Below are 57,671 nucleotides of genomic sequence, written 5' to 3' on the forward strand. Positions count from 1 at the left end.
CTCCTCTCGGATTATTACTAAGCCGCGCTGCTGCAACGAAATTTTTCTTGCCCATCAGGATTCCTGCACTTTGAGGCCCACGCATAGCTTTACCGCCTGATATTGCAACCAGGTCAAATCCCATTTCGTTAAACTTCCATAAATTCTCAACCGGTGGTACATCTGCAGCGATATCGATCATGGTCGGCAGGTTATATTTCCTTCCAAGCTCAATCCACTCTTGGTGTTTGATCTGACCTTTTGGCGCCTCCCTGTTGAGGAACCAGAGCATAGCTGTTTGAGAATTTATTGCTTTTTCAAGCTCAGCCCGGGTTTCAACTTTAATCAATTTAACACCAGCCTGCGTGAGTGCGTGATCATAACCCAGGGAATGGCTTTTCTGAAGAATAACTTCGGTCTTCATTCCAGTTCCTGCCAGATTAGGTACCTGACTTACTTTTTTATCGTCCAATCCTGTTAGCACACCAGCCATACCAAGGGTAAGTGCCGACCAGCAACCAGCTGTTACCATTGCAGCTTCAGCACGACAAAGAGCGGCAATCTTTTCTCCGACCTTATCTTGCAATTCATCCAGCTTCACAAACTTTTTAGATGATGAATTGATGGCAGCCATTACCTCATCGGGCATAACAGACCCGGTCATGGCAGTATAATTTCCCGCCGCGTTAATAAAGGTCCGTAGACCCAGCTCTGCGAAAAGATCGCGTTCAGCAACAGGTCCTGCTGAGGATCTAACGGGCGTTGCTACCGCTGTAATACTACCAGCGAAGGGCAGTATAGATAAAGTTTTTAGGATTTCTCTGCGTCTCATAATAACTGTTAAAATTTTAAAATGAACTTTTTAGCGTTTAGGCAGGGGTGTCACTATTCCGTTAAGATCATAGACGATCCGCCCGTCTTTAACTGTCATTTCACATTCCAGTTTCTCGTTGCTTTGCATTTTATACCCTGCCAGATCATAAAAGCCAAAATTCCCCGTCCTCATGCTTAGGACTGCAATATCTGCGATTGCTCCGACAGAGAGGTGGCCTAACTCAGGGCGTTTTATTGCTTCTGCTGCCGACCATGTACTTGCCCGGATGACTGCGGGGAGACCCATGTCAAGCTTCAAAAATTTAGACATCACGCTAAGCATATCTTTCATAGAACCCTTCATACTGCTTATATGGAGGTCGGTGCTAATCGTATTAGGATGAAATCCGGCTTTAGCAGCGGGAATAGCCTGAGAATAGGTAAAACTCGAACCACCGTATCCCACGTCAAAAATAATCCCTCGTTTTTGCGCTTCGAGAACAAAAGGCTTTAACGTCTTGGTAGCTGTATCCACTATTGCTTCTTTTGTGTCTAACAGTTCGCCGAACGTGTGTGTGAAAATGTCTCCGGGACGAAGGTGGACCATGAACAGCTCCCGAATAGATAATCTGGGTTTGGTGCCTCCGAAGTCGACCATTACGGGCATGTTGGCTATTCTCCCGGCTTCCACGCCTCTATCCACGTTAATAAAACTCGGTGAAGAAAAGTGTGCGACTTTGATGCCGACAATATGTTCTTTATTCTTTATTGCCACTTCGGCAGCTTTCACCGGATCCATATCATTGACATTTTGTTCAACGGGTCCGCCACGCATACCGTCGCCAACAATATTCAGAAAAGAAAGTACCCGGGTTTGAGAATTATCAATGATGTTCTTTTTAAAAGTCGGAAAATCTCTCCATCCGGCACCTCCGGCATCCACAACTGTAGTTACTCCAACACGCTGATAAAAACCGTCAGGCATTACACTGCTAAACCCATTGCTATACATCTGGTTTGGCTGCGTTCCCGCGAAAACGTGTCCGTGGAGATCAATAAGGCCGGGGGTTACATACATCCCCAAAGCAGCAACTACCTGCTGCGCTTGCGAAGCATCTATATTTGAAGCTATTTTTGCAATCTTTCCATCCGCGATTGCAACATCCATTATGCGGTTAATGTTGTTTTTCGGATCAATAACATGTCCCCCTTTAATAACAATACTGTAGGGTTTTGCCTGGCCGAGCAGAGCAAGCGGCAATAATAGACTTGCAAAAAAAATATAAAACTTCCTCATTTTACTAATTTATTCTGGATGTATGGGTTTAAATATTTAAAACATTTTTGATAAGGTACGCCAAGAGTGATGGTTTATACTGCCCTCAGTCTAATCTCTTCCCGTTTTGATCCCATCCTTTGGTAAAAAAATGTGATTCCGGAGAACTAAGGTAGCGTACCTTTGACAATTCAGGAGTTTCCAGCCTTTTATAGCCCAAAATTCGGGATTCAAGTGCAAAATCTAAGATACCGCTGCTAAGCATAGTACGCTCAACCGGATATGGGGCCTTCCCAGTCTTGAACATGATTTCTATATTCTTTACCAGGCAACCAAAATGGTAATGAGGCTTTCCGGCCTGTAACTTCATTAACGTAGAGAATGGTTTTTGCTGACCTTCCAGATCTATGGCATAGGTGAAGTCCTGAACCAGGCCTGTTAACAGAAACGCAGCTGCCTTTAATCCGTCATTATAATCAATAATAAATACTGCAGGCTTTTTCACCAGCTCCCTTATATCGCCTGGTTCACGCTTCTCACTGTGAGACAGCGCCTGATCAAAAAGCCGTTTCACCCATTCATTCCGGTCAATATAGTTCCAGCAGTCCTGTCCTTCGAGGCACTGTACTGCCCGAACACCCGTTTCGCCGCCTTTTCTCCTTTCAACTACTGCCTGCAAACCATCAAGTAAGTGAAAACCATAAATATCCAATCCGCTATAGGAGATTCCCACAGCATATGTCTGTTTGACACCGTAAGGGGTATCGATTGCCGGAATACGCAATGAAACAGGAATCGTTGAACCGGCAAGCATTGGAAACTTCAGTTCTTTCGAAATTTCAACCATTCGCTTAGCCTGCCGCCAGCTCCATGACAAATGTTTGTCATTAAAAACCGGAACTGATTTTTTGTACTGACGGAATACGTCAGTGATTTTCAAAAACATTTCGAACCTTGGATATAATTTTTGTTCTTTATCGTTCACTGGATAGACCCCATGTTCGCCGACCAATATAACTCCGTCAACTGCAAGGTTATCCCCGCCCAAAGTCAGGGCATCTGCCACAGTTCTGAAGATTGGAACATTATATTTCTTCGCCAATGAACGACTCATATCGTTCTCAGGAACCTGCTCGGTAAATATTGAGACGATTTTCGAATCCGGATAGGGTGCCATTTGGTCCTGGTTATATCCTTCGAGATATTTTCCAATGAGGACATCGGCATGAGAATTGGGACGATATTCGGTGAGGATTGCAGCAATCCGTTTAGGCCCCGACTGAACCCCAGGTACATAAGACGTAACTTCTTCCGCATTTGACGATTGGTAGGGCATAATCGCTGCAGCTACCGCACCAGATGCCGGCACTATTGACAGGTATTTAAGGAGTTCTCTACGCTTCATTTCATTTGTAAATGGGAATTCTTATTTCTTAAGTAGTAGAAAAAACAGAGAGGGAAAACTACATCTTAAGATATAGTTATCTCCTCTCTGGTCTAGAATAATTATTCTTTATCCCACCAAACTCGGCTAAGCAACGTATTATCGCCACTTTGTCTTGCTTTGGCAGCAAGGAAGTTCTCTCTATTAAATTGCTCTTCACTTGCAGGCACGATGAACCGGCGTGGAATTCTGCCACCTGTAATGTTACCCGGATAATTAGTTGGGATAAGTGCAGGATAACCTGTACGTCTCCAATTTGCAAAACTTTCTATCTGATCAAGGTAACCTAATATCCATCTCTGAACAGAGATTTGCTCTAATCTTTGATTGAATGTTCCGGCAATTTTAAATGGATTATTCGCTGCGTAAGAATTTATCTGAGCTGCAGAAATAACACCGCCAGATCCAAATAGCGACCACTGCCTCATTGCTGCCCTAACTCCATTGTCATAGGAAATAGCACCAGTTCCAGTATACCATCCCCTTATTGAAGCTTCAGCTAATAAGAAGTGAGTTTCTGCAGGTGACATTACGATAACCGGAGCATCATAACGCATTACAGTATTTGGATTTGGCTCAGAATAGGTTTCAAAATCGGGCGGATAAGCTTTGTATAAAGCGTTTTGCATCCCTCTCTGTAAGGCGGTTGCTGTATCAGCTACATAAACTCCTGATGGTTGTTTAACCCAAAGTACTGCTATCACGTTCAACCTTGGATCTTTGGTAGTAGTAGAGTTGCCTTTTAGAAACTCAATGAAAGTTTTGGATAGTTTCGATCCCTGAACGTTTAATGGATTCTGGCCATCTACATAGTCCAATATGCGCATGTGATCTGACAAAGGATTTCTATTACTTGCTAAACCACCATCAGCAAAAGGTACTTTAGCCATATCTGCATCTTCCAATATTGGACCGCCAGCTATTGCTTTCTTAACCCAGGTCTCTGCTAAAGCTGGATCGATCTTGGTTAAACGCATGCCTAAGCGTAACATCATTGAGTATGCAAATTTTTTCCATTTTACTACATTCCCGTCGTATAACAAATCTGCTGATCCAAATACAGGTTTAGCCGCGTTGAAAGAGGCTGCTGCTTCATCCAGTTCTTTAAACATGTTTTTGTAAACATCAGCCTGAAGGTCATATTTAGGATTGAAATTTCCTGTTCCTCCTTTAGTGGCTTCAGAATAAGGAATATCACCGTATAAATCTGTTAATTGATGATAAATATATACTCTCCAAATTCTGGCTGCTGCTTGTTTGTTAATAGATTCAGCATCCTTTGTGTTCTCGAGAACCAGATCTATTTGATTTACGGAACCTGAATAAGCAGCCCAGTGATCTCTCACATTACCTTCTGCGAAGTATTTGTCGCCCGGCGCAGTTACTTCACTGTACGTAGCCTCCTGTTGCAATGCCTGATTAATAGTAAACCTTCTAACACCCGGACTCAAGCCTACCATGGTTAACTGGGACTTGGTAAAAAGAAATGCCGGGTTAGCAATGGCATACCCATTGGGATTTTCGTTCAGTTTTTCAAGATCCTTTGTACAGGACGTTGCTATGGTAGCAAGAACGGCAGCCACACATATATATTTAAAGTTCTTCGTTTTCATTTTTTAAATTTTAGGTGTGGAGATTAAAATTTAACAATTAAATTAAGGCCAATTTCCCGGAGTCTTGGAGTTGTATTCGAAGACTGGCCCTGATTATTGTCAATAGTATAACTTGATTCAGGATCAAAGTCTTTAATCTTCGTATAAAGAATCGCCAGGTTTCTGGACACCAATGAAATGTCGGCGGACTGCAACTTCACAAATTGCAATTTATTAACAGGAAGTCTGTAGCTCAAAATAACGCTACGAAGTTTAACAAAACTTCCGTCAAATACTGAAGTCTCCAATGGACTTATACCCGCCTGATTGTTATAGTAAGTATCCATCTGATCAACCGGCCATAATTTTGTAAATGGAAGGCCAGCCTGATCAACTCCAGTCACTGTTAATCCATTTTCACGACCAGGAAGAGTTTCCTTCTTTAGTCCGAATCTGTACATGTAACGGGATAAGAGTGATTGAACGGTGTTACCGAACTTTGCATCTATGAGTGTATTCAACGAAAAGTTTTTATATCTGAAGTTGTTCGTTAAGCCCATAGTAGTTGGTGGAACACCAACACCGTATGGTTGTATCGGACCTGAAACTTGATAACCACTCAATCTGTTGTAAACCCTGACGCCAGCAGCATTTGTAAGATAGGTTACACCTTGAATTGTATTAAATGGGTCTCCAACTCTTGAACCATTAACTGAAGCAACTCCGGGAGCAAGTTTTAATACCTCACTCTTATTGTAAGCATAGTTGTAGCTAACATCCCAGTTAAAGTTTTTTCCTTTAATCGGTTCACCCGTCAATAATATCTCAACTCCTTTATTACTTAGAGCACCAATGTTTAGTAAGGCAGAAGTATAACCTGAACTAGCAGCTGTTGGAACAGCGATAATGTCATCCGTTGTTTGACGGCTGTAGTAGGTGAAATCTAAACCTAAACGGTTATTAAGAAATTGCAGGTCAACACCTCCTTCATAAGTAGTTGAAGTAAGTGGCTGAAGATCAATATTCGCTAATGCGGAACTTGTATTTTGTACTGGTCGGCCGATATGCCCACCTTGCTCAAATGTGTATAGTTGGTTGATCTGATAAGGATTCACTGTAGCCTGTCCTACCTGTGCATAGGATGCGCGCAGTTTAGCAAAACTAATCAGGCTAGGCAATTTTATCGCATCTGATAAAATAAAACTGGTTCCAACGGAAGGATAGAAAATTGAATTCTTTCCGGCTCTTAGTTGAGAAAACCAATCTTGTCTGCCTGTGAAAGTTAAGTACAATAAGTTTCGGAAGCCAAAATCCGCTGAACCAAAAACAGAGTTTTGACCGAACTGAGAAAATTGCACATCAGCTTTCTGAAGTGATAAGTTGGAATAACTTATAAAGTTTGGAACAATAAATTCGCTTCCGTTATTGGTGGTACCCTCAATTAGGCTTCTCTCGATAGATCCTCCGCCGAGTACATTAACTGTTAAGTTCTTTACTATGGAAGTATTATAATTCATGAGAAGTTGCCCGGTAGTCCGATGAGAAAAAGAAGCAGCAGAATTATATAATCCTAAAGGTCTTTTAAGTGTACCTACAGGCATGTAATCCATTGATTCAAAACGGTCAATATCTCTCATTGCACTTGCTTTTATAAACAGATTGTCGAGGATATTATATTGTACACTTGCCTGACCCATGAATCTGTTCTTAGTATCCTTATTACCCATGCGGTTAATAACGAAATAAGCGTTTTGAGCCTCAGGAACTTGCTGCCATGGAATTTCCTGGAATGTTACCGGATCATAACCTGGAGCCAAACTTCTGATGTCTACGGTGTTTGCAAGCAGATTAGCTGTCCATGACGTGTTTCCGTCTGCATAACCATTTCCCTGTCTGTTTTTTCCACCTTCAAGATTATATTGCATGGTAGCTTCAACAATTACTTTTTTGGCCAGAACAGAGCGCAGATTTAGATTTGCAGTTTGTCTGTTATAACTAGAACCTGGGTCCAAAGCTTGCGCCTCAAGATCTGATAATGATAAGCGATAAGTTAAAGCTTCAGAAGTACCGCCTGAAAATGCAGCAGTATTCGTTAAATTGGTAGCTGGCCTGTAGAAATTTTTCCAGTTGTCTTTTACGTTTACCGGAGAATATGGACGCATAACACCATCAAATTGTATGTAAGGCTGACCATCCATTTTTGCTCCAAAATTTAAACGCCCGGAACTGATTGACAAGGTTTTAGACAGCGGTTTGATACCATCTTGGCCTTGACCATATTCGTATTGAAACTCCGGGTACATGGATGGGCTACCCATTGAATAGCTACTGTTAATTTCTACTCCTACCCCTTTTTGCATCTTACCTTTTTTGGTTGTAATTAGGATAACCCCGTTTGATGCCTGACTACCATAAAGTGCGGCAGCCGGACCACCTTTCAAAACGTTGATCGTTTCGATATCATCAGGGTTGATTGCTGCAATTCCATCGCCTCTATCTACAGTGGAAAGGCCTTCCCCCAATTTGATTTCACGGTGATTATTACTCATCGGCATACCATTAACGACATACAAAGGCTGGTTATTCCCACTTAAGGAACCATTACCCCTGATTACCACCCGACTTGATCCACCAGGTCCTGAAGACATACCTGTTGCATTCACACCAGCAATTTTTCCGGTTAATGCATTTGCGATGTTATTTTCCCGAGCCTGAATAAACTCATCCCCTTTCACTTCTGTTACAGAATATGCAAGTGCTTTTTTCTCCCTCGAGATACCTAAAGCTGTAACAACCACTTCACTAAGTGCGGTGTTGGCGGCTTCAAGTTTAACGTTTAATGTCGTTCTGGCGCCCACTGTAACTTCTTGCGTTTGATACCCGATATAGGTAAAAACAAGTACGCTGTTATTATCGGGCACATTAATGGTAAACCTTCCGTCAATATCTGTAGTTGCACCAACTGAGGTACCTTTCAGCTTGATACTTACACCGGGTAAGGTTTCGCCCTGTGTGTCGGTTATCTGTCCCCTTACGACGATATCCTTGTCGATTTCAAAAATTTGAATGTTTGGGAAAGAGGCTTCTGGAACAGAAACTGCAAATACCTTTTGAGACACAAGTATTGTTTTGCTCCTGATACTGTACTCGAGCGGTTGATCCTTGAAAACGGCAATTAGAACTTTTGATAGATCCTCATTAACAACATTTATCGTTACCGGTTTTGCAAGGCTGATCAATTCTTTCTGGAAGAAAAATCCATATCCTGTCTGCTTCTTGATGGTGGAAAGCACTTTCTCAATAGGCACGTCTTCGCCATTGTATGTAACTTTCTGTGAGAAGCTTTCAGCACGAACATTTAATATTAACACTACAAGAAGAATGAATGTTAGCTTCATAGCTAGGAAAATTGAACTAAATGTATTTCTTTTACTACCATATGCAAAGGATAGTATCCTGCTGGTAATTAGTGGCTCTAGGTCTATAGATACGGAACGACCTAATCTGCCTTCAGTTTTAGTAAATAAATTCATAAATTTGCTTGGTTTGGTGGTCAATAAACTATCTCGATATTTTTTATTTCGAAGACCAGACTTTGGCCAGGAGCGCGGCAACGCTTCTGGCTTTTACTTGTGCCTTCTTCCAATTAGATTTAAGGCATAACGATAACCTCCTTCCCTTCCAATCGAAAATGTATATTGCTCTTTTCAAGAATTTCCAATACTTCTAAGAGCGTTAAATTAGTAGATATAGCTCCCGAAAAGTGATGCTCGGGCAACCTTCCTTCATATTTGGCTGTTATCCCATACCATCTTCCAAGCTGACGCATGACTGTCTCAATTCCAGCGTTGTCAAAATAAAAATAACCATCTTTCCAGGCGACTTCGATTTGCGTATCAGATGTACGTTGAATTCTAATGCTCCTGTCAACTTTCGACTGTTCTCCCGGTTTTAGAATTTGAGACTCCTTGGTGTTGAGTTCAATTACCCTAACCTTCCCTTCGATCAGAGTAGTAGTAATGGCCGACTCATCAGAATAAGCATTGATATTAAAATGAGTGCCTAGCACTTCCACTGACTGATTACCGGAACGAACAGAGAATTTTTTATGAATATCCTTTGAAACCTCAAAATAGGCTTCTCCTTTTAACTCTACTTCACGGGTATCATCGGTGAAAATAACAGGGAAGCGAAGTGAAGACGCTGAGTTTAACCATACTTTACTTCCGTCAGCCAGATTTAACTGAAACTTGCCCCCAACAGGCGTTTCTATAGTATTATAAACGGTTTTGATCTTGTCTATTGCATTAAGCGGGCTGTTTTGACTCTGATTAGTAAGGGTGTACTCTATTATTCCATTTGAATTTTGATGTACATTAATGCCATTTTGATTGACTAAAACCCCATTGCGAGAATCATCAAGGACAATTTTTCGCCCATCAGCGAGTGTGAGTATAGCTTTAAGGCCGCCAGGAGGTATATCCTTTGGTTTTGAGTGCGAAGCAACTTTATCAGGAACAATTGAATGTGTCAATTCCTTATGAGAATAGAAATATAAGCTACTCATCAGTAATAACAAGATACTGGCTGCTATACCTGCGGAATAAAGTGGCTTAACAGAACCTATTATGCCTATCCGGCTATTACCAACAACTTTGGAAAAGATCACTGTCTTCAGATGTTCCTCATCTTCATATTCATTTAAGTCCCATTCAGTTTGACCGGAAATTTCAGACCGATACCATTGAAACAACTTGTCAATCTCTTCCTGAGAAGCAGTATTATGAAAATACTTTTCAACTAGTTTATGGACTTGATCTTTTTGCATAGGTAACCCATTTGGGCTTATATAAATTAAGTACCATAACAGGGCATACTACCCTTGGTCTAAAAGAAAATAAAATGCTTTTTGAAAAAGGATACGTAAATCTTAAAAGAAAAAATTAAACCCATCCCTTAAACTTAATCGGATGACCTTCAACCCTTTGGTAAGATGTCCCTCAACAGTCTTTTTCGATATCCCCAATAGCATTGAAATTTCGGAGATAGACAAACCAGAATTCCGGCTATAGTTAAACACAAGCCGGCAGTTTTCAGGGAGATGTTCTACAATCTTATTAATATATTCCTGGGTGAACCTGGCCTCTATCTGATCTTCACTAATTGTTGATAACTCTTTTTTACAATTCCGGGACTCGATCTCCTGCCTTCTTTTCTGCCTGTAAATAAGTTTGAATACAGAGAACCTTACTGCGGTGGCCAGATAGTTGTTTAAAGAATCTATATTAAGTTCTGCGCGCCTGACCCAAAGCTGGGTGAATATTTCCTGAACGATATCCTGGGCGATAGATTTGTCTTTACTAAAATTATAAGCAATTGCCAGAAGCCGTTTCCAGTACCTGTTATAAATTTCAGTAAACGCTTCTTGTTCGGCTGCTTTCAGATATTCAAGCAATTCTTTATCCGATGAAGACTTATATTTCAAGATATTGTCAGTTAAGCTAGATCAATATAAGAATATTTCAGCAACTCACTAACATAGTTATCTCAAAAAATTCAAGTTGTTTTCAAAAAGAAATTAACGATTACCAGGAATATATCTCATAAGGATTGAGACACAGATGCCCCACCTGCCGATTTTGGTTTCCGGGCAATCACTTAAAAATTTCACAGGGATATCTGTCAAGAAGACGTATTCCAGTTATCTCGGGTGCTTCGTGGTATTGGTAAACTGGGATAATTGATACATGTAAAAGTCCAAGAATTAATCCTATATCAATAGCTATTAACCCCCATGTATTCAACCAGTCTACCGTATTAAGTACCATTGAATGGGATATAATCCAATGAGAAAATCCCGAAAGGATCCATTGAGATTCCTGTAGAAATCCAGAGGACGATCAGTTGGGCTTTAATAACTTTGAGAAACCTTCATACATTAATGTCATCCAATCAATAATCTCAGTGCAACTAAAACAAATTTTTGTATTGGTGTATAGATTATATCTTTTTTCATCTGTTCGGAATAATTATTTTCGTATAAATTAAAGCTGCCTTCCAGCGCAAAGCATTCCTATGCATACGAATTTTCAAATGCAATCAGGATACAGGAAGAATCTATGGGCTAATTAAACTTTCACTCCCGAGCTCTCTGGCATTATTTAGTTCGCGAAAAAGCTGTAAACTCAGCATTTACCTGATCGTCTGTTAAATTGCTGCCAGAATTAATAAGTACTTTGTACCTGAAAACCACTGATTGACCTGCCGCAAGTTTGTAATCTAACACATCCTTTCCTTTACTAAATTCTTTCTGACCAAGAGGATTGGCTGCAAATAGTCCGTATCCACGAGCATGCCAGTAGGTAGGGTACCCTACATTCTTGGAATTATCAAGAATTACCAATGAAACAGGCTCATTTCCAATTTTTCCATTCAGGTTCATCCATTTCCCTCTGGTTCCCCAAACATTGTCTCCTTCCCTGCCTTCACTACTGCTGTATTTGCCGGTAACCGCTTCATTATTCATTTTTGCGACATCCGTAGCTTTACCACTGGCATCAGTAAACTTTTCAGGCTTATCGGAAGGATGTTCTAATTCCCTTGTTAAGCGAATACCCAGTAAGCCTTCTTTATTATCCTTGAAAGAGACTTCTTCTTTAAGAGCCGTTAGCTTGGTGATCAATTCAATATCACGTCTCTCCCCTTTTCCACTAAATATGTATTTAGTTTCCTCCCTTAATAAATTGGAACCATCGGGTTTTTGCCAATACATTGTGACGTCTAATTCCGCCCGATCGCTATAAGTTTTCATTTTATCGACACTGAAATGCTTAATTGCACCATATCCGCTTTTCCTTTCTGCTGGTATAACGTTTGAGTTATTCCAGAAGTCAAGACCGTTGACATTGCCGTAGTTAAACCACATTCCAACATGATGAGGGTGGTCAACACGTTCTCCCGAACGAGGTGCCAAAGGCCAGCCCCTTGTAATAAAGGTGCCTTGAGCGGTACGTAAAGGATATAAAACCGGCTTCATTAAGTTCTCAGGATAGATATACGAAGTAAAAGGCTTACCATCTATAGTTATATCTATTCTTTTTCCAGCCTTGTTTTCTGATATAGCAAAACGTTTATCTTCACTCCCGGCCAAAAGTCCTATCACCCCTACCAGCAATAAGGGACATAATTTTTTAAAAATCCTATTCATTACGATTATTTAATACCGATAAAATTATCACCCAGATTTACAGCAAACAAAATTGAATTGCAGAATTAGTGTCTTTCCGCGCTTGATACTATATGCCTTAATATTTCGCGGCAAAATCAGCTGCATAAGCATTTATCCTGTCATCGGTTAAATGGACTCCGGAACTAACAATGATTCTGTATCTTAAGGTTAAAGATTTACCGGAAAGAATATTGTAATTTAATTCTTCTTTCCCTTTAGTAAAGTCCTTAAGGCCAAAAGGGTTGGCTGCAAACAGACCGTAGCCCCGCGAATGCCAGTATGTTGGGTAACTCAGGTTCTTCGGATGGTCACAAATCACCAATGAGATATTCTCCTTACCAATATTTCCGTATAAATCCATCCATTTCGCACGAGTACCCCAGATAGCATCACCTGTAATTCCTTCGCTGCTTCTGAAGTTCCCTGTCACTCCTTCATTCGACATTGCTTTGACGGTAGTGGGATTTCCCTGAGCATCGGAAAAAATAACGTTATCCTTTGAAGGTAATTCAAGCTGACGTGCAACACGAATACCAAAGCTACCCTCTTTGGTATCTTTAAATATTACCGATTCTCCCGTGGCTGTTAATGTGGCGATTCGATCGATAATACGTACTGAATCGTTGGCTATAAAGTGAAACTCGGTCTTCTCCGACAAAAGTTCTTTTCCTGCAGGATCGACCCAACTTGCGGTTGTAACCATGGATCCATCACCTTTTCCTCCTGATAATTTACTGATACCGACATGTTTTATTTGTCCCCCATTAACGTTTCGTTTCCCTTCATGACCGTTTCCCCAGAAATCATATCCATTTACATTTCCGTAATTAAACCAATTACCTACCTGATGTATATGATCACGCCGCTCACCAGCTCTGGTTTTGATTGGAAAACCGCGTGTAATGTGGTTGCCGGCAGCAGTAAGTATAGGATAAAGTATCGGTTTATAAACAGAATCGGGCCACCAGTAGGAGGTGAAGAGTTTTCCATCAATCATCACATCTACCCTTTTCTCAGACTGATGGTCATTAAATTCAATAGTTGAACTTTGGCCTTTGTGACTTTGTTTTTGGACTTTAGAACTACAGGCTAGCCCAAAAATGACGGTTAAGAACATTATTGAAATTGATTGTATCTTCATGATTTTTAAATTGTAAAAGATTTTTAAGTAATTGAAAGGCTTTAAGGCTTAAACTTTAAGTGGAACAACGTACGATTTACGATATGCACGGGTGAGCATAGTATCTGCCTCAGGGTCTTTAGAAAACTTTTCATTATCGCCCTTAAACCTCAGTTCGCGCCCAAGGCGGTAGGAAATATTTGCTATTAAGGGGAGTGCTGATGAATAAAAGCCTTCGTTAATGTCACAATTCAAAGTTGCATCTTTGCCGGAGCGTATTGCATCGATGAAATTGGCATAGTGCCCTGTACCACCGGCGGCAAACCTGAAAGTGGGATCAGCAACTTCTTGTTGCTCTGCTTTTGAACGCGCGAAAGGTTCTGTTTCCCGCTTCCGGAAAGCTTTCCAACTTCCCCCGTTGAGTTCCAGGTATCCTTCGGTACCATAAAAGATGTTTCCTACACGGATATCGTGGCTTGACTCTCCGTTGGAGTACCGGCCACGGGTTTCAAACTCCAGCATTTTACCGTCGCTGTATTTAAATACTGATAATTGTGTATTTGGAGTCTCCTGGGAACACTCCTGAGGACTAAACCCATAGATTCCCCCGGAAGAATAAACAGATACAGGGTGTTCATTTTTATTCAGTCCCCAACGGGCGATATCGAACTGATGCGGGCCTTGGTTTCCGGTATCTCCATTTCCTGTATCCCAATGCCAGTGCCAATTGTAATGTACCCGTTTTTCGTTATACTGACGATACGGAGCAGGTCCTAGCCAACGGTCATAATGGAGTGTTGCAGGCGGTTCAGTATCTTTGGCAATTCCAAATGAATCCCTTGGTTTGATACAAAGGCCCCTAGCCATATAAACATCACCTATACCTCCTTCATGGAGAAATTTCATAGCCTCCATCACGTTAGGGATCGAACGGTTTTGGAAGCCAACCTGAACACGAACATTGTTCTTACGGGCAGCCTCAATCATTTTACGACCTTCAAACATATTATGACAAGCAGGCTTTTCAACGTAAACGTGCTTACCTGCCTGGGCAGCCCAGATCGTTCCCAAGGCATGCCAATGGTTTGGTGTGGCAAATGAGACTGCATCGATCTCTTTATCGTCAAATACCTTACGCATATCCCACTCTGTTACCGGCTTTACACCCGATTTATCAAGCACTGATTTAGAACCTTCTGCCCAAAATTTTTCATCAACATCACACAGCGTCTTTATCCTGAGATTAAAGTTGTCTTTCATGCTGCTAAAATTGCTGATATGGGAAGCCCCCCTACCGCTAATACCAATCACCGCTAAATTTAGACGTTCATTGGCACCTAATATTGATGCATAGGATTTCGCACTGAAACCCATACCACCTATAGCTATCCCGGCACTTCCTATAAGGCTTTTCTTTATAAAATCTCTTCTTTTTGTCATTTTATTATCATTACAGATTGATTAAATTATTAATTACTTATGAACAAGCTAAGATTACTCCTTGGCTATTGCGGTTATCAATTCATTAAAAACAGCTTATTGTTCTTTCATTGCGGTTATTTTATCGACAGGTGCTGAACTGGCTTCGAGAAGTATCCACGCGTTATATAAAAACTAAAATACTAATAAAACGTGTCCATCGTAAGAAACATGAACAATAAAAGAGCGAGAACGTTGCCATAAACAAGACTATTCAGTCCTTCAGGTATTAGCTAATGCATTCCAAGGATCTATTTGTCTTATTTTTTTGGAAGAAAGTGCAGCGTAACAATCCGGCAGATCAAATCGCCGTATTACATCCGGCAAGAACGTTGCAAGCGGCCAGTTATATTCTTCGCTTTCAGCAATATCACTATAGCTGGTCAAAGCATTTTTTAAAGTTATTTGTTTGACTGCGGGAGATAGTAAAGCAGCAAAGGTAGCCGGAAATGCTCCCCACCCTTTTGCTACCAGGTGTACTTCATCGTGCCCCGTGGATTTTAACCAGCTAAGAATACTTAAGACATCGTAAGTTTTTTGACCAACGTAAGGTTTATCAAGCATAAGGCTATGTATAGCGTAGAAATAATCATTTCCATATGGCATATTAAAACTGTCGCCACAGGTATTAGGCTTTGACTCTCCTACACCCCTTACATCCATGGCAAAAATGGCGGCATCAGTTTCCTTCTGAAGGATTTCCTTCACCAGGGGCTCATCTCTTAATTCCGCATCAGCCGAAAGATGGGACACATAAAGCACTGCCCTCTTAAACCCTTTTGAGGGTCGTGAATAAAGAGGTTCATCATTCAACCTGTAAACTATAGTAGAAATAGTGGGTTCAGTTTCAACAGCATAAGTAGTTGCAGTCTTTTTTGGATAAGCTCTTTCAAAGCTTTTAAGTATTATACGATAATCGGAGATACTGTTTATGTCCTGTAATTTTAAAACATCAATAACAGCATTTTTCAATTCTTCAACATTAAGTTTTTTACGTTTCGACTTTTGTGTTCGGGCAAGCTGACTTGATATTGAAAAAACTGTATTGACATTTCCTGCACCAACCTGTCCCTTTAGAGTACACCAAAGAGTTTCATCTTTTTCCATAGTTAAAGCAGGTTCTATCTGGCTATTTCCCATGCCAGTTACTTTATTAAAAAAGCCATACATTGCCTCACGGTTTGGCTGAAAATAGCCATGAGAATCTGGCCCAACAAAGAGCTGAATATTTTGCTCTGCCCCCAATAACTTGTATAATTTTTTCAATCGTTCATAAGATTCCTCTGCACCGCGGACATCAAAAAAGTCTTTTTCCTGACTAAGAAGAATTACAGGTTTGGGTGCCATAGCGGCAATAAAGTCAGAATGGTCTAAGCCATAACCAAGTACTTTAGGGGGACATTGTTCTGTATCTGCAGGATTTTCATTTTCCAAATTACGTCTGAACGTGATTACAAAGCAGCCAGGTGCCGCCATTGTAACACGGTCATCAACACCGCATAGCCACGTTGTTTGGGTACCCCCTCCTGAATTGCCTGTTACACCAATATGGTTCGGATCAACTTCTTTGCGTGTAAGCAGGTAATCAATCGCCCGAATACCATCCCAGGTAAACCAGGAAGCTAAATTTTCCCCTGTCAGAAAAAGTTGATTGCCGGAATAAATATGTTCCGTTACACCCGGTTTATACCTGGATGTCAATTCTTTGGACAGGTATTGAATCCGCTCTCCCTGTCCCATCGGATCAAATATCAATACGATGTATCCCTGACGGGCAAGACCTTGAGCAAAAGACTGATATGGCAGGGTGCCTTTGCCAAGGTCTCCATGCCCACAAGTACCTACAACAGCGGGCAAGGGGAATTTTCGTCCTTTGGGAATGTAAAGGTTTGCTGTTACGGGAAAGCCTGGCCGACTTTCGAAAATTACTTTCTCAATATTATAAGTATCCCGCTCAACAGTTCCGGTGACTTTGGCGTTCAGAGGCGTCTTCTCTGGCCATGGACCAAAAGCATCGCTGATCTTCCTTCTCACATCACGCACATAGGCTTCAGCATCAGCTTTGTTTTTTAGAGAAGCACGGCGCTTTTCTCCACCTTGTTCTATTTTTTTTACATTATCAACAAAATAATCGTGTACCATTCTGGGGAAGCGGTTGAATGTTACCAGCTCAGCAGGAAGTGCGGCTTTGGCAGGTAATTGAACCGCAGGTGTTGCAGCGTTAACGGTAGTAATGTTACCGATACCATTACTTAAGATTCCCAAGCCAGTCAAACTAGTAAATTTCAGAAAGTCTCTGCGTTTATTTTTCATGTTGAAATACTTTAATGTTATTGAAGTGGATCTCTTATTCAAATGCACTTTTGACTTAACCAAATTACTAATTAAATCATGCTCTAATAATAAGCTTGGAGTAAAAGAGCGAGAACGTTATCGGTAATGTTAGCAGTATCGCAAATCAAAGCCAATCCAGCGCGAAACAAGCTTTTGAATGTAAACTTAAATTGGATCGTGCGAGTTTGCAGCGGTTAATTTGCAGTGGCAAAAGTATCCAACTTATGACTCAATGGCCTTCACAAATCACATAAAAGCCGAAAAAAGTCAAATGAAATTAGGAAGAAGCTGTAGCTCATGAACAAGCGCTCAAAATACCGATTTCGCAAAGATCATACAGGGACAATATGTGAATCTAATCGCGCACAAAATTATTTCAGATACTTACCAACTGGCAAGCCTAATTCCTGAAAACTCTGTGTAGCTAACTGGGCTATTTTGGTAGCTCCAAAAATACTGAAATGGGTATCGTCCTTTTTACCTTCAGGAAGTTTTTTAAATAGTCCGGGTTCTATCCATAAATAAAGTTTTTTGGATTCTTCAGGGCCGAGCTTTTGAACCAGTTCTGCAGATTTTTTATTTAAGTCGACTAAAGGAATTTGCATTTCTCTAGCCAGATCGCGTATTACAGTTACGTATTCTCCATGTGTATCTACCAAGCTTCCGTTGCTGTCAAAATTTCTCCTTACAACAGAGGTAAATAAGACCGGGAAAGCTCCTTTGGTTTTTGCTTCATTAACATAATTGATAATATTCTGGCGAAAACTTGTACGTGGCTCCGTATAGCGCAGCGAGTCAATTTTTGCATCATTATGGCCAAATTGAATGAACACATAATCTCCGGGCTTTATTTTTTCTATCACTTTCTTCCAAAAGCCTTGCGTTCTGAAGCTTTTAGAGCTTCTCCCGCTTGCTGCAGAGTTATGAATTGTAACATGATCATTAAAAAACTGTGGCATCATCATCATCCAGCCTCGCAGCGGGTAGTTATCGCCCTCAAACTCCGTCGACAACCTTTCAATATTATAATCTGCCATGGTAGAATCGCCAATTGAAAAAATTGTTATTTTTTCTTTATCCAGCTTAAAAGACGCAAATACTATGAAAGATAAAAGAAAGAACAGCCTTATGTTAAATGAATAATTTATCATATTATTTAAGTTTATTTATAAATGGTAACTATTGCTTCGTAATAATCTTAAGCGGCTGGGCCGGATCGATAGAAAACCACTGAGGCAATTCGTTATCAAGTGTTAACGTGCAGGTTCCATTAAATTTATGAACATTAATTTGCCAAAATCCCTCCTTAATATCTTTAGAAGTGACTGCCAGCCTGGATGCAGCTACATTTTCGTTATTTAGCTGCCCCATTACTCGGCCATCAGGGGAAATAACATCTGCTATTGCGTTTAGCGTATTTAAAGTAATACTGAAATCCTTTATATGGGCTGGCACGTAAAAATATAATGGCAGCCTTTCTGCTTTCATCGAGCCCGCAACCATTCGCATACCACCATCCGACGTATTTGATTTATAGGCTGCCGCAGCGCCATGTATGTTAAGTTCAAATAAAGCATCGCGGCTGGGAATATGAAGCATATAAGTTTTGCCTTGCTGGCCAGCAAACGAAATGATCCGCCCCTCTGCCATAGAACCGGCTTGCATTTTTTTGCCTTCTTCATCAAAAAGCGAATAATGTACAAACTCTGCTTTCCCATCCCATCTTTTTTCGTCGATCCGCACCTCGCCAGTCTTAGGTACATATAGTAAAATACTCGTTTTACCTCTTGCCGGTATACTTTGGACATTGGGATTATTAGCAACGGCCAGCGGTGGCTCTAGTATCACATTATAAGAACTTAACAGCTCAGCATCATTAGACCGGGGTAAAACCGAAAAACTGTCTTTAAAGATTAGTCTATCAATCTGATCGTCGCTCAGGGTAAGCGGCGATTTAAAATTAGCCGGCAACGCACCTACCGTACGTAAGTTCCATTGCATTAGCGAAAAGATCTGGCCAAAGAGTTCTAAGCGTTTCTGTTGCTTAGGTTCCTTAGGTGAGGTCAATGCCTGCATGTAATATTCCTCCAGTTCTTTATAATTTGCTCCATAAATTTCTTTATAGTGATCTTGCGTCATATTGTAATTAGCCTTGGGATGTGCTATATAAAATTTCCTGTATTCATTATCGAGCAAAGCATACAGCTTTTCCATGTAAGAAGCAGCTTGGGCGCCGTAGGCTTTAGTATAATACGTTTTTAACAGCTCGTGGGCGTTTTGCCCGGGCTTCCATTCAAGCTTTGCAGTTGTATAATTGCCTGCACCTGAGTTTAGCCAGCTCGATCCGCCAGAAAAATAAGCTCCTTTAAAGCCATAATCTTTTACACGATCAAATGTATAATTCAGAATATCCGGTCCAGGAGGAAGAATATTTCCGTAGGGTTGTACAAGCACAGTTGGAAGATCATAATAATAAACATCAAAGCCGTCTTTTTTAGCGCTTTCGCCCCATGAACGCATCAGTTTATCCCAATCCTGCTGTACCGAAGGGCGATAAAGCTGATAACCATAACTATTAGATGTTGCTACAACAAGGGCGAGATTTGGCTCCAGTTTCGGTATTCCTGCCTCAGGTGGGTACAGATAGCTGGAATAAATATATCCTCCAAGCTTATGATCAGGAAATTCTTTCCTCACAATTTTAGCTATATCGTTGTAAAATTTAAGAACAAGCTTGGTTCTTGAAAGTGCACCGTGCGGATCTTTTTCCAAGAGAGCTGTACTGGATTTACTTTCACTCCAGCCACCTCCATCGGATGGAGAAAGAGAGTACCATCGGAGATCAGGGTTCTTACGGAACGTTTCCTTTATTACTTCTGCATAGGCATTAACCAGTTCCTGGTTTGTTGTTTCAAACTTATAACGGCCAGCCGGTGGCAAAGGCTTTCCGCCTATTTCGGCAAACCACTCCGGGTGTTTCTCAAATGCAGACGGAGGTATAGTCTGTGCCCAGGCATGGGCATGCTGTACAGCCGCCACTTTCCCCAGTTTCATCCGGCGGTTCCATTCTTCTAATAAGGAGTCCCGTGAATTCCCCATGGGCAATACCCGATAATTTAAAGGTGATGTTTCTGTCCGGTCTAAAGAAGATGGAATAGAAATCTTTGAAACTTTCTTGAAGTCCTCCCCAAGGTCTCCTGGCATCAACCAGGTAACACCAAGGTAATCTTCTATAAAGGTGTAGACTGCATTAGAGGTGCCATTACTTACACCCCCCAAATTATTTGTTTTTCCTGTTTGAGTATCCGGGCCAAAGAGAAAGAGGTTACGACCTTTGGCAATCATACGAAACCCATCATCAGAGAAAGCGGATGCATCAAGACCTGCCGCCTTCCACGCTGAAGTGCTTCCCAAACTAATAAAAGGCTCAGAAGGAGGTTTAGAGGATACAATGAGGTTTGGAGAAAATCCTGCAACTTTATTGAAATAATCCTTCAAATCAGCGGCTGCCTGTTTTACTGATAATGATGAGGAAGGATCAATATAGATGGAATATGCTGTTTTACCACTGTTCCCTATTACTATTTCAGTTTGCGCTAACGAAGTTGTTGCAATCTGAGTCAGGAAGACAGCAATGAAAAGCAGGCTTTTCTTTATGGTGATATAATTCATAGTCTTTTATTTTTTATTATTAATAGCCGTAATCCTGGGTTAAATTTGGATTTCCATCCAATGCCCCTTGCGGGATTGGAAATAACTCACTTTTATTTGGCTTAAAGTCTCGTCCAAGATTAAGATTGTAATTAGCATATTGCGGGGTCGGAGATATATCCTGGAGCCAGCCAATAGCCAGATAACCAGCAGGCGGAACACCTGAAGGCGTAGCCAGATAGAACGAGTTAGCATATTTAGGTTCCCTTTCCCCTGTTTTATACCACATAGTTCTGGGAAGCAAATTATATGGTGCCTCATTTGCACGCATTTTGGTTAACTCAGCCCTGGTTTTTATCAAAGTGGTGCCCAATAGATTCCATCTGATCAGATCCGGTTTACGAATCCCCTCGCCTCCCAGTTCGAAGCGCCGCTCATCAACTATAGCCTGGAAAAAAGCTTCTTTAGTGCCAGGAGTTAGACCAATGTTAGTCTCATTACCTTTGAATCCTCTTTTTCTCACTTCTTCAAAAGCACTTTTAGCTTCAGGTGTAGGCCCGTTCTTTAATTCATTTTCGGCCTCTGCGAATATTAGTATTACGTCAGATAATCGAAGTAAATACCAATTCACTCCCTGGTATGCATCGGATGTTGTTGGATAGGGTTCCTTCCAGTCAATACGATATTTTCCATCGGTCATGTTAAGCATTCGTTGAACAGCTATTGTTCTATCCCTGTTTATATAATAGCTACAGAGAGTAACGTCACGCCGGGTATCCAAAGGGTCGAAGGCATAGAAATAAGTGGGCAAGCCTCTTATTGCACCGCTCCCAAAATTGAAACTATTGTTATCAATAGCAGCTCTTGGTCCATTTTTGTTTGAAAATCGCGCATTTCCCCTTTCCCCATCAGCGACTTCAAAGAGGACCTCACCGTTAGGCTCAATTTTTGAAACCATATTGGCGTCTTTAAATACCGCCCTGTAATCAGGGTTAAGTCTGTGTTTATCGCGTCGCTGCATCAATTCATAAGCTTCATCCCTAGCTATCTGGTACATCTTCAGATAATCCTTGCGGCGCTCCATTTGCCTTGACGCTTTCCTCAGGGAATATCCTCCCGCAGTAATTGCTGCCAAAGCACGAATTCCTTTAACAGAACCTTTGGTTAACCGCTCATCATTATTAACGCCCGAATCACCTCTCCAGGGCATAAGTTCGGCTGCTACCCTAAGATCTTCAATAATCCTGTCATAAATAATATCACGATCCACTTTGGGGAGGCTGAGATTCGGCTGATCTATGGACGGTTCTAAAGGAAATGGCACATCTCCCCAATACCTTATCAGGTCTAAATAGAAATATGCTCTTAAGGCAAGGGCTTCACCATAAACACGTTTCAACTGAGCCTTGTCGGTTGCAGAACCAGATTTATATAACTCCATTGCAGGTACATTTTTTATAATGATGTTTGCTCGCTCAATACCCTGCCACAAAGGAGTAAATGTTAATGCCATAGCTGAGTTTTGGGGTGTGGTAGAGTACCTATGAAAATTGTCCAGTGAACCAGGATTGGAAACATCGCCTATAAATTCGTCTGTATCAATGGACCATAAGCCAATTACTCCATTTGCATACACTGCTGCCAATGCTCTGTAAACGCCATATATGGCACTGGTAGCACTTTGACTGTTACTGAATACATATTTTTCATCAAAAGCAGAAACAGGTGCAAGATCCAGAACTTTCCTGCAGGAACCCATTGGCAGAATAAGGGTACTAAGTAAGAGCACCGTGATTAGGATTTTATTATTTTTCATCTTTTTCGAATGTTAATTTATAAAGTCAGATTGAGGCCAAAAACAAAAGTACGGCTGCGTGGATATGCGGAGTAGTCCACATTCGGTGTTAAGGGACTGCCTCTGCGACTATTCACTTGTGGGTCATATCCTGTATAATTTGTGATCAGGCCAAGATTGTTAGCGGTAGCGTAAATCCGTAAATCGTTAACTTTAACCCTTTTCATTAAAGACCTAGAAAAGGTATAACCAAAGGTAACGTTGCTAAATCTCAAATACGACCCATCTTCAACAGCCCATGAATTTGGGTTCCACTTACCATTAGGCGTCCATATTTTAGCATCCTTATTTAATGCTGCTAGAACCTCAGGGGCTGCGCCTGTAACTGTAGTCGATGTAGATGATTGCAAAACAGCGCCGTTTTCGCCTATTTTCTTCCAGCGATCACTCACAATATCCAGCATGTTATTGTTTTGCGTACCGTTGGTAAATTCAATTTTATTAACGTTGTAGACACTCTGCCCATAGGCGAACGTAACAAAAGCACTCAGGTCAAATTGCTTCATCCTTAATTGCTGGTTGACACCGCCTTCAAATTTTGGATTTGGATTTCCAATGATCGTTCTGTCATTCGTAGGATCAATTACCCCATCCCCATTTAAATCTTTGTATTTGATGGAGCCAGGCTGAGTAATTATGCCGGCAGCAGCTGTATTATTTACTACACCGGCTTTTAGAGTATAAGCTTGTGTTGCCGTATTATAGTCAAAGTCGTTTACAGTATAAAATCCTGTTCCGTCGCCTCCTTTCCCATCTATCAAGAATCCATACATTGTTCCGATAGGCTGCCCAACCTTAACGATATAGTCTGCAGGATCGGCGGCAACATTACCTACTCCAGCCCATTGATAGAAATAATCCTGATGTTCTGCAAGCCGCAAGATCTTATTACGGTTAAAAGAAATATTAAAATCTGTTCTGTAGCTAAAGTTTTTGCTCTCTATTACTGCGGCGTTTAATTGAAATTCAAGACCCTTGTTTAGGATACTGCCGATATTTTTCAACTGAGTAGAATAACCGGAAGTAACGGGAACAGGCGTGTTCACTAACAGGTCATTAGTGGTATTTTTATAGGCATCAGCAGTAAGTTGAATCCTGTTATTAAATAGCGCTATATCAAGTCCGAGATTTCTGGAAACAGTACTTTCCCAGCGGAGATCTTTATTTGGAAGTACAGTGGTAATGAAAGCCGGCTGCCTGGATTCATTCAGATAGTAGCTTTGGTTGGTACTAAATGTGTTTAAATACAAATAATCAGAAATACGATTATTCCCAGCCTCGCCAATGCTAAACCTCAATTTCATGTCAGAAATAGCAGGTATGTTCTTCATAAAGTTCTCATTTGAAACACGCCAAGCGACTGAACCGGAAGGAAAATAACCCAATCTCCTATCTGCCGCGAACTTGGATGATGCATCAGCCCGTACCGTTAACATAAATAGATACTTATCATTATATGAATAATTGACACGGCTGAACCCAGACAGTATCCTGCTCTCATTAGAGCCTGAAGCAGGCCTCCCCGGCTTTGCGGTTCCTAAAGTAAGCTGTCCAAGTGCTTTTTCTGCTGTGATTCCTATAGGAAACGTATTTAATTCATTTGTCAGCGAGGCACCTTTTACCGCATAATATTCCTGTCCCAGCAGTAAATTGACGCTATGCCGGTTTATTTTTCTGTTGTAGGAGAAGACATTGGAATTATTAATGGTATTACTTGTATTGGTTTGAATATAGACACTGGGAGTACCGGCATTCTGTGCTCTTGCTTTTGAAGTAAAGTAATCATCAAACGTTTTTCGGGTATTATCGCTAATGTTCAGACCTACGGTAGATTTGAAAGAAAAATATTTTGAAAAAGAATAATTAAAATAACCATTCAAAGTTCTATAGTTAGCGTATTTTCTGGCGTATTGTGCATTGTTTAACGCAACAGGATTGGTTAGATCTAACCCCAGGCCTGCAGCCGTTTCTTCCTGGAAGTCCGGATTAAAATCATAAAGACCATACTCATCTTCAGGCTCCCTGTCAAATGGAATATATTTAATAATATTACGTAAGCCATTGTAACTAACATTACCCCCATCCGACACGCCCTGACCCTTGGTAAGTTGGTTGGTATAAATAACATTAACACCAACTTTTAAGCGCTCACTTGCAGTGTGGTCGAAGCGAAAATTCATAATTTTACGGTCGTAGGCTGAGTTCAATAATATCGCATCCTGGTCATTAGCTGTAAGGCTTAAATTGAACTGTGTAGTTTTGGAGCCCCCTGACACGCTAACATTATGATTTTGATTAAACGCGGTACGGCCCATTAGCTCATCCTGCCAGTCGATGTTCTGCACGTTTTTGTAAACAGATAAAGTATCAAAAGTAGATCCATAACGCTTTTGGAAATTTGTATAAAGTGCCGGATTTTGTATTGTTGGATCAATAGGATTCATTTGATACTGATACATCACATACTCATAAGGATCCATTACTGCCAGTTTGTTTGCTAATGTACTTGCACCGAATGACGCATTATAAGAAATTCTGGTTTTCATTTCTTTGCCTCCTTTAGTGGTAATTATGACAACCCCATTTGCTCCACGAGCCCCGTAAATAGCTGTAGACGCAGCGTCCTTAAGAACGTCTATTGATGCTATGTCCTGAGGAGAAAGCATGTTCAGGCCATTTTCTATCTGGATTCCATCAATAATGTATATAGGAGATGCATCCTGAGTAAGCGACCCAACTCCCCGGACTCTTATTCTCACATCTGCATCGGGAGAGCCTTCAGATGACGTTACCTGCACACCTGCCAGCTTTCCATTAAGGATTTCGGCAGCAGAGTTTATTGGATTATCCTGTAGATCTTTGGCACCAATTGACGAAACTGCCCCTGTAAGATCTCTCCTTCTAACGGTTGCATAACCAATGGCTACAACTTCATTTAGCTGAATATTGTCACCTTCTAATGCTACACTAATAGTGTTTTGTTTTCCTACCTTTAGATCTTGTTGCTTATAACCCAAATAGCGGATGATTAGAACTACACCATCGCCTGAGGGAATTGATAAAGTGAATTTTCCGTCCTTATCAGTTTGGGTTCCTTGGCTTAACCCCTTTACAACAATACTTACTCCGATAAGCTTTTCATCGTTAGTTTTGTCAATAACCTGACCATTAATTTGTCTGGTTTGAGCGTGTACTGTGCAGGCAATCCAAAATAAAACATTAAATAGTAAAACTTTTTTCATCTTTTTTCAAGTTGATTGTAAATGAAGCAATGACTTATTTTGCCATACCAATACTCTTAAAAATCCGTGGCTACGACAGTGTTAGTTTGACTTGAGTACTGATTAGCGTTTCTGACGAAATACCCTGAGCTATTATTAAATATGCTATTAGACAAGCTTAAACAATTTTTCAAAGGAAAAATATAAATCCTTCTGGTTAATCTATGCAACCGTTCTCGACAACGTTTCCGAAATATGAGGGGGATATAAGGCGTGAATTTTAAGCTACAATACAAGGCAGCTGAATTTTGAGAAATCAACTGACTTCCTTGTGATGAGGAAATAAAATAACGGAGAGTTTAAATCAACACGTTTTTTAACGCAATTGATTCTTTGCGGCTTCCCCGTTTCGAATGGCTTCCAGCTCGTCCAATGTCCAGACTTTACTCCGTTTTACGTAGGCTTCTCTGATTTTTTTAACAGTCTCAGGTTTAACCACAGGTGATATAGGAATGCCATTGAGACGTGCTGTGCCCCCAAACTCATACCTAATATAACTAGCTACTGAAGCCACCCAATTATCATTATTAGCCTCCATTGGAGGCATAATACTGGAGTAGGTATTACCATCAATCGGACCACCCAGGCCTTTGAGCAGAATCCGGATGGTAGTATTCGCTTCTGGTAAAGTTAATCGTTTGGAGTTTACTAATGAAGGTGCTGTTAATTGGTTACTGCTTCCAATTCCTTTACCATCGGGACCATGGCAACTGGCACAAACAGATTTAAAAGTTGCTGCTCCAGACAGGATCATGTTCCGGTCTTGTATGTCTAAGTTTGCCAACCGCATCCCAAAATTGCGCACGTCTTCATTCTTATCCAGGGCTTTTTTGGTAGCCATCATCATTTCATTGTCTTTGTTCTGGATTATTAACTGGTTTATCAGGGCGTTTCCCGGCTTCGATTTATTGCTAAATAAAGACAATAAAAGTTGTACCCGCACATCATCGGTTCTATCATTTTGCAATTTGCTAACGGCAGCAATCACCTGTTCATCATTTGTTTTCAGATAACGCTCGCTTATCCAAACAGCTGCTTTCCTAATCTGAGCATTTTCATGTTTAAGAGCCATGAGCACTACATCCTTATCCAAAGCACCTAAACCTTCGAGAGTCCATAACGCATGTAAAACACCGAGATGGCTAATATTTTGATCAACAGCCATTTGTTTTAATTTTGGCACTACTGATCTATCGCCATTTAAAACAATTTGCTTTTGGGCATTATCACGCCACCAACCGTTAGGGTGGTCGAGGTAAGAAATTAATTTGCTGCTGGTTTCGTTGAGCATCCTGGGTTTGTCCGGCTGTTTGAACCCATCGTGTACAACCCGGTATATACGACCTCGCCCTGTATTTTTGGCTAAACCTATCGAATCAATCTTATTACGGAGAAAGGAGCCTGGCTTGGTCCAGTTACCCTGTTGAATGATACCACGGTACATATCCACAATGTATAGAGTGCCATCGGGCCCCGTTGCAGAGTTTACCGGCCTGAAATTCATATCACTCGATGCGATAAACTCCTGTTGGTTATACACGTTTTCAAGCATGGTTTTTCCCTCATGCTGAATTACTTCAGCGCGTCTTACAATTCTGGCAACCGGCTCACAAACAATATAATCGCCTACCAAATCCTGCGGCAGGCCATCACCACGATAAATAGACTGGCCACAAGCCCCGGTAATATGGTTTAAGGTATTATTAGGAGACAATCTTCTTAATCCCCCCTGCACGTCAGGCGTGGCGATAATTGGCCAAACTTCCTGAAATGATTCACTATATTGATCCGGAAGCTCCAGACGGCCGTAAACCGGGTTTATCTGAAATGCAGTAACCGGCCTCTCGCCGCCGGCTGACGAATAAAACAAGCGTCCGTAATTATCATGCGTCAGTCCCCATTGCCCACCAGATCCGCTTACAATAGTGTCAGCCTTCAAGGTGCCATTTGTATATCTGAACCGAATGGGCTCATAGGTCATGTACATCCAGTTATCCAGGTTCCAATCCAAGCCACTGCGCTGGTGTTCCATATTGGCATCCTGAACGATATATTTACTATTTTCATATACAACCCGTTTAATATCGGCCTTGCCGTCACCATTAGAATCCTTATATGCATGTATAGTAATAGTATTGGTTTCATTTACCAGCAACTCGTTGTTTACGCATTGCAACATTCGGGGCAGTAACAGGCTGTCAATGAAAATTGTGCTTTTATCCATTTTCCCGTCATTATTGGTATCTTCTAGTAACGAAATGCGGCTGAGTGGCTGCTGTTCACCCGTTGCATCAGCATCCTGCATGTAGGTTAGCATCTCGGCCACGTACATACGAGCATTCCCATCCCAAACAATGGCAACAGGTTCTTTAATCATGGGCTCGCTTGCAACCAGTTCCAGGTGATATCCCTTTGGAAGATATATCGTTTTCATGCTTTCTTTAGGAGAAAGATAAGCTGGTGAGGGAACAGGATTAACGACTATCCTTCCCAGAGAATCCCTTTCAACTACATTTTGAGCAGTTCTACAGGTATAGACTAACATTGACAGGCATAAAATCGTTATAACCCATTGCTTATTTCGTTCCATTCAATAGCTGTTTGATTAATTTTTCTTGAATTCCTCTTAACTTGGTTCAAAATAAGTGTTCATTTCAAACCATAATTTAAAACATGGGATTTCCCTGGTTGAAAACAAGTCTACAATTATTCTAAAGAAATAGGAATTTGCCATCATAGAATTCTATGCAAGCGTTGTCGAGAACGATTGCATAGATAACTAAGTCCTTAAAAAGAAATAATGTATACCTGTTTTAAAAATCAAGCCCTGAAAAGTTCATAAAATACGGGCAGTGACTTAACATACTAAACGAAAAAGACTATTACCAGCCCGGATTTTGTACAAGGGCAGGAGCTTTAGCTAACTGTGATTGAGCAAAGGGGAAACGATACATTTTATCAGAAAATGTTCTGCCTTGAACTGTAAAATACGTATAAGTGAAAGGTGCTGTAGTCCCTGTTATTCTTACGCCTCTAACCGGTTTATTAAAGAATTGATCTCCCAGTTTCCAACGACGAACATCAAAAAATCGGTGCTCTTCAAAACAAAGTTCCACGCGACGCTCGTTATGAATTCTCAACCGCATGGCATCCCGTGTTGCAGGGACATAACCATTACCATTTATGTTAGTGCTCTGCAATGCGGCTAAACCATCAGTCGGAGGGGTAGTCCCTCTCCGTCTTACATCATTAATGGCATTGTATACTTCAAACGATGGCGAGGCCATAGTTTCATTAAGTGCTTCTGCATAATTTAACAAAATTTCAGCATATCTAAAATATACATATACTCTTCTTGTAGCAGCAGTATTAGTAGTATTAAGGAATTTACGTAGATAATAGCCTGTAGAAGTAGTTCTATCACCGGTAGCCTGTGAATTGTTATCTTTTGCTCCAACCCGGGTATCAATATTTACACTCCTGAAATTCAACCCATTATAATTTATAAACAGATCGAATCTATCGTCTCGGCCTACATAAGGATTGGAAGCGTTGTATCCGGAACCAGCGGTATTTATGCTTTTTCCTGTTGCCTTCATCTCAAATGCATCAACTAACTCCTGTGTAGGGTTAGTTCTACCATTACCATCAGTATAGCTCGGAGGAGCATTATTTACATCAATCGTTGTAGATGATTTGGTTTCAGCAGAAAATATTATTTCTTTATTAAATGCTTGGGTTCCAAAATTCCACAAATTCGCCAGCTGTGCTGTGGTAAGAAGCCCGTGTTTTGTTCCTGAGAGATCAATAACTGCTTTGGCAGCATTTGCTGCTGCCTGCCATTTGGCTATATCATTACTAGGGTTATTAAGAGGACTTGCGAGATATAACAATGTCCGTGACTTAAGAGCTAAAGCGGCTGCCTTAGTTGCCCTTCCCTTTAAAGCTGTTCCGTGATCTACTGATGTTGCATAGCTAATATTAGAAGCAGCAAGGTCACAATCGGCAATGATCTGTGCCGCTACCTCGTCAAATGTGTTTTTAGGAAGATCCAAATTCTCTTCAAGACCAAAAGGCTTGGTTGCAATGATAACTCCACCATAACGTTTCAGAAGTTCGAAATGAAACATTGCACGTAGAAAATAAGCCTCTCCTATCAATGTTTGTTTAGAAAGTGTTGCATCGTCAATAATTGCACTTGTGGGGGCATTTTTTAAGAAAATATTAACACTTCGCAATGCACGGTATTGCTGAATGTAGACATCATCATAAAGCAATGTAGGACCCCAACTGCCATTATTAAACACATTGATTCCCGCGCCGGGCAATGCGCTCACTGCTTCATCGCTTCCGGTTGAGAGCCCAAATTCTCCATTTAATTCATACCTGTAATCGCCGTCCCGATTTTCTACCAGCCCGCGATATACATTATTCAAAAAATTTCTGGTATGTTCATTTGATGCAAAGACCTGTTCTTCCGAAAGTGTGCCATCCACAGCATAATCATATTCCAAATAGTCCTTTTTACAAGCTGAAACCCCGATTATTAAAAGAGCTAAACACGTTTGAATTATATATTTATTCATAATTAATGCTTTAAGTATTAGAATTTGGCATTTATTCCTAAAGAATAAGTTTGCATGTATGGATAAGTTGAACCGCGACCTAAAAAAGGAAGTTCGGGATCAACATCCAGGTCTAATTTTGAAAACGTTATCAGATTAAATCCGTTAAAATAAAATCTAAGATTTTGCATCTTAACTTTTGCCGCTAGAGATTGTGGTAGAGTCACTCCCAACTCAATGGTTTTTAGCTTTAGATAATCTGAATTACGAATCCAAAAATCGGAATTCGCCCGGTTATTACCCAAATTTGCTATCCCAACTCTTGGATAAATTGCAGTTGCTGCAGTAGCTGGTGTCCATCGATTTAAGCTTTCACGATTGAATGATGATGGCCCCGCATATACTATATTGCTAATATCTGTCTTCTGTCCCATCGAACCCTGAAACTGTGCATTCAAATCAAATATTTTATATTTGACAATTGTTCCGAAACCGAGATAGGCGGGTGACCCAAAAGGGTATCTAACCCTGTCATTCGCATTAATAATATTATCGTTATTCATATCCTTATAACGAATATCTCCTGGAAGTATCTGATTAGATAATGTAGATTTTGGTCCTGCAGAAATCTCTGCAGCATTTTGATATAAGCCATCAGATAAATAATAAAGACCTGTACCTGCAGCAAATCCTATGGTCCTTTGGTAATTCGGAACACCAAGTTGACCGCCTTGATTGATGACCTCATCATCAGTTAGCAAAAAGTTCGCATTCAATGAAAATTTGAGATTACGGAAGTCTCTATTGTAGAACAATGAGCCTTCTATCCCTTTACTATTAACTATCCCTTCATTCAAATCTCCGCTCGTCTGACCAATTATATCTGGTATTGATGAACTAGTTAAGATCCCTTCTCTTCTATTCCTAAAGACATCAACTGTTGCTGAAATGGTATTCCCAAAGAGGCTAAAATCTAAACCAAGATTGGTCGTTGTTAGCGTTTCCCAGGTAATAAAAGGGTTACCTATATTTAGTTCATTTGCCGAACCTGTAAGTGAGAAACCGGTTCCCAACTGATATCCGCTAGCATTAGAACCAAGATTACGGGTGTATCGGCTTTCATATGGAAATCTTCTAAGGCCATCACCAAACCCAATCTCAGTGTTCCCGGTTTGACCATAAGAACCTCTAATCTTTAAAAAACTAACCAGCTTACTGTTGATTAAAAGATTTTCATCAGAGACAATCCATCCCGCAGAAATAGCTGGAAAAAATCCATATCTTTTGCCCTTAGGAAGGTCATCATCACCGGAATAGCCCCCGACCAGACTTAACAGATACTTCTGTTTGAAGCTATACTCAATACGTGAAGAAATTCCCTGTAATCGTTGAGAAAAATCAGAAAAGCTGCTGAAGTCAATAACTTCTGATCTCATTCCCCGTACACTTGCATTCACTTTATGGTCATTGATTGACCGGTCATAATCAAATCCAGCCCAAATTTCACTAGATCTGAAAGCATTTGAGTAAGCTGCATTTCTGTAATCTATACGTGCTTCTGTTCTGTAGGGAATAGGATTTCCACTACCCGAAGCATCAAAAACTCTGTAATTCTGACTGAAGCCAGAAGAATAGTCACCCCTTGTATCATAGGAGAATAAAACATTGGCAGATAATCCTTTGGCCAGCATATCCAGTTTATGAGTTGCATTAACATTTGCAAATCCCACCCTTTGCTTGGCGCGAATTACACCGTTTGATGTAATTGCCCCCAAAATATTATTTTGATCCTCCGTTGTTCCCCCAAAACTCCCATTAGCGTTTAAAATGGGATAAGCATTCGGTCTGGTATTATTTATTAATCCCATTAAAGCAGGAGTTCCAAATGCTGGATTTATGCGATTTTCAACCCTGCCGGCTAAATTTACGGAAACTGCAAATTTAGCATTTACATTAAAGTCAATATTCCCTCTAAAATTAAAACGCTTGTAGGCATTATTACTGTTATAGTCGGGGCCTTCTGCTTTATTAAATAGCCCTTCCTGCTCCAGGTAGCCCAGTAAAGCGAAATATCGAACATTATTATCTCCACCCTGTGCAGAAGCCACATATCGCTGAAAAGGTGCTGTGCTTTTAATAAACTCATTCTGATAATTGTTGTCAGGGTATTGTAAGGGATTAGAACCATCCTTATAAGCATTTAATGCAGTCTGCGTGTAACGTGGAACGGCAGTGGGGTTATCATTTAATAATGCTTCGTTATATAATGTAGCATATTCGAAAGAATTTAGCGGGTGCAGCATATGATCCGGATTTTGCAAGCCGTATTGTGCATTAAAGTTTATAGACGACTGAGTGGCGTTTCCCTTTTTGGTTGTCACCAGGATTATGCCCTGCGAACCTCTCAAACCATACCAGCTCAACGTCGCCGGATCCTTCAATACGCTAAAGCTTTCAACTTCCTCAAAGTCAAGATCTGATAATTCACGTTCAATGCCATCAACCAACACTCTTGTATTCACAAAATTGAAAGAGTTTCTTCCTCTTAAACGATAATCACTGAAATCGCTCCCAGGTTGGGTACCTGCCTGTAAAACATTCAGTCCGGGTAATCTTCCGGAGAGTACGTTTGCTAAGGAACTGGTTGAAGGCTGCGGCAGATCAAATGTCTTTATAGAAGAAACTGCCCCTGTGAGATATCTTTTTTGCCGTATTGCAAATGGTATTTCCACGTAGTCATCATCACCAGCCAGAATTTTAGCTTTTTCTAAAATTAATTCAATGCTTTCGTTGAAATTTAAATCAAAGGTTTTTGTTAAGAATCCTGTCTTTTTAAAAACCAGAACATTATTACTGGCTGTCGTTATAGAAAATTTCCCTGAAGCATCCGTAACGGTTTTTGTGTTAATCTCCTGAATAGTAACCGTTACTCCTTCAATACCGGTATTATTTGCATCCTTTACCAAACCGTTATAAATAATCTCAGAGGCTCCATTTCTTTGTGCATACGAAGACATATTTATTACGATCAAAATGAATAGACATATCCATTTTATTTTTTTATATAAATTTTCCATGAACATTATTTGTTTGTTAGGCATGAAACTGCCTGCAGAATGCATATCGATCCCTTGAACAGGATTATTCATCCTTGTATAAACATTAGAAGTTTTCATAATGGCTCTTATCTTATCTGTTATTTTAGCTTAACTAATTAGGCCACCCAGGATTTTGTAACAGATTATTTCCTTTTGCTATTTCATTTAAGGGAATAGGATACAAATGCATGAAGTCATCAAACCTCCGCTGATAGTCATTAGACATAACTGTTGGAGCATAAAAAAAAGTTGTACCTAGTTTCCTGACATCCATACGTTTTATTGGCTGACCAACAATTTCACGGCCTTTTTTCCAGCGTAAAATATCAAACCATCTTACATTTTCAAAAGCCAGTTCAACGGCACGCTCATTGCGTATCAGATCACGCATATTATCTTTAGAAAGAGCAATACCACGCGCAGAAAATGTTTGGGCAACTGTTGGCATATTGACAGTTGGTCTTTGTCGAATCTGATTAACGGCAACCGCTACACCTGCCACCGGACCCTGAGCTTCATTCAACGCTTCTGCATAATTAAGTAGAATCTCACCATACCGGTAATAAACAAAGTTCAGAAGGGCTGTCGAAGTTGTATTCCCTTTTAAAGCTTCAGGCCACAATTTACGGCAATAATAGCTTGTCGCCGTACCGGTACCTACAGTACCTGAAACATCTTTTCCATATGTAATTCCATTTGCTATAGGGGTGTACCATGTTTCCATTTTTAAAGGAGCTTGCCAGGTCTGATCATTATGAATCACATTGAACTCCAACCTGGGATCTCTATTGTTATATGGAGATGCTAATGTATAACCTGATCCGGTATCGGCAATACGGTACCCTTGTTTAGTCTCGTAAAGATCCACATGGTTTTGAGTAGGATTTAATGAACCACTCTTTTCAAGATACCCATTTGTACTTGGGGAAATTAGGTAATCTCGAAAGAAACCAGATACATTTGATATCCGCGGACCCCTGATGTAAGCGAGAATATATTCATGCGAAATAGGGTCTGTTAATATTTTTGAATAATCTGAGTGTAAATTATACCTTCCCATATCAATAACCAATTTAGCAGCATCAGCCGCCTTCTGCCATTTGCTGGCATCTCCTGAGGGGTTCCATAACGGGCTGGCAGCTAATAATAATGCTCTTGAACGCAACGCCCTCACCGCACCCAGATCCGGTCGTCCATTATTATTTGACACATCGCTTCCGGGAATAGTCATAGAATAATTTGGGTTCCATCCCATTTGGGGGGTGTACACTAAGGCTGGACTTGCTCCTGTATTGTCAAGAAATGTAGTATTGCTAAATATTAGCTCTGCTTCGTTAATGTCCTTTTCAATAAAAGCAAGTGTTGCTTCGAAGGTGCTGCGTGGAATATCTAAATTATCAGTCAATTGTAAAGGTTTGTCCATAATAATTGCACCTCCCCAGCGTCTTGCAAGTTCGAAATAAAAATAGGCTCTGAAGTATAACTGCTGGGCTTTCACTAACTCTCCATTTAAAGATGGTTCGTTTTTCCATGGGATACTAGAATATTGTTCAAGGAAAACATTAACATTCCGAATACCCTGATAAAACCTAACATAAGGGGGTAATGCTCTGCTTCCAGATATTATGGAGGTAAATTCAGTTGCATGTGAACCATTGGTCCAATCGCCGCTGTACACGGCTTTGAAAACCTCATCTAAATTACCACTAACTGCCTCATCAGTAAATTCCGAAATAGTGCCCCTGTGTGGTTGTCCTACAGAACCTAATCCATAATAATCAATAATTGTAAAAGCAAACGAACGATCAGCAAACTGAGCAGCAAGCTTAGCATCTTCAAATACATCTTTTTTTGCAGTTACAACACCAGTGTCTCGTTTAAGGAAATCTTTTTTGCATGATGACATCGTTAACAATGCTGCAATTACCAAGACTATATAGTTGATTTTCATTGTCTTAGATTAAAAAGTAATATTTAAATTCATTTGATATGTCCGAATATTAGGATATGTAACTCCTCTGTTTACATAAGTCCCCACACTTCGATCGTCACCATTTTCCGGATCAAGTCCCACAAAGTTTGTCCAGGTATATAGATTCTGGCCGGTTAGGGAAACAGTAGCATTTGACAGCTTTAATTTGGAAACAAATTTTGGAGGTATAACATATTGTAAAGAAATATTTCTTAGCTTAATAAAGCTGGCATCCTGCAGGTTAAAAGCATTTATAATACCGGTGTTCTCCCGTTGATTATCGGTTCTTCCAAAGAACTTATTTCCGCCTAGAGAACTTGGTCTTACTGCAGGATATTTAGCATCCGGTGTTTGCGGAGTCCAGCGATCCAATTGATGGGTATAATATTGGGGCACAATAAATATAGCATCAGTTTCAACTAAGTTAAATTCCGAACTTACCTTATCAACTGCCTGAAATAATGCACTTAAGGAAAATCCTTTAAAAGATATACTGGGCTCCAAACTGTATTGATCTATAGGCAGGTCAGAATGGCCTATTGCTGTATAGTCCTGATCATTGATCAATCCATCTCCATTAAGGTCCATAAGTTTAATATCTCCGGGTATAAATGGGAATCCTTCCATTTTGGCCCATGAATTAACTTCCGTTTGGTTTTGGAAAAAGCCGGGCGCCACAGCATAACCACGAAACTGTCCGATTGCAGCGCCGGATTTTCTTAGATTTCCTTTTTGATTAAGGGGTTCATCCAATATGATTCTCTTGTTTTTTATATGACTAAATTGGAAATTCAACCCATAACCGAAGGATCCACTTCTATTATTCAATTTCAGCTCTGCTTCCAGACCACCATTGTAATTCTGACCATAATTATATGTGGGTACACCTTCTCCATAATGTGCAAAAGTAGAACCGGCCTTCGAAAGCAGAATGTTCTTTCGCTGTTCGTCGAATACATCGAAAATAACTTGAATACGGTTATTTAAAAAGTTAGCATCAAGACCTAAATTTCGCTTAAGGCCGGTTTCAAAAGTTGCAAAAGGATTACCAATGCGGCTGTGCTGATAAACAATAGCATTAGCTCCCGTGGGAAAAGCCGAAGTTGGGCCAAAAGCACCACCCGCAAACCTGCTAGGATTGCCGAGAAAAAAGTTTCCTAAAGGGCCCGGGCCTCCTGAACTATACTCATCCAGGTATAAAAACCTGGAGGATACATCAGCAAAACCGACCAAACCAATATTTCCGCGAATTTTAAGATAATCAAGACCAATAGATTCACTTATCCCTTTCATGAAGTTTTCATTACTCAGCGTATACCCTAATCCTACAGTTGGAAAAAATCCATAACGGTAACCTTCATCAAAGTTTTCCGATCCCTGGTAAGAACCATTGAATTCTGCATAATATTTATCATTAAAATTATATGCTGTTCGAAAAACTATTCCCTGAAAAGCACGTGGTGCAGCAATCCCGGCAAGGGATCTTATCTGTCGGGTACCTACTAAAGCTCCCGAAATTTTATGACCACTAAACGCTCTGTTGTAGTTCGCCTGAAGCTGAAGATTCGTTTTAAGAAATCCATCGCCCACCCCTGCACGTGCAGTCAGCGGATCTTCTATTCTAATAGTCGCAGGAGCAGCAAATGCCGGTTCAATTTGACCGGTAACTCTATTTACCGTATACACAGCTCCTGCTCCAGATTGATTCCGGTAAAATTCAGAACTCTGGTCATATGAAAATGTACCGGTTAAATCTAATCCTTTGGTGATAAAGTCAAGTTTTTGATTAATCATAAAGGTACTTTCCAGAATATTTTTCTCTCCGGTAGTAAAACCGGCTCTTTTCAGATTAAGATAAGGATTTTCCTGATAGGCTAAGGCCCCTCCAAAACCAACACCAATAATCTGGTTATATGTGTCATCCATCGCTATTTGCTGTGGAGTACTCCTTGCTGTGGCAGCACGGTTAAAAGGCATTGACCATGATGGGGCGATATACATCCATTTAAATGCAGCTTCAGCACCGCTAAGAAAATTAGCTACAGCTGCTGTCTGGGTATATTTTATGGCACGTACCGTATATTCATTTTCAATTCTTCCTCCAATATTTAAACTTAACAGTGTTGTAGGAGTCAGTTTATAATCCAGGTTAGACCTGAAATTTGTTCTTTTTGCTTCGGGCGAAGTTTTATAGCCTAAGGGAGTATCGAAATGCTTAAACATTCCATCTTCATACATATACCCTACTGATACAAAATATCCAACTTTCTTATTACCCCCTCTAAGGCTAATATTTTGCTGGTGTCTTGACCAGACATCCTGCGTTAACTCATCAAACCAGTCCACATCCGGATAAAGAAGAGGATCTCCTGTTCCAGTCCTAAAGGTTTCTATATCCTTAGCCGTAAAAAACTTTTGATATGTATTGACATCTAAAAGCCCGGCTGCAAGCAAATTATTCTCCGCCTCATTGTGTAAGACAGCAGCCTCATAGGAACGTAACGGTTTTGGTCGTTGTCCAAACGTATTTAAACCTACCTGACTACTAAAAGTAACTTTCGTTGGTCCTTCAGCACCTCGCTTAGTTGTAATAACAATTACACCATTAGCACCCTTAAGTCCGAAAAGCGCTGTAGATGCAGCATCTTTTAACGTACTGATAGACTCAATATCGTTAGGATCAATATCCCCGAATGTTTCCCTTTCTACCCCATCAACTATTATTAATGCTGCAGAATTTGACGATGCTCGGCCTCTAATAAAAATTTCAGAAGCACTTGCACCCGGACGGCCCTGTAGCTGCCTGGTCATTACCCCAGCCATTCGTCCCGTTAATGCATTTGTAATATTACCTACCGGAGCTTTAACAATATCTGTAGCAGTAATTGTACTTACGGCAGCAACCGATGCAGCTTTAGTTTGTGTACCGAAGCCCACAACGACAACTTCATTTAAATCATTGAATTTCTCAAGTAGAGTTACATTGATCTGTGAATTGTTATTAACCTGACGCTCTAACGTGGTAAATCCAATGTAAGAAAAAACTAACACAGAACGCTGGTCAATTATTGGAATGGAATACTTACCATTCAAGCCTGTTACTCGTACTGTAGTTGTTCCCTGCACACTTACGTTTACTCCAGGCAGAGTTACTCCCTTATTATCCGTAACAATTCCGGTTACCACAGAGTTCTGCGCGTGCAGATTTGTTACTACAAAGCACAAGACCAGCAGAATTCCTTTTTCAATAAACTGCTTAAGTATAATTTTCATCATAATTTGTTAATGAATAGGATTAATAAAAGATAATTAATATGTGGTTTTACTGATAATTCTTACCAAGCATTCCTTGACAGATCTGAACATTAGTACTTTGTCCCTTGGTTAAAATTTGTTGATTCACTACCTGTTTCTTATAAATTCTCTGTTAACCATTGTTAGAATTTATTAGCAGTTTTTGATAGTTGGGCACTACAGTTTTATGAATTTTCCGGAAATAATTATCCTAAAGTAGTTATTAAAAATATCGTTAGTAGGAAAATGAGGATAGAAAAGAGCGAGAACGTTATCGAAAGTCAGATTTGATATTTTGAGGATTGCAGCAATAACCAACTGTATTGGATACGAAGTTTCTAAACGATCATTGCATTCTGAATGAGACCTGTTGGGAAGTTTATGCAAATGTTGCCGATAACGATTGCACAGATAAATAACTCTTACCAGAAGGAATAAAGGTATACTTGCAATTGACAAATAGACTCTGAATAACAGGAGTATATTTGGGCAATAAAGTTAATTTAAACTTAAGCGAAACGGTGTATAGCTTAATACAAAGCTGGTAAATTATCGAATTCTGAACAAAAATCGATAATGTTTATTATAAGAATTGGACTAAGACAGCACTGTTATATTTTTACTTATACTATTGTTGTAAAAAGCACTCCAAATTTAATCTAATTGAAATATGGCGCGTCATTTTGTGACAATAAAGGATATTGCAAAAATTTTAAATGTTTCCGTATCAACGGTATCCAGGGCTCTAAGGGACACCTACGATGTTAATAAAGAAACTAAAGAAAGAATTTTAGCCTTAGCTGCTGAATTAAAATATAAGCCAAATTTTAATGCCACTGGTTTAGCGAAAGGAAGTACACATAATATTGGCATTGTTCTTCCATTTATTACCAATTATTATTTTTCAACAGTTATTACAGGAATACAGGAAGTAGCATATAATAATGGCTATAATATTATCTTATTTGTTACAAATGATTCTCCTGAAAGAGAATTATCGATAATCCAAAATTTATCTGTTTCGAGTTTAGATGGTTTGCTGGTATCGATTTCTTCTAATTCTGATTCTTGCAATCATTTTCAGGAAATTATTGACGAAGGGATGCCAATTGTTTTTTTTGACAGGATAGCCAGTGAAATTGAAGCTTCTAAAGTTATGCAGGATGATTATAACGGCGCTTTCGAAGCCGTGGAACATCTTATTAAAAATGGTTATACGAAAATTGCACATATTGCCGGACCCAAAGGGCTGACATTCACTGAAAAAAGGTTGCAGGGATATCTTGATGCATTAAGGAAACATAATATCGCAGTTTGTGAAGATTGGATCATCTTTTCAGGGTTTTCGAAGGAATGCGGTGAAGAGGATACCTATAAATTATTGAATTGCACGATACGGCCAGATGCGATTTTTGCAGTAAACGACAGAAAAGCAATCGGAGCGATGCTTGCTCTTAAAAATAAAAAAATTGTTATAGGCAAGGAAATTGGAGTAATCGGATTTACTAATGATCCTGTATCAACTATAATTAGCCCCTCTTTATCAACTATCGCAGAACCAGCTTTTGAGATAGGAGAAAAAAGCTGCGAATTACTTTTAAATCATATAAGGAAGAGTTATTTTCATCCTCAGGAAATAACACTACCGGGTCACCTCATTATCAGAGAATCAACAAAAAGGTCCTGATCCTACTCAAAGCTTAATCACAAGTAATTTTTATATAAATTAAGTCGTCTCCAGCCTTTTCGATAGTTCATTACCCTCAATGATAGAATTCGTGTCAGCCTGTAACCAAGAATCATAATCCGCTATTACTCATTTCCAAGCTGTTCGTTTGAATTGTAAACAATTTTCCCCTTTACTATTGTGGTTTGAATGCTAATGCCCTCATCAAAGATGACGATATCAGCATCTTTACCCTCAATCAACGATCCTTTCTTATCCGCAATATTCATTATGCGCGCTGGTGTACTGGTGATCATCTTAACAGCATCTATAAGCGGAACATTGGCCATAGCAACCATGTTTTTCACTAACCGGTTTGCCGTGGCGACACTTCCTGCAAAAGAGCTGCGATCTGGAAGTTTGGCAACGCCATCTTCTATTATCACCTTTAGTCCGGAATATTGGTTACCCAACATACTTTCACCCTCAGGCATACCCGCGCCACGCATCGAATCCGTTATCAAAGCAATTTTATCTGCTCCCTTTATCTTATACACCAGTTTCAGCAAAGGTGCTGGCAGGTGTATTCCGTCAGCAATGACCTCAACATCCATTTCATTTATGAGATAGGCGCTTTCTATCACTCCCGCATAACGAAAGGCATCTCGCTGGGTAACTCCCGACATACCTGAATATAGATGTGTAGCAAGGGTATACCCGTTTTCAAATGCTTCCAGTACCTCTTCATAAATTGCGTCGGTATGGGCCAAAGCTGCCAGAATCCCTTTGGACCGCAGATATTTTCCAAATTGTATTGCTCCCTTTAATTCAGGTGCCGCACTCCATCTTTTAATAATATTGGAGCGGGAAATAACATCTTTATATTCTTTGGGATCAGGATCCCGAATGTAGCGGGGATCCTGCGCTCCACGCTGGGTCATGGCAAAATAAGGGCCTTCCAAATGCATTCCCATAAGTTGAGCTCCGTCTATATTTTCCTTACTTACCTTTTCGAAAATATCAAGAGTTTTCAACAAATCACCCTTTTCGCTGGTTAACGTAGTAGGAAACATAGCTGTTGTTCCAAACCGGGCATGGGTTTGTGCTATCTCAAGGAAGGCTTCAACGCTATTATCCATAAAATCATGGCCACCGCCGCCATGCACATGAATATCAATAAAACCAGGAGATATGAAGTTTCCTCCGGCATCGATTTCAATCGCCCCGTCTACATCAATATCTCCCTCTTTTACGGCAGTGATGGTATCTCCGCTAATCAGAACTGTCCCCCGGGGAATAATCCGGTAGGGTGTAAGGATCCGCCCGTTATATATTTTTAATCGTTGTGAGTTCATGTTTCTAGCTCACTGTCTTTATCGCTAACTACTATAGTCCCTTTTTGAAAATTTCCATCTTCTGAACACACTTAATTTTTATGAATAAAATCGGCAGAAAGAAGCGCCGCAGAATTCTGATCTAAATAGTAAGTGCAATTCGGATGCAGCTGAAGAATACTTGCTGGCACTAAATTGCTGACAGCGCCTTCCAGAGAATCTTTTACAGCACTAGCCTTTCTTCTGTCCGGAACTGAACAAATAATATATTTGGATTTACATATTTGACTAACCGACATACTAATGGCCTTTGCAGGTACATCCGAAACAGACTTAAACCAACCTTCGTTGTACTGCTGTTTACGGCATTGCTCTTCCAGGTCCACAATGATATAAGGTTCTAGCGTATCAAAATCGGCAGGTGGATCATTAAAAGCAAGGTGGCCATTTTCTCCAATCCCAACCAATGCCACATCTATGGGATTCAATTCAATGATACTATTTAATCGATTACATTCAATGACAGGGTCGGCTTCACCATTCACTAGATAGCTTGCTTTCAAAGGCTGCACCTTGTCCAGGAATCTTTCCTTCAAATATTTCCTAAAACTAGCATTAGAAGACTCCGGCAATCCAATATATTCATCCAGATGGAACATTACAACTTTGCCCCAGTCTATATCTTTTTCTAAGACTAATTGCTTTAATGTCTCAAATTGACTTGCCCCGGTAGCCAGAATAATATTTGCACTTCCATTTTTCTCAATGGTGTTCCTTATTAACTCGGCAGCTGCCTTTCCAGCTGTATTACCTAATTCAGCAGGATCTTTTGTTATAATAATTTCCATTTAAAATATTTTTTAATATTTGATACGTCATTAACATTTGACTAATATATAACAGCCCGCCTTAAGCAGTAGCTTTATTTCCACAAGAGGCAAATATCTGTCATTAAGGTTTTTATAAGAAAGTACATTTAAACTCTACAGCATAATAAAACATTCATCATATGGCTGATAATATTCTTCAAAAAACCTAAAACTTGAATTAAGGGGAAAACTACGCACAATTTCAGGTGAATTAAGAGAATCGACTCAATAAAAAAGCGATAACGTTATCGATAACGTTATCGCTTTTCTTAGTCATCTTAGTAATCCAAAAGGGCATAGTTCGATTAAGTATGCCATCCCCGCCCTGAAATAAAGCAACTCCTTTACCAAAAACACAATTCATATTATCATTCGGATAATTGCCATGTTCGCCTATCAGCAAAACCCCGTCTACTGCCAGTTCATCTCCTCCAAGTTTAAGAGCGTCCATTACGATTTGAAAAACTGGAATATTATATTTCTTTGCCATATCACGGTTCAAATCATTCTCGGGAACCTGTTCTGTGAAGATTGATACAATTTTTGATTCCGGATAAGGAGGCATCTGATCCTGATTAAATCCTTCAAGATACTTCCCCACAATTACATCCGTATGCGAATTGAGCCGATATTCAGTAACAATAGCAGCAATACGTTTCGGCTCTCCGGTATTTGCTAGCTTTATTTTACCATAAGTTGGATTTGATGCAAAGGACGCGTCAAGTCCGACATTTAAAGCAGATAAAGGCAAAACAGAAAGGCATTTAATCAGTTCTCTTCTTTTCACTTGTAAAACATTAAATGTTAACTATTCTTACCCACCATAACCTCCTATTCAGAGTGGGAACTCCACTTTAACGGGCTTTGGCAGCAAGGGAGCTTCCCTTAATTAGAGTCTCTTCAGATAAAATATATACTCTCAGGGTTCTTGCAACTGCCAGCAAGGTGATAGACTCAGCATTATGAACCTACTGAATAACGGGCTGGGTTAATTTCCTTCACCAGACCACTTAACATTACGATCCAGTTACCTCCCGGATCACTCTTAGCCAATTCTGACCACAGATTTTCTTAACCCTGTCTTCAGTATAACCCAGATCACGGATAGCTTTTATCACTTTCGGATAATCACTCACATCTTTCATTTCGCGGGCCAGAGGAATGCCACCATCAAAATCTGAGCCCAGCGCAACATGATTTTCTCCTACAAGGTTTACACCATAGTCAATAACACGGGACAGTTGATCCACCCCCATAATATATTTATCAGACATGGCAATTCGGGGAATAAATGGCAATTCTGTAGCCGCCAGTTTATCAACATCGGCAATTGAAGCATTTTCCGGGGCTTTAAGAGTCACCGGCTTTTGAACAACCGGTTGAACAGGGTTTAATGACTTAACCCAATCTGCGTATCTTGGGTTATTAAATCCATTACCAAACTGGAGCCCCATTACCCCACCTTTGGCTGCAACAGCTTTTGCCGCATGATCTGTGATACACCGTTTATTATCAACTATCCCCCGGAATCCGCCGTGACTATAAATAACAGGATGTTTACTAGCCTCTACAGACTGTAAAATAGCTTCATCGGATCCGTGCGCAATATTAATCAGCATTCCGAGCCGATTCATTTCAGCTATTATATTTCTACCCAGCGAATTAATGCCGCCCCAGCGTCTCTCTCCATAACAGGCATCGATAAAGGCGTTACTATCATTATGGGACGTTAACTGTAAGGATCGAAGGCCAAGCCTGTATATAAGGCTCTGAGGATATGCAGATCTCCCTCCAGGTCAAAGCCTCCCTCAAGATCAAGAAACGCCGCTACTTTCCCCTTTTTACTAATCCTTTCAATATCCTTTGCCGTAAAAGCCAACTCAATCTTGTCGCTATTTTTTTCTATCTGATCCAGGCCAATTCAACCACTCTGAACGTGTTTTTAACTTCGTAATGGCCAGGATAATAAGGTTCGGGCGTATAAACAGAAAAAAATACCGCATTAAGTCCCCCTTCGATGATTCTCGGAAGATCTACCGTACCATCAGAATACCTGTCTGCAACATCCAAATTTTGCAACAACTGTCTTGACATTACATGAATATGCCCATCCATAACAAATAATTTAGAGGGGCGTACTGAAATACCTGCTGGCGAAAATGTACTTAAAAATGCCAGTTCCTCAGAAGTTCTTAAAGCTGCCATACTGATAAAAGGCACGCTGGCCAAGCCTAAAGCACCTAGTCCAAGAAATTTACGACGCTTTATTTGATTCCCTTGTCCAACTGATTGATTTAATTTCAGCGGTTCATTTATCGTATCCGCTTTGTTTGTTGAAATTTCTGATTTGAAAATTTCCCCGTCAATTTTTGACATATTATAAAATTTGAAAGTACTTAACTTTGATTTGAAGCTAATTACTCCTTTAAAACGATGTTAAAGCTTAACCTGGGTAGTTCCCCCGTATTTTAAATCGATATCAACAGGCTTATTTGATCTCCAGGAGCCACCGGTAAAATCAGGCACATCAATCGAGTTTGAACGATTATTTACAGACCACTCACTCAGTGGAAATACTGCGCTCCATGCTGCGGCATCATAAACATCCTGATCGAGGGGCAAGCCGTTTCTAAGACAGTCAATCACACGCCAGTCCATAAGGAAATCCATTCCGCCGTGTCCGCCTACTTGTTTTGCGAGATCGCCCACTTTTTTAACGATCGGCGGTGCATATTTTTCTTCGACCAATTTAAATTCTTCGGCAGAAAGCCAGCCATTGTGACTATTTGAAACACGTCCTGGGAGCGGGTATTTCATCGCAGTACCTTTTGTACCACTTACCAGATGGATGCGAGAATATGGCCTAGGGGAGCTGACATCGTGCTGGATCATGATAGTACGTCCTTTATTGGTCCGGATAGTTGTCGTATTCATATTGCCGTTGAATGTATTATTGGCAAACTGCTTGTAGAATTCATCGGTTCCAGCCAGCTCCTTCGCCTTAGCCGCCATCTGAAAGTCGTTACTCTGCATTGATACAAGGTAGTCTAGCTTATCTCCGCGATTGATGTCCAGCACCTGACAAACCGGTCCTAAACCATGAGTGGGGTAAAGACTACCTCTTCTCGTGGCATTCGCTTTTAAACGCCACATGTCCTGATAACCTGTCTTACTGAAATTGTTATCTATTAGATTATGAATATATGCACCTTCAGCATGCACTAACTCACCGAAGTAGCCCTGTCTCGCCATATTCAAGGTGAGGAGTTCAAAGAAGTCATAACAGGTGTTTTCCAGCATCATACAATGCTTCTTCTTACGTTCTGAAGTTTCGACCATTTGCCAGCATTCTTCCACAGTAACTGCCGCTGGAACTTCGATAAACACATGCTTTCCCATTTCCATAGCATATAACGCCATTGGGGCATGCAGATGCCATGGAGTAGCTATATAGATGATATCGACATCTTTGCGGTCACACAACTTCTTCCATTCATTGGGACCGCCTGAATAAAGCGCTGGCTTGTGGCCTAGCGGTTCAACTTTTTTCTGAACCTTAACCACATTTTCAGTTAGGAGATCAGACAAGCCGACCACCTTTACTCCCTCACATTTTGTAAGATTCATAACATGTCCCGGGCCTCTTGAACCGAGGCCAATGAAACCTGCCCTAATATTTTCAATTTTCGGAGCGCCATAACCGCTCATGTTAAAATGCTGAATATATGGCCTCCCACTGTGAGGATTGGCGAAAAGGCTATTTTTAGATTCACTCGCAAACCCATTTAAAATACCACCTCCAGCTACACCAAGACCGGCCAAGCCACTCACTTTTAGAAAATTCCTGCGATTATTTTTCATTATTTATGTTCATTTTGTTGTGTCGATATAAAACAATTCTCCAAAAAGCCCCGGGACTCAAAATATATTCTTTCGTCTATTCGTCCGGCATTTCGAATCCTTAAGATGCAAAACTTTAATCACATCATATGTAACAAAAAAAATCATCCACAATTCAGAGCGGTATTGCGTCCTATTCTCCCTAAAACTTAGATTTTAATGAATATTCTTCTCTTATACATCCAATATAGGATCAGCCATTCTATTAATAACACCAGACTACCACTTATGAGCGTCGCGTATGGTCCGAACCCTTTGTCGAAATTCTGACCTAAATGTTTGAGCAGCGATTCAATGACGGATTTTACACTACCATCAGCAATAAGGTATGCAGCAATGGAGTTCATACCGATCACCATAAGAAAAAATGACCACTTCTTTTTATTGAATATATCAATCACACCGAAGAAAAAAGACAGAAACAAAAAGCAGATACCGCCACTGAAAATTGTCCATGCGGGCGTCCAGATGCGTTTGACAACCGGGTTGACCCCGATTAGATGCAACAATACTCCAAACGCGATCAGTGAGGTTCCAGCAATTATGAAAACCTTCATTTTCTTTCTATCCGCCATGCTGGACGCCAAAATACTGCCGGCAAGCAGTCCGAGTATCATTGTTCCCAAAGTTGGTATAAAACTCAGTGTACTGTATCCACCTCTATTGAATTGAAACTCCTTAGTACGCGGGAATAAATTCATAAACCAGTTGTCAAATGCCCAGGCCAGGTTTGTATTTTTATTCCAGTGCGCTGCAAAACCATTTAAATTATATTCCCAGCCGGCTTTAACACCAGCAGCTGCATAATTGAAATCCGGGCCAGGCAAAGGGTACAAAGCGAATGCAAGCCAGTATCCTACTAATATAGTAACCAGGCCAATTATCTGCACGCGCGATGAATACAATGCTAGCAAAACCAGAAAGGGATATCCCAGGCCGATCTGAGTAAGTGTATCTTCAAACGTAAAATTAATTCGTTGGGAATGAATAGAACGAAGAAAAATCCCGAGCAAAATCAGTATAAGCGAGCGCTTCAAGGTATGTAATAAGATATTAGTCACCGATGCTCCTTTACTTTTACGGCTTGCAATCGAATACGGTAAAACCACACCGACCAGAAATGTAAAAGATGGCTGAATTGTGTCATGTAAACTCAACCACACCCATTCCACATGGCTCTGGTGAAAAGCTATGATTTTCCAGAATGAGCTTTCAGGGATAGCCTCTGAAACATCCGAAAGTGAAAGCACTTCCACCATCATTAACAGCATGACAAGCCCGCGATAGACATCCACAGAAGCAATCCTGTTTACAGGCATCGCCGGATTGATCACTACACCGGAAATGGGGACAATTTCTTCTGCACCGGATTTTTTCATGTTATTGGTGTACGTCTTTCATCAAAATATAGCTTCTCTTTAAATTTTAGGCTGCCATCCTGTATGATATTCACGTCCCCATAATTTTTGACCATCTTTGTCACCCAGGATATGGCCATTCTTAGGATCGATTTTTAAATCACGACCTAAGCGCCAGGAAATATTTCCCAACTGCATGGCAACACAGCTCTTATGGCCCAGTTCCACATCGCAATTAGGGCGGCGGTTATTCCGAATGGCATCAAGGAAATCAATTACGTGAAGACTATCGAGTCCTAAACTTGGGCTTGCAGTATTGCGTCCATCAATACCTTCTTCTTTCATAAGAGATTTCACCTCATTTACTAATTTGCCAGAAAGGTCATAAACCTTATACTCATCACCCCCTGTATCCAAACTTCCATTTTCGCCGTAGAAAATAACACCACGTTCTTGCCCTTCAATCTTTCTTCCATTTGAACTCCTGTTCTCCCACATCAATGATATGCGCCCGGGGTAATCCATCGTGATAACTTGAGTATCTGGAGTTTGCCAATCATCTTTAAACTGGTATCTGCCTCCAACAGAAGTAACACGGGTAGGGTAATCAACCCCTAATCCCCAACGTGCAACGTCAACCTCATGGGTTCCATTATTCAAAGCTTCTCCAGTTCCCCAATTCCAGAACCAATGCCAATTATAATGAATTAAGCCGTCTTGATAAGGAACACGCGGCGCTGGCCCCTGCCATAAATCGTAATCAAGCCAGGTTGGTACCGGACCCGGTTTGAGGAAAGTTTCTTTGCGATTATTGGTATACCACGCTTTCGCTAAGTAAACACGGCCAATAATCCCTTTGTGTAATTGATCGATCCCTTGGGAGAGCACGGGTGCTGAACGCCGTTGTGCACCCATCTGAACCACCCTGTTATATTTTCTCGCTGCTGCGATAGCAATTTCCCCCTCTCTGGGATTATGACTTAAAGGTTTTTCTACATAGACATGTTTGCCAGCCTGGCAACCCATGATCGTAAGAGGCGAATGCCAGTGATCAGGGGTTGCAATGTAAATGGCATCAATGGATTTATCTTCTAATACCTTACGGCAATCTTTTTCTGACTGAGGGGTATTGACTTGTTTGGCATCCATGACCGTTTTGATGGCCTTGGGTATAGCTCTTTCATCCACATCACATACGCATGTCACTTCTGCATTTTTTTGCCGGGCAATTGTACCAGACATGCTGTTTCCACGACCGTTTACACCAATGGTGGCCACCCGCACTCTGTCGTTAGCACCTATGATATTTTTATAACTCTTTGCACTAAAGCCAAAGACTGTTCCTCCGAATGTCAGGCCAACAGAACCGATAGCCACTTTCTTAATAAAATTACGTCTCTTCTCCATTAATCTATTCTGATTTGCATTACTGTTTTATAAAATATAAGTCTCGGTAATTCATGTAAAGAATATACGGTCTCTACACAAGCGGAATTTCATAAGTTTCTGATGCTGAAAGTACGAAAAATTACAATTAGCTCGTGGAAAGATAAAACTGTAAATTCTTAATAATTTACTATCGTTGTTTTGCCAATAGGATATTATTTTGTTACGCGTCCTATGCCGAACTGATTTCCTGCTTTTGTGACTCTATTACCAGCGAAATTGATTTCAACCATTTTCTCGCTGGCTACACTATTGTTAAATTCATCCTGCAACGTTAGAAGTGGCTTACGAGTTTTAACATCAATTACCTCACCGCTTGAAGGATAGGCATATTTTCCATCCATGCTGAAAGTTATCCATCCTGGCATATCCTGTAAAGGTATTGTTGTAAGTTGTTGAAAAGGTTTTACTGCACTAAAAACATGCATACGCATGTTATAGCCATCACTCACCCATACTTCTTTTTCATCGGGAGTCAGGCCGATACCGTGACTCGGATTGCCGTGCCTTCTTACCGGACCCATATTCCAGCCTTCCACAGTTATGCGGGCAATCTTTTTTCCGCTCTTTAGGTCTCCCACTTCAAAGCCAAGCAGGCTATCCACATTAACAAAAGTCAAAGTTTCTTTACCATTAATGGTAAAAGGACGAATGCCATTTCCAAAGGGGCCTACCTTTTTAACAATAGTATGGGTTTTTGTATCCGTTATGTGTAAATATGGCGATGCTATGTCGGCCAGATAGGCATGATCTCCGGATAACCCATAAAGTGTATTATGTGCCCGGCGATGCACTTCAATTTTTTTAATGATATTCCCAGATTCGCAATCGATCACATTCCAAAAATTTTTCTCCAGAGAAGGTAGATACATGGTCCTGCCATCTGGTGAAACCGACATTCGGTCACACCCTCCTTCAAAGGTCTTCTCCCACAATACTTTTTCCGTAGTCAAATCTATACGTTGAAGTGATTCAAGGGTACTTACATAAATACTATTGAGCGCCACACTTACTGCAAGCCCTTTAACATTAGACGGCCCTCCATCTTTGCTAAACCCTTGACTGATAATACGTTTTACGAAACGATGATTATTATCTATATCAAAAACAAGTATGCCATGACCGCCATATCCAAGGTAATTTCGAATTCCTGGTACTGCCACATACAGGTATCTTCCTGATGCAGGCGTATTAATTTCTGTAGTAAGAGTTCGGTCAGATAAGGGTATCCATGCCGTTGTCGATATTATGAACAGCCCACATAATATTAATATAAAAGTTTTAGTTTTTACTTTCATGATATGATTTGTTTTTGGGAGTATGGATCAATAAACATGTTTATGAAAATGCCAGTTTTTGATAAAAAATATGATTGGCATGGCTATCAGTCGATTTCTTAAATTTACATCTTTTTGTCGGCAAGCCTTTTACAGTGGTTTTCACGCAAAAAACATTCCCGCTTTCAGGATATCGTTTTAATTCCTCGTCGGTTAATTCCTGTCTCGCAGTAGTCTTCCGGCTTACCCAGTCATATTCATAGATCAACTTTCTTTCTATATCTACCCACATCAACATCTCTTTCTCAGGTAACCATAACGGGCCTTCACCTAAAATGCATTCACACTTACATAAGATAGAAGCAATCATACTAGTTTCTTAATAAAATTCTGGTATTCGTTTAATTCATACTGCGGGCATCCCCCCTTTTTTCCTGCTATTAATGAGCCCATTGCTACTGCTTTTTTCAGGATGCTTAGAGGCTGTTCTCTTAAGAAATGATGAGCGATAAATGCTGCCAAAAATGAATCACCACAACCTACAGTGTCACAGACTTTGGTTGCAATACCAGCAACATGATATATCCCATTTTGAGTATAATAGTTGGCTCCACGCTCTCCTTTGGTCACAATTACTTCCTGGATATTAAATTTTTCTTTGATAAAATCAATCTGTTCCTTCTCATTTTTAAGGTCACATTCCAGCATTTCCAGTACTATTTCTATCTCAGATTCATTCACTTTAAGTAAATCAGCTTTTCCCAGCAAGATTTCCAACAATTCCTTTTCAAAGAAAGGGGGTCTCAGATTTATATCGCAGACATTGAATTTGCCATAATCCAGAAGTTCTAACAGGCTGTTCCGTGAGATAATATTACGGGCGGCCAGACTGCCATAGATAAAATACTTGGATGCTTTTACTTTTGCTGCAGCATTGGAATTTACCTCTATAAAATCCCAGGCTACAGGAAACATAATTTCATAGGTCATTTCATTTCCAGCCGTTTTTTTTGCTAATACCCGACTTGTTGCATGAATCGGATCCGATTGCAAAAGAAGTTTATCTATTCCCCAAGTATCCATAAGGTCTTCCAACTGCATTCCTTCCGAATCTTTACCTATTCGGCTGATCAAAACAGTGGGGACATTTAATTTGGTAAGGTGATATGCAACATTTAAAGGTGCACCCCCTGGCTGTGGCCCATCAGGTAAAATATCCCATAGAATTTCACCAAAGCAGCATACAGGGGCAGGGCAAAAATCTGTATCCATCATGAGGGAATTATTAATGAATGATCGGATTGAACCGGCCAGTATTGCAGCATCTTGCGGCGTACAAAAGCCACACTACGCTCTAACTGATCCATCCCGTCTACCCCGTCTTCAATACTTATCCATCCATCAAAGCCCGCTCTTTTTAACTCAGAAAAAATGGTATCATAGTCATTTAGTCCTTTACCAATTTCTCCATGACTTAGCATCTTAGCATATCCTGCAGCACCATTTTCCGCTTTGCGTAAATCTTCAATGGTCCCTTCTTTAAGATATCGATCGCTGGCATGCATAGTAACCACACGATGGGATACGCGTTTGAGAAGCTCAAGAGGGTCTTCTCCAGCTAAAAAAGTATTGCTGGGATCATAGTTAACTCCAAAAAAAGGATGATCCAAACTTTCGACAAGCTTACAGAATACATCCATCTTCTGGGCGAATTCGGGGTATTCCCAGAAATCATCTTTGTAATGATTTTCAAGGGTAAGTGTAATTTTCCGTTCCTGAGCATACGGCAGACAGGCAGCGATACAATCGGCTGCTAATTTCACACCCTCTTCCATTGAGAGCCCGGGACGTCTCTGACCGGACAATACCCTGCAATAAGAACCCCCCAGTACAGAAGTCATATCAATCCATCTCTTTTGCTTTTCTATTTCTCGTTGTCGAAATGCCGAATCCGGATGCGTAAAATCGGGAGAACAACACATCATGGGGATAACTTTTCCGTGATCTTCAACCTGACGACGAAATTTAAGCCAGTTTCTTTCATCACTCATCTCCAAAAAGCCTGCATACCATTCCAATCCATCAATATCAAGCTCAGCAGCGAGCTCAATCCATTCAGACAGACTCATACTTCCATCTTTACAAAGAGCATGCATGAATGCTTTGGGAAATGCTGCTAACCTGGGCATAATTAACTTATTATTTGGATATTTTAATAGTTGATGGGTCTTTTGGGGGATTACGTCCGATAAAAGGATGTTGTTCAAGATCTACTACCTGGCCACTTATAGGGCCACTTTCGTCAGCCAGCCAATAAACAGCAGCTGCGGCAATTTCAGACGGCCATAAAATTCGGCCAGCAGGTGCATAGACTGAAGGCAGATCTTCATACCAATTTTCAGCTAAACCATGCTCTTTTTTTCTTTGCATTTCTGTTTCTGTCAGTACCCAGCCAGGATTTATTTGATTTACCCGAACCATATTCTCCCGGTGTAATGTATCACCCAGATTTCTTGTCATCGTCATTAAGGCGCCTTTAGAAATACTGTATGCAAAAAGATTAGGCTCCCCGCTCCATGCATTTACTGATCCGATATTTAATATACAGCCACGCTGCTTCTCTAAATGAGGCAATGCAGCTTTTATTAATTCAAATGGAGCTATAATATTTACCTCTAAAATTCTTTGTAAAAAAGCCTTATCGGTTGTATGAATGTTAGAAGAGGAAACAATTGCAGCATTATTAACAACGGCATCAAGTTTTCCAAACGACTGAACTGCAAGATCAACCAAACGCCCTGGAGCACCCTCCTGGCTAATATCTTCAATGTGAAGCCGTGCTTTATCTTTTCCTAATTCCTTAATTACTGATTTTCCCCAGTCTTCTTCCAAACCGTGAATAAGCACCCTGGCGCCTTCCGCTACGCAACGTACTGCAATTGCTTTACCGATTCCGGTTGTACTTCCTGTAATAATGATTACTTTATCCCGCAAGCGCATACTGATCAGTTAAATAGTTTTGGGTAATACCGACAATCGGGTATTAGTATTACGCAAAAGCAAATTTGTTGTAATGGCTGAAATTAATTAGGCAATGGCTTCACCATGATGTCTTTATAATATACGACACTTTTAGGATCATGTCCTTGCAAGGCAAATGTACCGTCAGAGATGGCACGGCCACCAACATGCTCCCGGCCTACATTTTCAGGTTCCGTATATTCCACCACCGTTTTGCCATTAATTTTGATGGTAACATTCTTGCCCTGAACCATGATATACTCTTCGTACCATTCGTTATCTTTCACATAAACTTCCTTTACATCTTGAATAGCATATAAACTGCCTGTTCTGCGCCAGTCGGTATGTGAGTTATTCACCTGAACTTCATAACCTTTGGAAGGAAACCCGATTTGCTGAAAGGCGGTATGGAAATATATACCTGAATTGGCACCCGGCTTGGTCATTACCTGCGCCTTAAATTCAAAATTTTTGAAATTGTGATTCATAACAATGCCATCATAAAACAAATGCGACCTAGATCCTGCTACCATGATGGTGCCATTTTCGACTTTAAATGTACCCGGATTTTCATTTTTTTTCCATCCGTTAAGCGTTTTGCCATCAAACAGGCTGATCCATCCGTCTCTGTCCTTTTTATGATTTAAACTGGAACATGACAATAAGAGAAGAGGAATGGCCAACAATGCGATTAGTTTTCTCATGAGTTTTTTAGATTAATATGTACAATTTATTTTATGGCTTAAGTATACTTTTTACCACTTCTCCCCGATGCATTTTTTCAAATGCTTCCTGCCATTGTGAAATTGGCCAGACTCCTCCAATAATCGGTTTCACGTTAAGAATGCCACTGGCTAAGAGGGCGATTACTTTCTCCCATACAGGCCAGTTATGGCTGAAGCTCCCTTGCAGAGTGATGTTTTTCTGAACCAATGGATCTAGAGAAAACCCCAGTGGTTGCGGGCCCCATCCCACTTTTGTAATTTGGCCATTAGGACGTACAAGATCCATGGCTATTTTAAGGGTCATACTGGAGCCTGCGGCATCAATAACGAAATCAGCCCCTAATCTATCCGTACGCTTGGACCAATCTGTTGCATCACCAATAATTACTTCACATCCATATTTTTTAGCAATTTCGAGTCTATTTCGATCTCCTTCCAGTCCTACAACTGCAACTTCAGCCCCACATAATTTTGCCATTGCTGCGCAAAGAATACCTATAGTACCGGGACCGAGAACTATCACTCGATCCCCGGGCTTAATCCTGGAATTGCCTACTACTGCATTATAAGCAACACAGCAGGGTTCTGTTAGGCATGCTTCTTGAAATGGCAGATGATCAGGTATCCGGTGAAGACATCTGGCCGGAACCTTTACAAACCTGGTCATGGCTCCGTTCACACCATAACCAAAACCTTTTCTGTCTGGATCCAGGTTATACAATCCTGTTCGGGATAAGGTACTCTCTGGATTGATAACCGCTGCTGTTTCACTAACCACTCTATCGCCGATCTTCCAATTTGTTACCCGTTTACCCAGTTCCACAATGTGTCCCCCAAATTCATGTCCAAGAACGACAGGATAATTTACCCGCCAGCTATGGTCGGCAGTCCACTGATGTAAATCACTTCCGCAAACCCCGACGTTCACCACTTCAAGCAACACATCTTCTTCACCTATCTCGGGTTTGGATATTTCTCTGATTTCTACAGAACCTTTTTCAGAGGAATAATTAATAACTGCCTCAGATTTAACGCCTGTTGCCATTTTGGTTAGAATTATAATTAGTTTTAAATAGTACGGATTTGATTAAAATTGACATCGCCATGGGCATGTATTTTAGCACATATCAAACGAAGAGATTCTTCCAGGTTACCATCGGCAGTCTTAAATGCCTCGGCATCTATAGTTAATGGCGCTCCCAAAACCACTAATGGAGCACCATACTCAGGGCACATAATAGCCTGTTCCAATGTTAATCCGCCTACCGCCTGAACAGGAACATTTACAGCCCTTACCACTTCACGAAGCTGATCCATAGGACTGGGCATACGTTGCCCCCGGGCAGCTATACCTCTCCGCTCATCGTAACCAATATGATGGATAACATAATCGCAACCTAAGTCTTCGAGCCATCTCGCTGATTCAATCATATCCGGACAACCAAGATTGTCGCCCATTACCTTAATGCCAAAGTCATGACCCGCTTTAACCACGCACTTAATAGTTTCTTCATGCGCCCGTGCCATTACCACCACATGAGTAGCCCCGGCTCTGGCCATCATCTCAGCTTCAAGATAACCACCATCCATCGTTTTAAGATCCGCCACGACAGGGGTATTTGGAAAGGCTTTACGCAATTGCTTCACGCCATGCAAACCTTCTGCGAGGATTAGCGGTGTTCCTGCTTCGAGCCAGTCTACACCAGCCCGCATGGCCATTGCGGCAGTTTCGAGCGCCTCGTCAATATTGGTGAGATCCAGTGAAATTTGAACTATGGGTAACATGTGATTTTTATCGGGTTAAATAGTCTGAGCAAAAAAGAAGCGGATCAATAGCAAAACGTATTAAGTTTTTCAAATTCAAGACTCTCTTCTGTCCAATCCTGATACTCAGTATTTCTCATGCTTAACTCCCTTATAATAAAAGCTTCGTGAGACTGTCCCCATGATGATCAAAAATTTTACAAAATACCTGCTCATCACCTTCGGAAACCAAACGTTTCAGATCCAATTAATTGGTAAGCCTGTAAATTTCACAAAGAATGACATCAATGCGATATAACTAATATATACAGATTAAAATAATTTTCAAAAAACATCTAAATTATATTGCAAACGTGAAAGCAGAAATTAGTCACGGGAAATCTTCTTAAAATTAAATAAAAACTGTACCTTTGCGGCGCTTTCAGCAATAAGGCTGTTTGCTTTAAATATTATCATGAACCCATTTAGTACCTTGGGTATCCGTCATGATATTGTTAATGCCATAACTGAACTGGGATTCGAAAATCCCACACCAATCCAGGAGCAATCTATCCCGGTATTACTTTCAGGCAGCAACGATTTTGTCGGATTAGCTCAAACAGGAACCGGTAAAACGGCTGCCTTTGGCCTCCCTCTATTAGAACTATTAGATTTCGAGGAAAATTACCCGCAGGCATTAATTCTTTGCCCAACTCGTGAACTTTGTTTACAGATCACCAGCGACGTGAAGAATTATGCCAAAAACATGAAGAACGTTAACGTTGTTGCGGTTTATGGCGGTGCAAATATTTCAGATCAGTTACGCCAGATCAAACGCGGCGTACAGATCGTAGTGGCCACTCCGGGCCGGATGCTTGACATCATTAACAGGAAAGCGATCGACTTCACACAGGTACAATTCGTTGTCCTTGATGAAGCTGATGAAATGCTGAACATGGGCTTCCAGGAAGACATCGACAGTATTTTATCTACAACCCCTGACGATAAAAAAACATGGCTTTTCTCAGCGACTATGCCAACAGAAGTTCGTCGTATTGCAAAAAAATACATGACAGATCCGTTCGAACTGACCATGGGTACCAAAAATACCGGAAACGTCAATATCGAACATGAATATTATATTGTAAAAGCGCGCGATAAATATGCTGCGTTTAAGCGCATTGTAGATTTCAATCCTGAGATTTTCGGTATTGTGTTCTGTCGCACAAAAATTGAAACACAGGAAATAGCTGAATCCTTAATGAAGGATGGCTATAACGCAGATGCACTTCATGGCGATCTGTCGCAGCAGCAACGTGATAAGGTGATGAAGCGTTACCGCGATCGGAGC

38 protein-coding genes (1 of these 38 running past the window's edge) are annotated in these 57,671 nt (G+C 40.6%); 2 read left to right on the plus strand and 36 right to left on the minus strand.

The window, feature by feature from the left end; genetic code table 11:
• The 20 genes from WKF69_RS00670 to WKF69_RS00765 all read right to left on the minus strand — a co-directional run.
• Positions 1 to 811: aminotransferase class V-fold PLP-dependent enzyme (locus WKF69_RS00670; RefSeq protein ID WP_340378613.1), on the minus strand; the 811-nt coding region annotated here is incomplete at its 3' end.
• Between the two features lie 30 nt (positions 812 to 841).
• Positions 842 to 2,089, minus strand: a complete 1,248-nt coding sequence (locus WKF69_RS00675) for an amidohydrolase/deacetylase family metallohydrolase (protein WP_340378615.1) — start codon at positions 2,087 to 2,089, stop codon at positions 842 to 844.
• Positions 2,090 to 2,174: 85 nt separating this feature from the next.
• Positions 2,175 to 3,473, minus strand: a complete 1,299-nt coding sequence (locus tag WKF69_RS00680) for a hypothetical protein (protein WP_340378617.1) — start codon at positions 3,471 to 3,473, stop codon at positions 2,175 to 2,177.
• 101 nt (positions 3,474 to 3,574) lie between these two features.
• Entirely contained in the window at positions 3,575 to 5,125 is a 1,551-nt protein-coding gene (locus WKF69_RS00685) for a SusD/RagB family nutrient-binding outer membrane lipoprotein (RefSeq protein WP_340378619.1), read from the minus strand.
• Positions 5,126 to 5,148: 23 nt separating this feature from the next.
• Positions 5,149 to 8,502, minus strand: coding sequence for a SusC/RagA family TonB-linked outer membrane protein (locus WKF69_RS00690; protein WP_340378621.1), 3,354 nt, complete (start codon positions 8,500 to 8,502; stop codon positions 5,149 to 5,151).
• Positions 8,503 to 8,756: 254 nt separating this feature from the next.
• Complete coding sequence (locus WKF69_RS00695; RefSeq protein WP_340378623.1) at positions 8,757 to 9,932, minus strand: FecR domain-containing protein; 1,176 nt, start codon at positions 9,930 to 9,932, stop codon at positions 8,757 to 8,759.
• Between the two features lie 102 nt (positions 9,933 to 10,034).
• Entirely contained in the window at positions 10,035 to 10,589 is a 555-nt protein-coding gene (locus WKF69_RS00700; RefSeq protein ID WP_340378625.1) for an RNA polymerase sigma-70 factor, read from the minus strand.
• Positions 10,590 to 11,261: 672 nt separating this feature from the next.
• Positions 11,262 to 12,311 (minus strand): PmoA family protein, encoded by a 1,050-nt coding sequence (locus WKF69_RS00705; protein WP_340378627.1) that lies wholly within the window; start codon positions 12,309 to 12,311, stop codon positions 11,262 to 11,264.
• A gap of 97 nt (positions 12,312 to 12,408) precedes the next feature.
• On the minus strand, positions 12,409 to 13,473 hold the full coding sequence (locus tag WKF69_RS00710) for a PmoA family protein (protein ID WP_340378629.1): 1,065 nt from the start codon (positions 13,471 to 13,473) through the stop codon (positions 12,409 to 12,411).
• A gap of 48 nt (positions 13,474 to 13,521) precedes the next feature.
• Positions 13,522 to 14,892 (minus strand): Gfo/Idh/MocA family oxidoreductase, encoded by a 1,371-nt coding sequence (locus WKF69_RS00715; RefSeq protein WP_340378631.1) that lies wholly within the window; start codon positions 14,890 to 14,892, stop codon positions 13,522 to 13,524.
• Between the two features lie 261 nt (positions 14,893 to 15,153).
• Entirely contained in the window at positions 15,154 to 17,244 is a 2,091-nt protein-coding gene (locus tag WKF69_RS00720; protein ID WP_340378633.1) for an acetylxylan esterase, read from the minus strand.
• Positions 17,245 to 17,636: 392 nt separating this feature from the next.
• A complete protein-coding gene (locus tag WKF69_RS00725) occupies positions 17,637 to 18,416 on the minus strand; it encodes a rhamnogalacturonan acetylesterase (protein ID WP_340378635.1) in 780 nt (259 codons plus the stop codon).
• A 28-nt stretch (positions 18,417 to 18,444) separates the two neighbouring features.
• On the minus strand, positions 18,445 to 20,937 hold the full coding sequence (locus WKF69_RS00730) for a DUF4838 domain-containing protein (RefSeq protein WP_340378636.1): 2,493 nt from the start codon (positions 20,935 to 20,937) through the stop codon (positions 18,445 to 18,447).
• Positions 20,938 to 20,956: 19 nt separating this feature from the next.
• Positions 20,957 to 22,732 carry a RagB/SusD family nutrient uptake outer membrane protein gene (locus WKF69_RS00735; RefSeq protein ID WP_340378638.1) on the minus strand — a complete coding sequence of 592 codons (1,776 nt, stop codon included), beginning with the start codon at positions 22,730 to 22,732 and terminating at the stop codon, positions 20,957 to 20,959.
• 17 nt (positions 22,733 to 22,749) lie between these two features.
• A complete protein-coding gene (locus WKF69_RS00740; RefSeq protein ID WP_340378640.1) occupies positions 22,750 to 26,013 on the minus strand; it encodes a TonB-dependent receptor in 3,264 nt (1,087 codons plus the stop codon).
• A 355-nt stretch (positions 26,014 to 26,368) separates the two neighbouring features.
• On the minus strand, positions 26,369 to 28,642 hold the full coding sequence (locus WKF69_RS00745; RefSeq protein WP_340378641.1) for a c-type cytochrome: 2,274 nt from the start codon (positions 28,640 to 28,642) through the stop codon (positions 26,369 to 26,371).
• A 292-nt stretch (positions 28,643 to 28,934) separates the two neighbouring features.
• A complete protein-coding gene (locus WKF69_RS00750; RefSeq protein WP_340378642.1) occupies positions 28,935 to 30,638 on the minus strand; it encodes a RagB/SusD family nutrient uptake outer membrane protein in 1,704 nt (567 codons plus the stop codon).
• Between the two features lie 17 nt (positions 30,639 to 30,655).
• The gene (locus WKF69_RS00755; protein WP_340378643.1) at positions 30,656 to 33,793 is read right to left on the minus strand and encodes a SusC/RagA family TonB-linked outer membrane protein; all 3,138 of its coding nucleotides are present in this window, start codon (positions 33,791 to 33,793) and stop codon (positions 30,656 to 30,658) included.
• A 34-nt stretch (positions 33,794 to 33,827) separates the two neighbouring features.
• On the minus strand, positions 33,828 to 35,666 hold the full coding sequence (locus WKF69_RS00760; RefSeq protein ID WP_340378644.1) for a RagB/SusD family nutrient uptake outer membrane protein: 1,839 nt from the start codon (positions 35,664 to 35,666) through the stop codon (positions 33,828 to 33,830).
• A gap of 9 nt (positions 35,667 to 35,675) precedes the next feature.
• Entirely contained in the window at positions 35,676 to 38,963 is a 3,288-nt protein-coding gene (locus WKF69_RS00765) for a TonB-dependent receptor (RefSeq protein ID WP_340378645.1), read from the minus strand.
• A 688-nt stretch (positions 38,964 to 39,651) separates the two neighbouring features.
• On the opposite strand from WKF69_RS00765, the gene WKF69_RS00770 reads away from it, so the two are divergent.
• Positions 39,652 to 40,668: a LacI family DNA-binding transcriptional regulator gene (locus tag WKF69_RS00770; protein WP_340378647.1), complete on the plus strand. Its 1,017-nt coding sequence runs from the start codon at positions 39,652 to 39,654 to the stop codon at positions 40,666 to 40,668.
• A 125-nt stretch (positions 40,669 to 40,793) separates the two neighbouring features.
• Here the strand turns inward: WKF69_RS00770 and nagA are convergent, their stop codons facing one another.
• From nagA to WKF69_RS00850, 16 genes are all read right to left on the minus strand, one after another.
• Positions 40,794 to 42,002, minus strand: a complete 1,209-nt coding sequence (gene nagA, locus WKF69_RS00775; RefSeq protein WP_340378649.1) for an N-acetylglucosamine-6-phosphate deacetylase — start codon at positions 42,000 to 42,002, stop codon at positions 40,794 to 40,796.
• 71 nt (positions 42,003 to 42,073) lie between these two features.
• Entirely contained in the window at positions 42,074 to 42,829 is a 756-nt protein-coding gene (locus WKF69_RS00780) for a glucosamine-6-phosphate deaminase (protein WP_340378651.1), read from the minus strand.
• A 232-nt stretch (positions 42,830 to 43,061) separates the two neighbouring features.
• Positions 43,062 to 43,637: a hypothetical protein gene (locus WKF69_RS00785; protein WP_340378653.1), complete on the minus strand. Its 576-nt coding sequence runs from the start codon at positions 43,635 to 43,637 to the stop codon at positions 43,062 to 43,064.
• A gap of 229 nt (positions 43,638 to 43,866) precedes the next feature.
• The gene (locus WKF69_RS00790) at positions 43,867 to 44,613 is read right to left on the minus strand and encodes a membrane dipeptidase (protein ID WP_340378695.1); all 747 of its coding nucleotides are present in this window, start codon (positions 44,611 to 44,613) and stop codon (positions 43,867 to 43,869) included.
• 139 nt (positions 44,614 to 44,752) lie between these two features.
• Entirely contained in the window at positions 44,753 to 45,226 is a 474-nt protein-coding gene (locus WKF69_RS00795; RefSeq protein WP_340378654.1) for a hypothetical protein, read from the minus strand.
• A 60-nt stretch (positions 45,227 to 45,286) separates the two neighbouring features.
• The gene (locus WKF69_RS00800) at positions 45,287 to 46,711 is read right to left on the minus strand and encodes a Gfo/Idh/MocA family oxidoreductase (protein ID WP_340378656.1); all 1,425 of its coding nucleotides are present in this window, start codon (positions 46,709 to 46,711) and stop codon (positions 45,287 to 45,289) included.
• A gap of 188 nt (positions 46,712 to 46,899) precedes the next feature.
• Entirely contained in the window at positions 46,900 to 48,129 is a 1,230-nt protein-coding gene (locus tag WKF69_RS00805; protein WP_340378657.1) for a hypothetical protein, read from the minus strand.
• A 39-nt stretch (positions 48,130 to 48,168) separates the two neighbouring features.
• Complete coding sequence (locus WKF69_RS00810; RefSeq protein WP_340378659.1) at positions 48,169 to 49,515, minus strand: Gfo/Idh/MocA family oxidoreductase; 1,347 nt, start codon at positions 49,513 to 49,515, stop codon at positions 48,169 to 48,171.
• A gap of 194 nt (positions 49,516 to 49,709) precedes the next feature.
• Positions 49,710 to 50,852, minus strand: coding sequence for a hypothetical protein (locus tag WKF69_RS00815; RefSeq protein ID WP_340378661.1), 1,143 nt, complete (start codon positions 50,850 to 50,852; stop codon positions 49,710 to 49,712).
• Positions 50,853 to 50,892: 40 nt separating this feature from the next.
• A complete protein-coding gene (locus tag WKF69_RS00820) occupies positions 50,893 to 51,201 on the minus strand; it encodes an SMP-30/gluconolactonase/LRE family protein (protein ID WP_340378663.1) in 309 nt (102 codons plus the stop codon).
• The gene (locus WKF69_RS00825) at positions 51,198 to 52,106 is read right to left on the minus strand and encodes a carbohydrate kinase (protein WP_340378665.1); all 909 of its coding nucleotides are present in this window, start codon (positions 52,104 to 52,106) and stop codon (positions 51,198 to 51,200) included. Before WKF69_RS00825 ends, WKF69_RS00820 begins: the two co-directional genes overlap by 4 nt.
• Complete coding sequence (locus WKF69_RS00830) at positions 52,103 to 53,020, minus strand: sugar phosphate isomerase/epimerase family protein (protein ID WP_340378666.1); 918 nt, start codon at positions 53,018 to 53,020, stop codon at positions 52,103 to 52,105. The genes WKF69_RS00825 and WKF69_RS00830 overlap by 4 nt, the downstream gene beginning before the upstream one ends.
• A gap of 10 nt (positions 53,021 to 53,030) precedes the next feature.
• On the minus strand, positions 53,031 to 53,831 hold the full coding sequence (locus tag WKF69_RS00835; RefSeq protein WP_340378668.1) for an SDR family oxidoreductase: 801 nt from the start codon (positions 53,829 to 53,831) through the stop codon (positions 53,031 to 53,033).
• Between the two features lie 83 nt (positions 53,832 to 53,914).
• Positions 53,915 to 54,556 carry a DUF1080 domain-containing protein gene (locus WKF69_RS00840; RefSeq protein WP_340378670.1) on the minus strand — a complete coding sequence of 214 codons (642 nt, stop codon included), beginning with the start codon at positions 54,554 to 54,556 and terminating at the stop codon, positions 53,915 to 53,917.
• A 31-nt stretch (positions 54,557 to 54,587) separates the two neighbouring features.
• Positions 54,588 to 55,622 (minus strand): zinc-binding dehydrogenase, encoded by a 1,035-nt coding sequence (locus WKF69_RS00845; RefSeq protein WP_340378672.1) that lies wholly within the window; start codon positions 55,620 to 55,622, stop codon positions 54,588 to 54,590.
• A gap of 23 nt (positions 55,623 to 55,645) precedes the next feature.
• Positions 55,646 to 56,362 (minus strand): orotidine 5'-phosphate decarboxylase / HUMPS family protein, encoded by a 717-nt coding sequence (locus tag WKF69_RS00850; protein WP_340378674.1) that lies wholly within the window; start codon positions 56,360 to 56,362, stop codon positions 55,646 to 55,648.
• 433 nt (positions 56,363 to 56,795) lie between these two features.
• Here WKF69_RS00850 and WKF69_RS00855 point away from each other — a divergent pair, with 433 nt between their 5' ends.
• Positions 56,796 to 57,671 carry the start of a DEAD/DEAH box helicase gene (locus tag WKF69_RS00855; protein WP_340378676.1) on the plus strand. Its footprint extends 1,011 nt past the window's final position, so the window shows 876 of its 1,887 coding nt (coding positions 1-876); its start codon is at positions 56,796 to 56,798; its stop codon lies beyond the right edge, outside the window.

The organism is Daejeonella sp. (assembly GCF_037719425.1).
Classification (GTDB): Bacteria; Bacteroidota; Bacteroidia; order Sphingobacteriales; family Sphingobacteriaceae; genus Daejeonella.

Coding starts and splice junctions, on each gene's coding strand:
- WKF69_RS00675 (WP_340378615.1), bottom strand. CDS start 2,089: ATGAGGAAGTTTTATATTTTTTTTGCAAGTCTATTATTGCCGCTTGCT.
- WKF69_RS00680 (WP_340378617.1), bottom strand. CDS start 3,473: ATGAAGCGTAGAGAACTCCTTAAATACCTGTCAATAGTGCCGGCATCT.
- WKF69_RS00685 (WP_340378619.1), bottom strand. CDS start 5,125: ATGAAAACGAAGAACTTTAAATATATATGTGTGGCTGCCGTTCTTGCT.
- WKF69_RS00690 (WP_340378621.1), bottom strand. CDS start 8,502: ATGAAGCTAACATTCATTCTTCTTGTAGTGTTAATATTAAATGTTCGT.
- WKF69_RS00695 (WP_340378623.1), bottom strand. CDS start 9,932: ATGCAAAAAGATCAAGTCCATAAACTAGTTGAAAAGTATTTTCATAAT.
- WKF69_RS00705 (WP_340378627.1), bottom strand. CDS start 12,311: ATGAATAGGATTTTTAAAAAATTATGTCCCTTATTGCTGGTAGGGGTG.
- WKF69_RS00710 (WP_340378629.1), bottom strand. CDS start 13,473: ATGAAGATACAATCAATTTCAATAATGTTCTTAACCGTCATTTTTGGG.
- WKF69_RS00715 (WP_340378631.1), bottom strand. CDS start 14,892: ATGACAAAAAGAAGAGATTTTATAAAGAAAAGCCTTATAGGAAGTGCC.
- WKF69_RS00720 (WP_340378633.1), bottom strand. CDS start 17,244: ATGAAAAATAAACGCAGAGACTTTCTGAAATTTACTAGTTTGACTGGC.
- WKF69_RS00725 (WP_340378635.1), bottom strand. CDS start 18,416: ATGATAAATTATTCATTTAACATAAGGCTGTTCTTTCTTTTATCTTTC.
- WKF69_RS00730 (WP_340378636.1), bottom strand. CDS start 20,937: ATGAATTATATCACCATAAAGAAAAGCCTGCTTTTCATTGCTGTCTTC.
- WKF69_RS00735 (WP_340378638.1), bottom strand. CDS start 22,732: ATGAAAAATAATAAAATCCTAATCACGGTGCTCTTACTTAGTACCCTT.
- WKF69_RS00740 (WP_340378640.1), bottom strand. CDS start 26,013: ATGAAAAAAGTTTTACTATTTAATGTTTTATTTTGGATTGCCTGCACA.
- WKF69_RS00745 (WP_340378641.1), bottom strand. CDS start 28,642: ATGGAACGAAATAAGCAATGGGTTATAACGATTTTATGCCTGTCAATG.
- WKF69_RS00750 (WP_340378642.1), bottom strand. CDS start 30,638: ATGAATAAATATATAATTCAAACGTGTTTAGCTCTTTTAATAATCGGG.
- WKF69_RS00755 (WP_340378643.1), bottom strand. CDS start 33,793: ATGAAAACTTCTAATGTTTATACAAGGATGAATAATCCTGTTCAAGGG.
- WKF69_RS00760 (WP_340378644.1), bottom strand. CDS start 35,666: ATGAAAATCAACTATATAGTCTTGGTAATTGCAGCATTGTTAACGATG.
- WKF69_RS00765 (WP_340378645.1), bottom strand. CDS start 38,963: ATGATGAAAATTATACTTAAGCAGTTTATTGAAAAAGGAATTCTGCTG.
- WKF69_RS00770 (WP_340378647.1), top strand. CDS start 39,652: ATGGCGCGTCATTTTGTGACAATAAAGGATATTGCAAAAATTTTAAAT.
- nagA (WP_340378649.1), bottom strand. CDS start 42,002: ATGAACTCACAACGATTAAAAATATATAACGGGCGGATCCTTACACCC.
- WKF69_RS00780 (WP_340378651.1), bottom strand. CDS start 42,829: ATGGAAATTATTATAACAAAAGATCCTGCTGAATTAGGTAATACAGCT.
- WKF69_RS00795 (WP_340378654.1), bottom strand. CDS start 45,226: ATGTCAAAAATTGACGGGGAAATTTTCAAATCAGAAATTTCAACAAAC.
- WKF69_RS00800 (WP_340378656.1), bottom strand. CDS start 46,711: ATGAAAAATAATCGCAGGAATTTTCTAAAAGTGAGTGGCTTGGCCGGT.
- WKF69_RS00805 (WP_340378657.1), bottom strand. CDS start 48,129: ATGAAAAAATCCGGTGCAGAAGAAATTGTCCCCATTTCCGGTGTAGTG.
- WKF69_RS00810 (WP_340378659.1), bottom strand. CDS start 49,515: ATGGAGAAGAGACGTAATTTTATTAAGAAAGTGGCTATCGGTTCTGTT.
- WKF69_RS00815 (WP_340378661.1), bottom strand. CDS start 50,852: ATGAAAGTAAAAACTAAAACTTTTATATTAATATTATGTGGGCTGTTC.
- WKF69_RS00820 (WP_340378663.1), bottom strand. CDS start 51,201: ATGATTGCTTCTATCTTATGTAAGTGTGAATGCATTTTAGGTGAAGGC.
- WKF69_RS00825 (WP_340378665.1), bottom strand. CDS start 52,106: ATGATGGATACAGATTTTTGCCCTGCCCCTGTATGCTGCTTTGGTGAA.
- WKF69_RS00830 (WP_340378666.1), bottom strand. CDS start 53,020: ATGCCCAGGTTAGCAGCATTTCCCAAAGCATTCATGCATGCTCTTTGT.
- WKF69_RS00835 (WP_340378668.1), bottom strand. CDS start 53,831: ATGCGCTTGCGGGATAAAGTAATCATTATTACAGGAAGTACAACCGGA.
- WKF69_RS00840 (WP_340378670.1), bottom strand. CDS start 54,556: ATGAGAAAACTAATCGCATTGTTGGCCATTCCTCTTCTCTTATTGTCA.
- WKF69_RS00845 (WP_340378672.1), bottom strand. CDS start 55,622: ATGGCAACAGGCGTTAAATCTGAGGCAGTTATTAATTATTCCTCTGAA.
- WKF69_RS00850 (WP_340378674.1), bottom strand. CDS start 56,362: ATGTTACCCATAGTTCAAATTTCACTGGATCTCACCAATATTGACGAG.